Genomic DNA, 57,671 nt, shown 5'->3' with positions numbered 1-57,671 from the left:
TTTTCTTCATAACGCCGCATGATATAATGGCAGGCGGAGGGTTGTTTATGATACATATAACCGCAATCACAACACATAATGAGATATTAGATAATATCCCCCTATCACGTACAGAACAACCGGACATCGCATGGTACTGGATTGATTTTTTCGGCGCTGAGATGCATGAAACCGAGCTGCTGCGTGATTATTTTCACTTTCATCCGCTTGCGATCGAGGATTGCTTTCAGCATATGCAGCGGCCGAAAATCGACCATTATGACGGCTACCGTTTTTATGTGCTCCACGCCTTGAACCCGGACACACTGGAAATGGAAGAGGTGGACATTTTTCAGTCCGACCGTTTCATCGTCAGCTTCCATTTGCACGAATCACCCGGCGTCTCAAAGGTGAGAGAACGGTTTTTCGCTTCTCCGGGATTAGCCAAAAAAGGGCCCGGGCACATCACTTATATGATTATGGATCAGCTTGTCGATGAATATTTCCCCGTGCTGTACAAAATTGAAGACCGGCTGAATGAAATTGAAGACAGCAGAACACATAAATCTTACGGCACTTTAATGAATGAAGTGTTTGAATTGCGGACTGATCTTTTGAACCTGAGGCGGACGATCATTCCGATGCGCGATTTAATGTACCGGATTTTGAGCCTTGACCATGTAAAAGAAAGCCGTGAAACGAAAGCGTATTTCAGCGATATTTATGACCACCTGTTAAAACTGGCTGAGCTGATCGAGTCAAACCGTGATATGACGTCAGATTTGCGGGACAGCTATGTGACGCTGAATTCAAACCGGATGAACGCCATTATGATGACATTAACCATCGTCTCGACCATTTTTATCCCGCTGACGTTCATCGCAGGGGTTTACGGCATGAATTTCGATAACATGCCTGAGCTTCATTGGAAATACGGGTATTTTATCGTTTTGGGCGTAATGGCCGTTCTTGTGGCCGCCATGCTGTTTTGGTTCGCCCGCAAAGGCTGGTTTAATATTTTCAAGTAAGAACGGCTGCCGGCTGTTCTTTTTTTTGAGAAAACATGATAGTCTGGAAAAAAACGTAAAGAGGTGTGCGCCGTTACCATCCTTTCTCACAAAATCATTTCTTCTGTCCTCCTGGCTTTCAGTGTCATGTCCATTGCCCCGCTGTATAACGGCCGTACGGTGTCTGATTACATCTTTGAGTTACTCGGCTTTTCCTCTTGGCCGGAAGATGGAGCCCATATCTCCGTCATTCCCGGGGTCGTGCTTTACTTTGCGGCGTTAATCTGGTGTGCCGCCGCGTTCAGGCGGACGCTTCCCGCGGCGGGGCTGTTTCTGATCTTTCTCAGTATGGGGGCCGCTTCCGGTATCAGTCCTGCCACCGAATATGCCGTTTTTTCCTTAAAACAGTTCGCGCCCGAAAAAGAGGCTGTCGAGTATTTGAAGCACCGCAGCGAATGCAGTCATCTGGTTGAGCGAAAAAGAGCGGGCATGAGCTGCACGCTTTATATCAATCATTACGGAAAAGGGGAACAAACCATTTCTGTCACCCCGGATTTATCAGAAAACATAAAGGACGTCACATTCAAATCAAAAACGTTCACTGTAAAACCCCGTTCAAAAACAATCATCAAAACCCGATTTACCGAATTTTATAAGGGGAAAGCCGCCTCAGACTCCGGATGGTCTTCAGAACCTGAACTGAAAGTGGCAATCCTGTACACAGCAGATTAACCATTTTGCATGTATAATGGTGGAAAACTTTTCATTGGAGGGACTGTCAAATGAAGATCGCCATCGTCGGACTCGGCAATATGGGCCGCCCCATCGCCGAAAATATCATGAAAGCCGGATACAGTCTGACTGTATATAACCGGACGAAAGAAAAAGCGGCTGACCTGCTGGATAAAGGGGCAGAATATGCCGAAACGCCCCGACAGGCAGCTGAACATGCGGACATCGTGCTGTCCATGCTGTCAGACGATGACGCCGTAACAGACGTAACGTTCGGAGCTTGCGGCATTATTGCCGGGTTATCTGAAAACGGCATTCATATTTCAATGAGCACGATCAGTACGGCGCTGTCAGAACAGCTTTCCGCCGCACATTCGGGCAGAGGGCAGTCCTTTATTGCCGCTCCCGTCCTCGGCCGCCCCGATGCCGCCGAGAAGGCCGAGCTTCGCATCATCACAGCCGGACCGGCGGAAGCGAAGAAAAAGGCCGAACCGCTGCTTAACATCCTGAGTCAGCAAGTATTTGACACTGGTGAAGAAACAAAAACGGCCAACGCCGCGAAAATCAGCGTCAATTTCTTGCTCGTGTCCATGCTTGAGGCGTTATCTGAATCGTTCTTAATGATGGAGAAGTACGGGTTAGAACAAAAACAATTTTTAGAAATCGCCGGCGCGCTCTTTGGCTCTCCCGTCTATCAAAATTACGGCACGATCATGGCTGAGGAGAAATTTGAGCCGGCCGGTTTCAAAATGTCTTTAGGGCTGAAGGATACCAATCTGGCGCTCGCCGCCGCAGAACAGGTTTCCGCAAAACTCCCTCTTGCCGAACTGGCCAAGAGCCATTTTGAAAGCGGGATCGCACAAGGCTTCGGGGATCTGGATTGGGCCGCTTTGATTAAATGCCTGAAATAACAAAACACCTCTCCATTACCAGGAGAGGTGTTTTCTACAGGCGCGGCAGCTTCATTTCTTTCTCAAACATCAGGTCATCAATGCTTTTAAACGTGTAGCCTTCTTTTTTCAAATCGGTAATGGCATCGTCCAGAGCTTCTGAATTGTCCTTTGAAACGGTGTGGAGAAGGTAGATCGCGCCGGGATGAGCCTGCTTTATCATGTGATCATAGGCGTATTGTTTCCCTTTTTGCTCGTTAACCTTCCAGTCGACAAATGCGACGGACCAGAAAACGGTTTGGTAGCCGAGGCGCTTCGTTTCTTTGAGGACATATTCGCTGAATACGCCGCGCGGCGGACGGAGATACAGGTTGTCCCGTTTTCCGGTAATGTTGTACACAGCTTCCGTGACGGAATCGAGTTCGTCTTGAATCTGATCGCCCGTTTTTGTCGTCAGATCAGGATGATGAAAAGAATGATTGCCGATGATATGGCCTTCCTTTGACATCCGTTTAATCAAATCAGGCTGCTCTTTCACAAAATGACCCGTGACAAAAAAAGTGCCCGTGACGTGATGTTTTTTTAACACATCAAGCACTTTCGGGGTGTACCCATTTTCATATCCATTATCAAACGTTAAATAGATGGTCTTTTCTTTCGTATTGCCCAAATAAAAGGCATCATATTTTTTGACCAGATTGTCCAGCTGTCTGCCGGCATCCGGCGGCTGATGATTGACGCTGCGTTTAAATCCCCAGTTTATCCGTTCATTCGGCACGGCTTCTGCGCTGTTGATGCCCCCCGCAAGTAAAACGGCCATGCAGCAAATTGAACAAAACCATTTCATGACCAGCACTCCTTCTGCATTTTTCCTTATTTTGCAGTAGGCCCTGCCCTTTTATACAGCCGCATTATGGAAAAAGAAAAACCCCGGCATCCGCCGGGGTTTATTCCCAATCCTTTTTAAAGCGTTCGTATTTTGCTTCCAGATCATCAAGCATGCCGATGAGCCGGTCTATATCTTCAACGTCCGTTGATTCAGGGTCTAATGAATCAATGACATTCATAAACATATCGAGTCTGTTCTTCAGGTAATCGAGCTGCTGATCTTTGCTGTTTACTGCATTCCCCATACTTCCACTCCATTCATTTTTTATAATGGTAGCGTATTTTTTGCCGTTTTTCAATGGTTCCGCTACTTGCGATCTTGGCAGATCAGGTCTAAAATTAACAGTTGGCAGACGTTAGTATGCCCCATTTATAAAGGAGTTAGATAGTCATGACACAAAACACAACACTGCGTCCGATCACACCGGAGTACGATCCTTGGGAAGCGTACATGGATGTCGACCAGTATGGAGATATGAAACTGACGAACGTTGAATTCACAACGACGACTTTGTGCAATATGAGATGCGAGCACTGCGCCGTCGGGTACACGCTCCAGCCGAAAGACCCGAATGCGCTGCCGATCGACCTTTTATTAAAGCGGCTTGATGAAATTCCTCTGTTACGCTCTATCAGCATTACGGGCGGCGAACCGATGCTTTCGCTGAAATCGGTAAAGGAATACGTCGTCCCGCTTTTGAAATATGCCCATGAACGCGGCGTGCGCACACAGATCAATTCAAACCTGACGCTTGATATCGGGCGCTACGAACGGATTATTCCTTATTTGGACGTCCTTCACATTTCTCACAACTGGGGAACGGTCGAGGACTTTGCCGACATCGGATTTGCGATGATGGAGAAGAAACCGACATTTGAACAGCGGGCGCGCTATTTTGACAAAATGATTGAAAACAGCCGCACGCTGGTCGAAGCAGGCGTAATGGTTTCAGCGGAAACGATGCTGAACAAACGGACGCTGCCGCATATTGAACATATTCATCGGCAAATTACCGAAGAAATGAAATGCCAGCGGCACGAAGTCCATCCGATGTATCCGAGTGATTTCGCCAGCGCGCTTGAATCACTCAGTCTGAAGGACATGAGACAGGCCATTCATCATCTGCTCGACATTCGCGATGAAGAGACATGGATGCTGTTCGGTACGCTCCCGTTTTACGCATGCAGCCCTGATGAAGAAGACCAGAAGCTCCTCCGCCGCCTGCGGGAAGCGAAAAACGTTACGGTGCGAAACGACCCTGACGGCCGCTCCCGCCTGAATGTCAACATTTTTGACGGAAATATCATTGTCACGGATTTCGGCGATACACCGCCGCTCGGCAATATTAAAACAGACAGCCTTCCCGAAGCATATGACAAGTGGAGACAGACGAAGCTGAGCAAAGAGCTGAACTGCCGCTGCACAAACGTCCGGTGCCTCGGCCCGAACGTCCTTGTCAAAAACAGTTATTATCAGGACACAGATTTTTCATTACGAAAAGCCAGAGGTTAACAAAAGATGGAAACGACAATTACGGACATTTTGAAAAGCAAAGTGGTTGAGATCATCATCGTCGCTCTCGTGCTTTACGCCGGTGTTTTTCTGATCAACCGCTTTGTCCAGATGTTATTTAAACGCACGGATTTCTTGGAGGAACGGAAAGGGAAAACGATTGAAAGCCTCGTCCGATCCATCACCCAGTATACGGCGACGATCGGTTTTATCTTTTACGTCATTTCTTTATTCGTTCATGATTTCGGCCGAATTTTAGCCGGGGCGGGTGTTGCCGGTATCGTCATCGGTTTCGGCGCCCAGTCGTTAATCAAGGACATATTGGCCGGTGTCTTTTTAATATACGAACGCCAGCTTCATAAAGGTGATTATGTGACGATTAACAATCTGTTCAACGGCACAGTCGAAGAAATCGGACTCCGTTCCCTCCAGATCCGTGAGTGGACCGGCAAGCTGCTTACCATATCTAACGGTGAGGTCAGACAGCTTCAAAACTATAACATTGATTTTATGCGGATTACCGAGTCCGTCGTGATCAGTTACAAGGAAGATCCCGAGCGGGTATATGCCGTCTTAGAAAAAGCCTGCGACATGCTCAATGATGAGCTTCGCGATTCACTGAAGCGGGATGAATTTCTCAATGCGACGGAGCCGTTTCAAGTGCATGGAATTATGAGTCTGAACAAATTAACCAGAGGCATTGAATTTACAGTAAAAGGCATGGTTCAAGACACAGAATACTTCTCAGCGAGCCTTGCGGTGAGACGCGTTCTTGCCCGGGAGCTGTACAACAACAATGTGCAATTGCTCGAGGAAATGTATCACACACAAAAAAGCTGATTCCCGAACCGGAATCAGCTTTTTTTATTTATCTCGGCTGCGCTGTCATTTGAAAACCGAATGTGACGTGATCCTGCACCGGAATCCAAGCTCCGATTCCTTGCGAAGTCACATTTTTGACGACAAGTTTCCGCTTGCTGCCTTTCAGCACCAAATACACTTCACCGTATGTTACTTTTCCTTTTTCATTAACGGCCGGAGCGTAGGCATGCAGGTAGCCGAGCCGCTGCGGAGAAATTTTGTAGGTTTGATCGCGTTTTGTGCCTGCGCCGATAACCGTTTCAAACGCGAGCGGCAGTTTTGTTTTCTTCATCGCTTTTTGCATCATCATGCTTTTTACGTCTTCTGCGTTCGGTACCTTCGCTGTGAGCCCGCCTTTGATTTTGTATTGCTGTTCTTGGGCGTATGAGATAACCGCGGTTTGCTGTCCGCCCCGGTTATCCGCTCTGTTTGTGTTGATTTTTTTATATTCCCAGTTGGCGACCGTTTCGTTCGATTGATAGCCAAGCGCCCATTTCCCGAGAAATATTGTCGCCCGGTATCCGATGGCAAGCGGGGAACCGGAAACCGAGGATTCATTCAGCATCTTTATCAGATGCGGATTTTCGATGTTGATCTCTGATGTATCTAACAATTCCTTCGCCAGTTTGCTCGGCTGAAGCATCGGCTGGTCCTGTGAAGCATTCGGATACGTATTTTCCTTTGAAATGCTTACGACAGAGTTGGGAACTTTAAACGGTTTTTTTGCACCGGCAGACGGCGTTGCGAAAAAACTAAAGGATAACAGCAGAATCAGTGTGGCATGAAACAGCTTTCTCATCATATCACTCTTTCTATAGCATTTTCCTTTAGTCTTTTCCTCCGCAATCGTTGTTATCCGCATTTTTTACAGGTTAAAGCAGGAAAAAACCGATCGCCATAATGACATAAGCGGCAAGGAGCGTAGCCCCTTCAAACCAGTTCGAATCACCGTCATTTGAAATCATCGTCATCAAAAGGACGGATGAGATCATCGCGACAAGCTCGGGCAATGTGAATACAAGCGGCATATTGACCGGAAAAAAGATGGAACAGATCACAAGAACCGGAGCCACAAACATGGCGATCTGCAAAGTCGAGCCTACCGCGATTTCAACGGCGACATCCATCTTGTCTTTGTACGCCATAATAATCGCCGACGCATGCTCTGCGGCATTTCCGACGATTGCGACGATAATCACTCCGATAAACAGCTCGCTCCAGCCGAACTGTTCAGCCACCGCATGAAACGTATGGACAAGGTTTTCAGATATGTAGGCGACGATAATGGTTGAAATAAATAAGACGGCTGTCGCTCTTTTCCCCGACCACTCAGGCTGCTCCTCTTCTTCCTTTGCCTCCGGCTGATTCGGCTGATAAACACCGCGGTGGGTGACGAGCTTGAAATAAAGAGCTGCCACGTACAAAAGGATCATGATGATGCTGATGCCGACACTCAAATCAAGCTTGTTTTTTTCCCCCATATCCATGGAAAACACTTCGGGAATGACAAAAGCAACGATAATGGCAAAAATCAGCAGGCCAGAATTATGCCGTGCATCATGAATATTGAATTCCTGCCGCTTGTATTTCAAACCGCCGATAAAAAACGACAGTCCCGCGACGAGCAGAAGATTGCCGAGCACCGAACCGGTCAGTGAAGCAAGCACGATGCCCGTCAGCCCTTCTTTTAAGGCGAAAAGCGATATAATCAGCTCTACCGCATTGCCGAACGTGGCATTCAGCAGACCGCCGATCCGCGGTCCCGCGATAATGGCAAGAGATTCAGTCGCTCTCCCCATATAACTTGCAAGCGCAATAATCGTCAAGCAATAAATAATAAACAAAACCGCTGACGGCCAGTGCATCAGGCCGCCGATGACTGAAAGCGGCACTCCCGCCGCAGCCGTAAAGAAAAAAATCCGATTCATATCTGCCTGGCTCCTTTTTTCGAATGAGTCTTCTTATATCCTTCTCAAAAACTCCCTCAATTACACTTCCGCGGCAGCCCGAATTGGCATTTTCAGGTTGCCGGACGCAGCAAATCCGTGTACGATCAAGAAAGATACTGAAGAAGGAGAAATACGCGATGTCACGACTGTACTTCTTTATTTTGGTTCTGCTTGTTTCCATCTCCGGATTTTCCCAAGGCATGCTTCTGCCGGTGATCTCCGTCATTTTTGAAACGAACGGGGAATCAGCCGCTATAAACGGACTTCACGCAACCGGCCTTTATATCGGCGTGCTTCTGGCGTCGCCGTTTATGGAGGCCCCGCTGCGCAAGCTCGGATTCAAACCTCTGATGGTCATGGGCGGATTTCTTGTTATCATCAGCTTATTCAGTTTTATTTGGCTTCAATCCATATGGTTATGGTTTTTTCTTCGGCTGCTTATCGGAATCGGGGATCATATGCTGCATTTTTCAACCCAAACGTGGGTGACGTCAAAGTCAACGCCCCGAAACAGAGGAAGAAACATTTCGCTGTACGGACTGTCCTTCGGGCTCGGATTCGCTGTCGGCCCGTTCATGGTCCCTCTTGTGAAAACAAGTCCGTCCCTTCCGTTTATCGTATCCGGCTGTATCAGTCTTGCCGCCTGGCTGTTTGTATTTGTCTTACGTAACGAGTACCCGGCGCAAGGTCCGGATGAAACATCCGGGGACAACAGCGCAAAACGTTTTTACCGCGCCCTTCTTTTCGGCTGGGTCGCTTTTCTCCCGGCTTTCGGGTACGGTTTTTTAGAAACGGCGCTGAACGGAAGCTTTCCCGTGTACGCCCTGCGCTTAGGCATATCCGTCGATGCCGTCGCGCTGATATTGCCCGCTTTTGCCATCGGAAGTATTGTATTCCAGTTCCCTCTCGGTTTATTAAGCGATCGATTCGGGAGAAAACGTGTCCTGCTCGTCATCTTATTAACGGGTGCCCTTTGCTTTTTGACGGCCGGACTGTTTCCGTCGCCTTCTGTCATCGGCGGCTGCTTTTTCACGGCGGGAATGGCGGTCGGCAGTATGTTTTCCCTCGGCATCAGCTATATGAGCGACCTGCTGCCGTCCCATCTGCTGCCGGCGGGCAATCTGCTCTGCGGCATTTCCTTCAGCCTCGGCAGCATGATCGGCCCGGTGGCGGGCGGCTGGTATATGCAACGGTTTGAAAGCGCCAATTTGTTTTACTTTATTACGGTGATTCTGGTCTGTATTTGGCTTGCGCTCGTCTTCGGGAAAACAAAGCACAGTCCCGCATCCGAATCCCATTCTTTTCCGGCCTCATAAAAAAGCCGCCTGATCTAAGTCAGGCGGCTTCTTTCTAGTGGTATCCGTTCTGCCCGTTAGCGCTTCCGCTTGTTTTATTCTTCGGGCCGTTTTTGGAGTTTTGTTTATTATGGCTTCCGCCTTTTTTCGTATGCTTGGTCATAATCGATTCCCCTCCGTTTTTCAGCTTGAACGTCATCCGTTCCTCTATAGCTTGCTCCCGCGGTACGGATTTTCATCAGGAAGCTTTTTACGTTTATGTAAAAGCGCGTTGATTTCTCCTCCTAAAATCAGCAGTGTTCCCGTAAGGTAAAACCAGATCATAAGGACGATAATTCCCCCGATGCTCCCGTATGTGGCGCTGTAGTTGGCAAAGGTGCCGACGTAAAATGAGAACAGCATACTGACGATAATCCAGCCGGCTGCCGCAAATACGGCTCCCGGCAGCACAAAACGGAGGGAAAGCCTTTTATTCGGCGCGAAAATGTAAAGCGCGGTAAACACGATTAAAAGGATAAGCGGACTGATACCCCAGCGGACAACCGACCACACCTGCAAAAACAGGCCGGAGGCGCCGATGAAATCTGCGGCAAGCATTCCGATTTCTCTGCCGAACACCGGCAGAAGCAGTGCGATTAAAATCGTAACCACCATCGCGATGGTTAAAAAAATTGAGGTCAGGCGAATGATGATAAATGAGCGGTTTTCCTCGACTTCGTAGGCATGGTTAAATGCTCTGACAATCGCGTTCATACCATTCGAAGCCGACCAGATGACGGCGATAATCCCGAATGACAAAAGTCCGCCGCTGCGCTTGTTCAGCGTTTGCTCCGTTATGGATTTCACCATGGACATGGCGCTGTCGGGCGCGTATTGATCGACCGCCCCGAGCACGTCTTCTGCCGATATGGGAAGATAGGCGGTGAGCGTCAGCATGAAAATCATCAACGGAAACAATGACAGCAGGAAAAAATACGCCAGCTCCGCCGATTTACTTTGTCCTTCATGGAGAGAAAACCTTGCAAACAGCTCCTTTATAAAACTCATGACATCCCACCTCAATGATCGTTTTTCGAAAAATGCTCCTTCGTTTCTTTTAACAGGTCAATGACCTGCGGTGTCGTCTGCTTCAGCTTAGTGATCTGGCCGTTTAAAAAACTCAGATCATCCGATACGGTATTGGCGATGGTCTTCACTTGATCAAGTTTTGCAGATGCCTGCTGTTTCAGCACTTCAGGATGTTTTCGGTAAAATGCCGCACGCTGCCTGCACGCGTCCATGTTCCGGAAACATGCCTCTCTTGTCGGCTTATGTAATAAGGACAGTGCTCCGCCGGCGGCAGCGCCGATCAGAATCGCTTTTGCCATGATGCGTGTCTGCTTCATCGGTCAATCCCCCTTATAAATGATGATCTTTCTTTATTGTCTCCAGCAAATGACGGCACCCGGACTCGACCAAAGCGTACACCTCGCTGAAATTCCCGGTATAATACGGATCGGGCACGTCCGCAAGGTCCGACTCCGGTACATAATCAAGCAGCCTTGCAATACGCGGCGCCGCTTTTTTATAACCGGCCATGCTGCGCAGATGTCCGATATTTTCTGCATCCATCGCAATGACGTAATCAAAATCGGTCAGATCAGACTCACGCACCTGCCTCGCCGTGATGCCGCTTGCGCTGATCCCTTTCTTCTTTAGGATCTCCTTTGTCCCTTCATGCGGCGGATTTCCCGCATGCCAGGCGCCGATTCCCGCTGAATCAATGTTAATCTGCCCGTTCAGCCCGTTTTTCTTCACCATATCAGAAAATACCGCCTCTGCCATAGGCGACCGGCAAATATTTCCCAGACAGACAAACAGCACATGTATCATATCGATAACCTCCCTATTCTTTCCCCGCATTTTGAGGATCAAAAACCTTATCATCATCTTAGCAACTTTTCTGCGGCTGTGGAAATAAGCTTTTATTCTAAATGAATTCTGTTAGAATAAAGGGTACGAAAACGGTCATGAAAGGATGCATGAATTTGCCGAGCCAACAAACAGAAACGTTAAACAAAATGATTGAAGACATTTCGCAAAAGCTCAACATGCTCAATGTCGGCGTCATCAGAGCGGAAGATTTCAGTGATGAAAAAATAGAAGATCTTACATACCTTCATCAAATGGTCATGAAAAAAGCATCATTCAGCCCGAGTGAAATGCAGGCCATTGCCGAGGAGCTCGCCTCTCTCAGAAAATAAACCCATGTCAGACCTGCCGAAAAACGGCGGGTCTTTTTTTGATTTAAAAAAGTGAAAAATAAAAGTTCATCGGTTTGACACATATAAAAAGAAGGAGTATAGTAACTGTGAACTTGGTAGAACGATACACTAAATGAGCGGGCCGCTTATCTTTTTTTATTTAGTAGAACGATATACTCGTTGTGATATCAGCATTATTCAAGTTTGTATCTGCAACCGTTTTATCAAACCAGTTTTCAAAGAAAGGCAGTGGTTCAATAAAGGGGAATGGTTCTGTTCTTTTGTTAATTTAAAAATTAATTTAATTCTTTATTAACCGCATTAGGGGATGTCATCATGAAAAACATATACACCAAAATGGCAGCGGGTCTTTATATTAATTATTTCCTGCTGGGCATGATCAATATTATTATCGCATCCAATATGGAGGCATTATCAAAACAGCTTCATACATCCGCAGCCGGGGTCAGCTATTTGGTCTCCGCCATCGGGATCGGGAAGCTGATTTCGCTTCTGTTTGCCGGGAAGCTTTCGGATACATTCGGGAGACGGCCGTTTATCGTGTCGGGCGCCTTTCTGTATCTGATTTTCCTAATCGGAATTCCGCTTTCGACAAACTATACGGCCGCGTTTATCTTCGCCATTTTCGCCGGGATCGCCAATTCCTTTTTGGATTCCGGGACATATCCGGCGCTTATTGAAGGATTTCCGAAAAACGCAAGCTCTGCAACCGTGTTAATCAAAGCGTTTGTATCCATCGGCGCGACGGTGCTTCCGTTTTTCATCGCGTTTATTGCGGACAGGCATTTGTTTTACGGCTGGACGTTTATCGTACCGGGCATTATTTTCTTCCTGAACGGCTTTTTCCTGTTAAAAGTTCCGTTTCCGAATCATAAGCAAAAAGAAGACGGCGGCCGGACGGAAGCCTCTCCGTCTGATGACGCGTTCACATCACAGCCGTCGATATGGCGTGAAGGCCTTGCGATCATTCTGTTAGGCTTTTCATCTACGGCGCTGTTTATGCTCGTTCAAGTATGGCTTCCTAAGTTCGGGCAATCCGTTTTGGGCATGCCTGAGGTGCAGGCTGTCAAATTGCTGAGCTATTACAGCATCGGTGCGCTTGTGTCCGTATTATTGCTGGCCGTGCTGTTAAACAGAGTGATTCAGCCGATTACGGTAATGGTGCTGTACCCTGTGATCGCGGCAATCGCGCTGCTTGCTCTGATTTTCATTCATCAGCCGGCCGTATCAGTCATCAGCTCCTTTGTCATCGGACTTTCAACTGCGGGCATTCTGCAATTGGCGATGACGGTTATGGCTGTTTTATTCCCTAAAAATAAAGGTACGATCACATCTTTTGTTAATATAGCATCAAGCTTATCTTTTATTGTCATTCCGCTTGTAACGGGAGCGATATCCAAAGCGGCCGGCCTGACGCCTGTTTTTCTGCTTGATATCGGAATTGCGGCCGTCAGCGCCCTTCTCGCATTGTTTATCGGAATCCGCTTTAAGCAAGTGATGAAAGCCTGACTATTTTTTAAGGGAGAGGATTTATCATGCAATCTATCACGATCAGAAACACGGTCATCGGCGAAGGGCTTCCGAAGATCATTGTGCCGCTGATGGCGGCCGGAGAGAAAGAACTGCTCGAAGAAATTGAAGCCGTCAACAGGCTTCGCCCGGATATCATTGAGTGGCGGGCGGATGTGTACGAGCATGTTGACAGCCTGGACGCCGTAAAAGACATGCTTGAAATGCTGCGGAAAGCCGCAGGCGCAACACCGCTGCTTTTCACATTCAGAACTCATAAAGAAGGCGGAAATAAAGTTATTGATGACCGCTTTTACATTGAATTGCTTAAAACCGCCATCGAAACAAAACACATTGACCTTGCAGACGTTGAGTTGTTTACGGGAGAAGCGGAAGTCAAATCAATTGTGAAAACTGCTGAAGACAACGGCGTATATGTCGTCATGTCCAATCATGATTTTCATCAGACACCGAAAAAAGAAGAAATCATTTCCCGGCTGCGGAACATGCAGGCGTACGGCGCGCACATTCCGAAAATCGCGGTGATGCCGCAAAGCACTGAAGATGTTTTCGTCTTATTGGATGCCACTCACACGATGAAAACACAATACGCAGACCGGCCGATCATCACGATGTCAATGGCGGGCACGGGTCTGATCAGCCGCCTGGCCGGCGAAGTCTTCGGCTCAGCGTGCACGTTCGGAGCGGGCAAAGAAGCATCAGCGCCCGGACAGATTCCCGTTGAAGAATTGCGCAGCGTCCTCAGCATTTTAAATAAACATATGTAATCAGCGTTTTTTGCCCTCAAGCGGGGTGAAAAACAAATGAATGGACTAACGGAGGAATACATCATGAAGAAAGATTTAGGACGGATTAACGGAAAAACTCAGCTTATCGGATTATTCGCAACACCGATCGGACACTCTTTATCTCCGGCGATGCACAACCTGGCGTTTAAAAAATTAGGATTGAACTACGCTTACCTAGCGTTTGAAGTCGGCAATGAACAGCTGGAAGATGTGGTAACGGGAATGCGCGCCTTAAACGTCAGAGGCTTCAATGTCTCGATGCCGAACAAGATGAACATTCTCCCTTACCTCGATGAACTCGCGGATTCAGCGAAATTCACCGGCGCGGTGAATACAGTCGTTAATGAAAACGGAAGACTGATCGGACACTCCACTGACGGTATGGGATACGTCCGCAACTTAAAAGAACACGGCATCGATATCACAGGCAAAAAAATGACGCTGGTCGGTTCCGGCGGGGCCGCCACTCCGATAGCGATTCAATCCGCATTGGAAGGCCTCGGAGAAATCTCTATTTTCGCCCGCAATGACGCGTTTTTCGAAAAAGCGGAAGAAAACGTCCGCATCATCAATGAAGAAATGAAGGGATCTTCTTGCAAAGCGAAAGTCTTCCCGCTCGAAGATCAAGATGCGCTGCGTGCTGAAATCGCTTCAAGCGATATTTTCACAAACGGAACGGGTGTCGGCATGAAACCGCTTGAAGGCTTGAGCGTCATTGAAGATACATCCATGCTCCGTCCTGATTTGATTGTGACAGACGTCGTTTACAACCCCGTTACGTCGAAATTGCTTGAACAAGCTCAAGCGGCCGGCTGTAACACGATTAACGGCCTCGGCATGATGCTTTGGCAGGGCGCCATGGCGTTTGAATATTGGACAGGCCGTGAAATGCCGGTTCAGTATATTAAAGAGCAAATGTTTGAATAACCTATTGTGACAGAAGCGCCGAAGGACAATCCGTCTTCCGGCGCTTTATCATTTTCTCCCCCTCTCTCTTTCTTCTCATGCGCCAAAACGCTTATAATGGATGTAACGAATAAAAACCAAGTGAGGAATGCGACGTATGAAACAGCAAAAAAAACGCCGGGTGACATTGCAGCAGGTCGCTGAACATGCCGGCGTCTCAACATCCACCGCTTCATTAATCGTCCGCAATAATCCGCGAATTTCCGAAGCGACCCGTGAGAAAGTGCTGCAATCCATGCGGGAGCTGGGGTACGTATATGATCGGGTCGCCGCGAATTTACGATCACAGACGTCCACAACGGTAGGATTGATTATTACTGACATTTCCAATACGTTTTTCTCAGAGTTTCTGATCGGCGTTCAGAATACGCTTGAGGAAGTCGGATTAACGGTGCTGTTAGGCACGACATTTGATTCCGTCGCCAAGCAGGAGCAGCTGATCTCGACCATGCTGGAGCACAGGGTCGGCGGATTGATTTTGTGTCCGGTTTCAGGTACGGCTGAGGAAACCCTTTCCCGCCTTGAGCAGCTTGACATTCCGGTCGTGCTCGCCGTCAGGGAGATTGCCGATGCCGACTGTGATTTTGTCGGAGCCGATTATGAGGAAGGCACCTATAAGGCAGTGCGTCATTTCATTGAGAAAGGCCATCAGGAGATTGCGTTTCTGGGCGGCGTGAAGCACTCGTCAACATGGACGAAGCGCATGAAAGGGTTTAAAAAAGCGCTCCGTGAAGCGGATCTGGAAGTAAAAAATGACTATGTCATTGACAGCGCGCCGACCCGCGAAGCAGGCTGTGAAGCCGTGACGGAGCTCCTCCGCCGGTCTGAGCGCCCGACCGCGATTTTCTGCTTCAGTGATTTGGTCGCGTTCGGCGTCATGCAAGGGATCAGAAAAGCCGGGCTCATTCCGGGCGAAGATATTGACATTGTCGGCTTTGATAACGTGCCGGAAGCTGAAATTTCTTATCCCCCGCTTACAACCGTTTCTTCCTTTCCGCGGCAGTCGGGAAAAGAAGCGGCTCAATTGCTGCATCATAAAATCACCAATTCCCAGCACAAAAAACAACGCATTATTCTGGCGCCTGAGCTGGTTATCCGGGAATCTTCACAAAAAAAGCGGAACGCCTGATACGGCGCTCCGCTTTTATATTACGCAAGCAGTTTTAATGATTCGCGGTTGAATGCCGGTATGTCATCCGGTGTGCGGCTTGTGACCAGCTGGTTCTGGCAGACGACGACTTCTTCATCCACCACATTCGCGCCCGCGTTTTCCATGTCGATTCGGATTGATGTAAACCCTGTCGCTTTGCGCCCGTCCAATGCTTTCGCGTTGATGAGAAGCTGAGGTCCGTGACAGATGGCGAACACCGGTTTTTTATCATCCATAAACGCTTTGGCAAATTGGACGAAACGGTCATCCGCACGCAGCATGTCAGGAGAGAATCCGCCCGGGATCAGCAATGCGTCAAAGTCTTTCGGATTTACATCATCGATGGACGCATCCACTTTCACTTCCGCTTCCCCTTGTTTGCCTTTGACTGTTTTTCCTTTTTCCTGTTCAATTACGGTTAATTCATGACCCGCATCTTTAAAAGCTTTCGCAGGTTCAGTATACTCGACATCCTCAAAATAATCGGTTAATACAACTGCAATTTTTTTACCCATAGTTACTACCTCCTGCTTGATGAAGTCTACATAAATCCATGTACCCCAGCCACACTAACATCAAACATAGGTAACGCGTTTGCCGCTCATCCGTTTCACATAGGTCATTATCCTCATTTTTCATCTTTTTACAAGAATCATCATGAAATCTATATGAACTTTCACAAAATATTCTTACAATGGTACTGCATGACAAAATTTGTTGAAAGGTGGAGAACAGGTGAGAATACAGAAAAGACGATGCAGCGTCAATATGACACTCCGTATTCTGCTGCCACTAGTTATGATACTTAGTCTAATCCTCCCAACATCACCCATTAAAGCAGAAGAAAACAAATCCTCCAGTGTGAATCTCAGCATTTTAGCCACAACTGACGTTCACGCTAACATGATGGACTACGATTACTACAGCGACAAACCGACAACGGAATTCGGGCTGGCCCGAACGGCTCAGCTTATTGAGAAGCACAGGCGCGAAAACCCGAATACGCTGCTTGTCGATAACGGAGACCTGATTCAGGGGAATCCCCTCGGAGAATACGCCGTAAAATATGAGAAAAATGATATTATTTCAGGCGCAAAGACCCATCCGATCATTGAAGTGATGAACAGTCTGCATTATGACGCAGGAACACTCGGCAATCATGAATTTAATTACGGGCTTGAATTTCTGGACGGGACAATCAAAGGCGCTGATTATCCGATCGTTAACGCCAATGTGAAAACATTAAGCGGCGAAAACCGTTATACGCCTTATGTCATAAAAGACAAAACCGTCACGGATGAAAACGGCGGCAAGCATCAGATAAAAGTCGGCTACATCGGCTTTGTTCCTCCCCAGATCATGACGTGGGATAAGAAAAATCTCGAAGGCCGCGTTCAGGTCGAAGACATTGTGGAATCCGCAAAGAAAACCGTTCCGAAAATGAAAGCTGAAGGAGCCGATATCGTCATCGCCCTCGCCCACAGCGGCATCGAAAAAAAAGCGCAGTCTTCCGGAGCGGAAAACGCCGTTTTTGACCTGGCAACGAAAGTCAGCGGAATTGATGCGATCGTATCCGGCCATCAGCACGGGCTTTTCCCTGATGCCGAATACAAAGGCGCTGATCAATTTGACATCGATAAAGGCACGATTAACGGCATCCCCGTTGTCATGTCAAGCAGCTGGGGCAAATATGCGGGCGTCATCGACCTCCGGCTTGAAAAAACAGACAGCGCGTGGCATGTGGAAGATGCAAAAGGCAGCATCGAGCCGATTGCCGGCAATGTGACGTCGGAAAACGAAACCGTCGTCAATACCGTCAAAAAAGCGCACGAAGGCACTTTGAAATACATCAGAGAACCCGTCGGCCAGACAAAAGCCGATATCAACAGTTTCTTCGCCCAAGTCAAAGATGATCCGTCCATTCAAATCGTAACGGATGCGCAAAGATGGTACGCCGAAAATAAGATGAAGGATACGGAATACAAAGATCTGCCTATCCTCTCGGCGGGCGCCCCGTTTAAAGCCGGCGGGCGGAACGGCTCAAACTACTATACAAACATTTCCGCTGGCGACCTCGCCATCAAAAATATCGGCGATTTGTACCTGTATGACAACACGGTTCAGATCGTCAAGCTGAACGGAAGCGAAGTGAAGGACTGGCTCGAAATGTCCGCAGGGCAATTTAATCAGATCGATCAGGCAAAAGGCGGCAGCCAAGCGCTTTTAAATGACGCCTACCGCTCATACAATTTTGATGTCATTGACGGTGTCACCTATCAGGTCGATGTCACAAAACCGGCGAAATACAACGAAAACGGAACAGTCATTCATCCCGATGCAAGCCGGATCGTCAACCTTTCTTATCAAGGAAAGCCCGTCAGCGCCAAGCAGGAATTTCTGATCGTCACAAATAATTACCGCGCTTCAGGCGGCGGAGGATTCCCTCACTTAAGCAATGATAAAATCGTATACTCTTCTGCCGATGAGAACAGGCAGGTCTTAATGGATTACATCATCCAGCAGAAAACGATTAATCCGCAGGCTGATCATAACTGGTCCATCCTTCCGGTCAAAGGGACAAACCTGACATTTGAATCTTCCTTGGCCGCAAAGCCGTTTGCCGACCGCGCAGATGACGTCGCCTATATCGGTGAATCACAAAACGCGGGCTACGGACAGTACAAGCTCCAATTCAAAGATGATGAACCGGGCACAGATCCGCCGAAAGATGATGCATGGAAACTCACCGTTATGCATACAAACGACACGCACGCCCACCTTGATAACGCGGCGAGGCGGATGACGAAAATCAAAGAAATCAGAAGCGAAACCGACCGCAGCATTTTGCTGGATGCGGGAGACGTTTTCTCAGGCGATCTCTATTTCACAAAGTGGCAGGGGCTGGCTGATTTAAAATTGATGAACCGCATGGGCTACGACGCAATGACCTTCGGAAATCATGAGTTTGATAAAGGTCCGGGTGCTCTCGCCAGCTTCCTGAGCGGTAACGGGAGCGCGGCTGACCCGTCCGGAAAATACAATTTTCAAGCGCCTGACTTTCCGCTCGTCAGCTCAAATGTCGATGTGTCCAAAGAGTCAAAACTCAGACCATTCATGAAAAAAGCAGACACATTTACGGCAGGGAAAAAGAAAAAAGCAGGCATCTATCCATACATTCTGCTTGATGTAAACGGAGAAAAAGTCGCCGTATTCGGCTTAACGACAGAAGATACGTCCGTCACATCAAGCCCGGGAAAAAGCATTGTCTTTCATGATGCCTTCCAATCCGCACAAGATACAGTAAAAGAAATACAGAATAAGGAACATGTCAATAAAATTATCGCCCTGACACATATCGGGCATCAGCGTGATCTCGATCTTGCCAAAAAGGTAAAAGGCATCGACTTGATCGTCGGCGGACATACGCATACGCTTGTAGATAAAATGGAAGTTGTCAAAAACGAAGAGCCGACCATCGTCGCCCAAGCAAAAGAATACGGCGAATATTTAGGCCGGGCAGATGTCGCATTTGACAAAAACGGCATCGTCCTGCCGGAACAATCCTCTCTTCAGGCGATTCCAGTGAACGAGCAGACGAAAGAAGACCCGGATCTGAAAAAAGAGCTTGATCCGTTTAAAAAAGAGCTCGTCTCAGTCAAAAATGAAAAAGTCGGCTCAACGAAGGTCGCACTTGACGGCCAGCGCGAGCATGTCCGCTCCAAAGAAACCAATCTCGGAAACTTCATCGCGGACGGCATGCTGCAAAAAGCGAAGGAAGCGGCCGGCGCCCAAATCGCGATCACAAACGGGGGCGGCATCCGCGCGGGCATTGATAAAGGAGACATCACACTCGGCGATGTGCTGAATGTGATGCCGTTCGGCAACACGCTTTACGTCGCGGATTTAACCGGAAAACAGATCAAACAAGCCTTGGAACAAGGGTTAAGCGGAATTGAGGCTCAAGGCGGCGCCTTCCCTCAAGTTGCCGGTTTAACATACACGTTTACACTGAATAAAAAGCCGGGACACCGCGTTCTTCAAGCTGCGGCCGTACAGGATGACGGCAGCGTAAAGCCGATTTCTGATAAGAAGACATACAGAGTCGCCACCAGTAACTTTGTCGGTGAAGGCGGAGACGGATATTCCGTCTTTAACGAAGCGTCCCATAAAGAAGACCTTGGCTTTGTCGACTATGAGGTCTTCACCGAGCAGCTTGAAAAAGCGGGAAAAGCGGTGGAACCGAAAGTTGACGGCCGCGCGCAGGAAGTGTACCTGCCGACGAAACAAAAAAACGGTTCGTGGACGCTTGAAGGTGACAGCGCATTTGCCGCCTATGCCAAAAACGCAAACACGCCGATCGTGTATTACGATAAGAATGACGGCGCCAAAAAGCCGATTGATCTCAGCGTGACCAAAAAACAAATCGGCCTGTTAAAGGACAGAACATCGGATTCTTCCCTTACGATCCTGCATGACAAGTTCAGCATGAAAATGCCGATGGCAAACGCTGCTTCAGCTGATACACAATTCGGCGTGACGCCGAAAGGAAAAGTAAGCGGGGCGCTTTCAAATGTATACGACTTTACAATGAAGCAGAAAAACAAAGACATCAAAACATTCAAAGCGCCGGTAAAGCTCACCCTGCGCATTGAGAATACGAAAAAGGCGAAACAGCCGGGCATTTACCATGTAGACCGGAAAAAGAACGTCTATACAAAAACAGACAACGGTTCGGTTTCACACGATCTCGTCACGGGCTATACAAATCATTTCAGTGAATACACCATATTAAACGCAAACACGAAGAGCGCGCCGCCGCCAAGCGGAGACCAAGGCTCCGGAAAGCAGCCAAGCGGACAAAAACCGTCATCCGGCCCTGCGCAGGACGGAGTATCGCCGGGCGGCCTGCTTCCTGATACGGCCACAACGATGTATTCCATCCTTCTTGCCGGGTTACTCATCAGCGCGCTCGGAACGGCACTGTATCTGCATCAAAGAAGAAAAGCAAAAAAAGTGAACGAAGCATAAAAAGACCGCTTTTATCGGGCGGTTCATCCAAAAGCTCTCCTGATCTGATTTCAGGGGAGCTTTTTCTCTCGGTCCCCCTCTTAGTCGACAGCCGTAAGGCCGAGTGATAAAATATGAACGTTATTCGCGAGAGACATACATCCGCATCGTTTAACACTTCACGGCAGGGCCTCTCTTTCATACGGCGCCGCCTGTTTGGAGGACTTTTTTTGAAGATAACAGGACACAAACGAAACCGCATGTCTTACAAGAAAAAGCTGTTTTACGTGATAACAGCGCTCTGTTTTATCAGCTCGCTCATTTTCGTCACTCACAACGCTTCTTTTTATGAGCGGCCGATTGCCAAAGTGACGAAAACAACATTGGAACATCAGTCTGACGTACAGGACATGCATAAAAACAAAGATAAGATTTTCAATCAGACGATCACTGCCAGACTTGAAAACGGCAGTCAGAAAGGACAGCTCATTCATTTGCCCAATCAGTATTCATCATCCGGAGCGAACGATCAGAAATATTCGATTGGCGATGAAGTATTCGTTTCTATTGATAAAGGGAAACCATCAAACAAGGATATATCGGGAAGCATTATAGATAAAAAACGGGATAAACAGCTTTTGCTGATCGCGTGGGTTTTCATTTTCACCTTGCTTATCGTCGGCAAAAAACAAGGCTTCTTTTCGATCGTCAGCCTGATGTTTAACGCCGTTTTACTGTCGTTTGCATTAGATTTGTACAGGAAGCATCCTAATATAGGGTTAATTTTCATCTGCGGTATCTGTATTCTCATCTTTACTGTCATCTCATTGCTGCTTGTCAGCGGTTTTCACGCGAAAACATACGCCGCCATTGCCGCGACGCTCGCAGGCACTTTCGTTTCCCTGCTGATTACGTATCTGGTGATGCTGGCAACCGGAGAGAAAGGTCTCAGATATGAGGAAATGCAGTATTTAACCCGCCCTTATCACACGGTGTTTATGGCCGGGGTATTTATCGGATCACTGGGAGCGGTCATGGATGTAGCCATTACCATGACATCATCTGTCTTCGGATTATATGAAGAAAACAAGGGTATCTCATTACAAGCTCTCAGACGTTCAGGGATGGAGATCGGAAAAGACATCATGGGGGCGATGACCAATATTCTGTTTTTTGCTTATATAAGCGGCTCTATTCCGATGATGCTTTTGTATTTGAAAAATGATTCCCCGATAGGATTCACTCTTTCTATGAACATTTCCTTGGAAATAGCCAGAGCATTGGCCGGAGGGATCGGAATCGTATTAGCCATACCCGCCAGTCTGTATGCTTCTATCTTTTTTATTAAACGAAAGAAGGCAAGCTCATGAATGTCATCGTAATTCTCGCGGCGATTTTATTTCTATTGATGGTCATCATCGGCGGAAAAAAAGGAGCGAGGTCTTTTATTGCGTTATTCTTAAATTTCGGTGTTCTCTTTCTCACCATCATTTTCATGACAGACCCGCATATCAATCCGATTGTTTTAACATTGCTCTCTTCCGCCGTGATTTGCAGCATTACTCTTTTTTATATTAATGGAGGAAACGTCAAAACCGTAACCGCCTTTATTTCTGCAATGCTGACGATTGTATTGCTGCTGTTTTTTATTATGTCTGTAACAAAACATACTTCGATTCAGGGATTCGGTGAAGAAGAATTGGGTGATATCGGCATATTCACACTGTTTGTCGGGGTGGATTTTGTGAAGGTTACCGCAGCCATGATCATCATGGGCACGATAGGGGCGATTACCGATGTCGCGATTTCCATTACTTCACCCATGCGGGAAATTTACAGTCATAATCCGTCCATGAGCAGAAAAGATCTGTACACATTCGGATTAAGCATCGGGAGAGATATTTTAGGAACGAATACGAATACGTTATTCTTTGCTTTTTTCGGCAGCTATTTGGCTTTAATTATCTGGTTTAAAGACTTATCATACTCAGCTGAAAAAATAGTGAACTCAAAAGTATTCAGTGCGGAAGCCGTTACCATTCTTTGTGCCGGAATCGGGATCGGCATCATCATTCCCGTTACGTCCTGGATCACCGCCTGTTTTTTAGCAAAACCAAATAAACGTTAAAAGCTGCCGGGACACGCCCGGCAGCCTTTTTTATCTTATACCCACTTTACAACGTCTTTTGAGGCAGATCTTGTTTTCGGGCGCGGTTCTCTGACACGGTAGCCGAATGCGGCCATAACAGAGATGTCGAAACTTCCGTTTTCCAGAAGCCCTTCTTCTTCAAGAATCCGGTGAATTTCTTTGTAGTTGAAGCCTTCTACAGGGCAGGAGTCGATTCCGATCTGCGCAGCGGCTGTCATCATATTGCCGAGGGCGATGTAAGTCTGTTTGGATGCCCAGTCAAACAGCGCGCGATCTGATTCTAGCAGATTGAAATCATTTTTCTGGAAGTCTTCCGTTTTGCTGATATAGCCTTCATACATATCTTCCGGCATTTTTTTGACTTCCCGCAAGTGGTTTTTGACATAGTCGGCGTCAAAACGGATATCCTTTGCCGTCCGGGCAAGCAGAAGTACGAAATGGCTTGCGGTCGGCAGCTGCTTTTGCGCGCCCCAGGTGAACTCGCGGAGTTTTTCACGAAGCTCCGGATTTTGAACGACGACAAATTTCCAAGGCTCCAAACCGAGTGAGCTTGGGGATAATCTTCCCGTTTCTAAAATGAATTCAAAATCGCTTTCTGAAATTTTTTTCTCAGGATCAAATTCCTTTGTGGCGTGTCTGAATTGATACGCTTCGATGATCTGCTGTTTTTTATCTGACATTCATGATCTCTCCTTTTCAATCGTTATGTACTATTGTAGCCATTATTTTTGAAAGTACCAGTACGCACATTTTTGTTGGATAGTATTCATTTTGATACTGACAAGAAAACGGCCTGCCGCGGCAGTCCGTTTTTATTTTTCTCTTCTCGCAAAGTCGACGAAACGGAATTTATCGAGCCTGTGCCGGCTTTCCGTGTACTGAAAGAGGCTGGTATCCTCCAAAAAGACGCGGTTTTTCACGACCGCCATATGGCTGAATCCGCCGAGATCCAAATACTTCCGGTCCTCTTCCCCCGCCGGCTCCACGACAATTTCCTTTTGCGCGTAGCTGATGGACAAGCCGAGCTCTCCTTCGAGATACTCATAGATCGAATCTTCGCAAATCGCCTTCGTCAATAGAGGCACATGTTTTTTCACAAAGTAATCCTTGTCCAAAATAATATGTTCTCCGTCAATCCGTCTTGATCTGACGACTTCCCACACCTTTTCATCCGCTTCTGTACCAAGCTCTTTTGCGGCTTCTGAAGGAGGCAGGATCAGCCCGAGACGGTGAACCGTCGTTCTCGTCTCTTTTCCGAGCGTTTCCGAAAGCTCTTTGAAGCTGATCAGGCCTGAGACGGGAAAACGCATTTTTTCTCTGTCTAATATGACGGAGCCTTTGCCTTTGATTTTCTGGATGTAGCCGTTTTGCGCCAGCATATTGAGCGCTTTGCGGACGGTTTCTCGTGATGTGCCGTATTGATCGCACAAATCATTTTCAGACGGAAGAACGTCTTCAGCCTTCCGCTGGCCGCTTTCGATCTGCCGCACCATATCTTTATAGATTGTGATGTATTTATTCACTTTCATTTGACCACCCAGATTAGTGTATCACGCTTTTGTCAGATGATAAACGATCGATTCATACGGACGGAGCGTCAATCGTTCCGGCCGCCCTTCCCTCGGTTCATCATTCGTCAGCAGCACCGTAAACCGCCAGCCGTCCGTGTCTTTAAGCGGAACCGTAAAGTCCGCTTCTTTCCCGTAGAAGTTGTTGATGCACAGCAGTTTTTCATCCTTGCCGTGTCTGACGTACGCCAGAACCGCCGGATCGTCTTCAGCAAGCAGCTCAAACGTTCCTTCCGTCACGATGTCATATTCTTTTCTGAGCTTGATGAGCTTCTGATAATGATAGAAAATTGAATCCGGGTCCCGCAAAGCCGCTTCCGCGTTAACGTCCCGATAATCATCCGCCGCCGGAATCCAAGGCGTTCCCGTCGTGAAACCGCCGTGCGGCCCGCTGTTCCACTGAATGGGGGTTCTTGCATTGTCTCTTGATTTCTCTTTTAAAATGGCGATAATGTCTTTTTCGGGCACGCCTTCTTCCTTCATCTTTTTGTAAATGTTCAATGATTCGACATCGCGGTATGAGCCGATGTCATCTAACTTCGGATTGCCCATGCCGATCTCTTCACCTTGATAAATGTAAGGCGTGCCCTGCATCATATGAATGGCCGCCGCCAGCATTTTGGCTGATTTCGTCCGGTATACGCCGTCGTCTCCGTATCTGGATACGGCCCGCGGCTGGTCATGGTTGCACCAGAATAATGCGTTCCAGCCTCCGCCTTTTTGCATCTCCGTCTGCCAAAACGCTAAAATCCGTTTCAGCTTCAGAAAATCAAACGGAGCGAGCGCCCATTTTTCACCATTCGGATAATCCACTTTTAAATGATGAAAGTTAAAAGTCATATCGAGTTCTTTATTCTCAGGGTTTGTGTACCGGATGCAGTGGTCAGCCGTTGTCGAGGACATTTCACCGACCGTCATGCTGTCATATTTCGAAAACACTTCCCTGTTCATCTCATGGAGAAATTCGTGCACGCGCGGCCCGTCCGTATAATAAGGGCGCCCGTCACGCCCATCTTTGGCATCAGGAAACGATTGGTCTTTAGAAATGAGGTTGATCACATCCAGCCGGAAGCCGTCGATCCCTTTCCGGAACCAAAAATGCATCATGTCGTAAACCTGTTTTCTCATCTCTTCATTTTCCCAGTTCAAATCGGCCTGCGACACATCAAATAAATGCAGATAGTGCTGGCCTGACGCCTGGTCGAGCTCCCAAGCGGAACCGCCGAATTTTGAATCCCAGTTGTTCGGCGCCCGGCCGTCTTCCTTTCCGTCTTTCCAAATGTAAAAATCCCGATACGGACTGTCGGGTGACGAGACCGCTTTTTTGAACCATTGATGCTCGACTGATGTATGGTTTACGACAAGATCCATGACGACCTTGATTCCTCTTTTGTGCGCTTCATCGAGGAGGCGTTCAAAATCCTCCATCGTTCCGTATTCTTCATAAATGGTGCAGTAATCGCGAATGTCATAACCGTTGTCATTCTGCGGCGAATCGTAAATCGGCGTAAGCCAAATGACATCAATCAAAAGCTTCTGCAAATAATCAAGCTTCTCGATAATACCGTTCAGATCACCGATCCCGTTTCCCGTCGTATCATTAAAGCTCTTCGGATAAATTTGATATACCGCTGCCTTTTTCCACCATGGTGTGCTGTCTGTTTTCATTTTTCTTCACCGCCTGTAATGTTTTGTATTGAAAGGGAAAAGGGACAGCCTGATAGAAGGCGCCCCGCAGGTTTTTTATTTTTGCCGTTTCAGCCGCGCATACCCGTATGTTCCCGCAAACGGGAGAATCAGCACGATCAGCATTCCGATCGCAAACGGACCCCAGTACCGGCTCATAATGGAGAAGATCCCCGGCACGCCGCCGACTCCGACCGAGCTTGCGAGAACGCCTTTGACGGAGATGAACATCCCCGCGATTCCCGAGCTGATCATGGCGATCACAAACGGAAATTTGTAACGCAGATTCACGCCGAAAATCGCCGGTTCGGTAATGCCCAAATATGCGGAAATGCCGGCCGTCAGTGAAAGCCCCCGCTGTTTTTTATCTTTTGTAATCAACATCATGGCCAAAGCTGCCGACCCTTGAGCGATATTTGACAATGCGAGCATCGGCCATAAAAATGTGCCGCCGAGCTTTGATCCGATTAATTGAAGATCGACCGCGAGAAACGTATGGTGCATCCCCGTGATCACAAGCGCCGAATACAGCCCTCCGTACAGCAGGCCTCCGATGGCGGAGAATTGGCCGAAAACGGCAATCAATCCCGCCGTCAGCGCGTTACCGATCGCAAAGGTGATCGGACCGATGATGACAAAGGATAGAAAACCGATGACCAAAAGCGTCACCGGCGCGACGACTAACAGCTGAATGCCCTCCGGCGTCCGTTTCGTCAAAAAGAGCTCAAGCCTGGCAAGTAAATAAGACGCCAGCAGAATTGGGAGCACCTGACCTTGATACCCGACTTTCTGCACCTCAAGGCCGAACAGGTTCCACACCGGAATATCGCCGCTCTGCTCGGCAGCCCCGTAGCCCCATGCGTTTAACAGATCAGGATGCACCAGCATCAGCCCTAGCACGATACCCAAGAGCGGGCTTCCTCCGAACCGCTTCACTGCCGACCAGCCGATTAAAGCCGGCAGAAAAGCGAAGGCCGTCCCCGCGATCAGATTAATCATATTGGCGAGATCCGCCCATTGCGGATACACTTGGACAATCGATTTGGCGCTGTAGAAAATGCCTTCCGCCGTTAAGATGTTGTTCAGACCCATTAAAAGCCCGGCCGTGACGATCGCCGGCAAGATCGGAATAAAGATGTCCGCAAGCGTTTTCACAGCACGCTGTAAAGGATTCATTTTTTGCGCCGCAGCCTTCTTCACGTCATCCTTGGACGCTTCGCCCATCCCCGTTTCCTTCACTAATTCCGCATATACTTTGTTGACCGTCCCCTGCCCGATCACGACTTGAAACTGCCCGTTTACCGCAAAAGATCCTTTGACAATGTCTATTGCATCAAGCATTTTTTGGTTTACTTTGGTTTCATCTATTAATGCAAACCGCAAACGCGTCACACAATGAGTCGCCGCCTCAATATTTTCGATTCCGCCGACAGCTTCAGCGATCTGCCGCGCAGCCCGGTTAAACTCACCCATGCCAACCCCTCCGTAACCGTTTTCATTTTGTCTTACAAACTTGTATATACATGTTTATGACTCTATTGTAATGATGTATATACATGTCGTCAATCTATTTTTATAGCGCTTTCATCACAAATATACTGCGAAAGACCCTGAAACAAAAAAAGCCCCGCCGGAACCGGGCCTTGACTTCTTGTTTATCGGGAACATGTCCGGGCGGAATTCACAACAGGAGCACAAAAAGCATACAGTACTGTACAACTAAGTTAAAGAGGTGTGAAGAGATGCCATCCACTGTTATCAACCTGTACTATTTGAAGATTAACAGTATTTCTGGCAACGGATCTATTACGATTGGGGAAGCGGCATACAACAGTCCCACCACAAATAACAAATCACAAGGACTGAACTCTTCATTCGGCGATACGTCACCTATAGAATCGATGATGGAGAACTTGTTAAATGATCCTGATGTCAACGACCAGACAGCCATCGGAACCGCAGATACCGCAAATATTACGCCGGTGCCGCCCATTATAGATTAAAGGGGTTTTTATGAATGCCTTACCAAATTAACGTCGTCAATATAAAAGTAAACGGAGCAACGCAAAACGGAAACGTCGATATCGGTCAGACCGTACAAAACAGCCACACCGCCAACAGCAAATTTGTCGGCGCGAACTTTTCTTTAGGGGATTTTTCGCCGGCCGCCGGATGTTTGAATTCGGGCCATCTTGACCCTGACGTGAGCGATCAGGATCAGATCGCCAACCCGTCAATGCCGATCGCAAATCAAATATAGGGAGGTTCTGCCGAAGTGGATATCGAAAAAATGAGAAAGTGGCTTGAGATTACGAACGAGCACAAGCCCAGCGACTTTTGGACCAATGTCCTGAAACGGAAATCTCCCGAAGATTTTTTCTCCTTACAAAAAAACACCCTGACTTATGATATTTATCAGGATGAACAGCACACATTCGTCATTGTGGAAATGCCCGGCGTTTACGAAGAAGAATTGACATTGAGGCTGCTGTCAAGAACACGGCTGCATATCAGAGGAAACATCACACCCCTTTTTCCAAAGAACATGGGCGTCTGCCAAAACCGGTATTACGGGGAAATCGATGAGACGATTGAGCTTCCTGAACCGGCTGAGCCCCACCTGTTACAGGCGCAGTGCGTAAACGGCCTGCTCCACATTTCCTACCCGCGCCTTATGGAGCACATTCCTTTTCAGAAAAAAATCTAAAGAGCCGGCTTACGGGCGGCCCAGCCGTCTGTACACTTTCTCCTTATAATGAGAAGATGCGGGTTTTGAGAACATGGCTTTCTCCTCCGTCAGTTTGTCGAGTCTGACTTGTTTTTCCGTCCGTTTGTTCCGCAAGTGATCCCGCTCCTGTTCATTGCGGCACTTGGCGATCAAATAATCGAGCGTCATCAGCTCTTTCTTCAGCGCGCCCTCATCCTCGGCGATCCCGGCGTTTTTTAATATGCTGTAGCCCATTCTGAGCGACTCCGGAAGATGTGCGGCATCGTCTTTCGGCAGGGGCTTTCCCATTCCTTTGATGCCGGCGAACTCTCCGTCCTTAATGGCGCGCTTGATTTTATCTTCAGCCACGATATGGGCAATATCCATCACTGTTCACCTCTTTTTTCAATAGAACCGGGTATGATCATACGGAAACACAAATCCCAGTTTGTTCCATTTATATGTTTTAAAGCTGTCATTCAACAGATTAACCGCCGTTGCGACAGCGTTTTTCGCCCTTTTTCCGATGAGCCTTTTCCACCTTTTCTATTTGCTGGTTTCATGGTATATTGATTACGTTCGTTTTTTCTATCGTTCCGTTTAAACCGTGATCGGAAAAAAGGAGTGTAACAATGAAAACATTTATAAAAGAAAGAGGACTTGCCTTCTTCTTGATAGCGGTCGTGTTATTGTGGGTGAAAACATATGTCGCTTATATTTTAAACTTTAACCTCGGCATAGACAACACGATCCAGAAAATATTGCTTTTTGTGAATCCGCTGAGCTCCAGCTTGTTCTTTCTTGGATTTGGGCTTCTTTTCAAGAAAAAATTACAGCAGACAGCCATTATTGTGATTCATTTTTTATTGTCTTTTTTGCTTTTTGCAAACATCGTCTATTATAGATTCTTTAATGATTTCATTACCATCCCGGTCATGATGCAGGCAAAGACAAACGGCGGCCAGCTCGGAGACAGCGCGTTCTCGTTAATGAGATGGACAGACGCCTTCTACTTCCTGGATACCGTCATTTTGATTATTTTGGCCCTTAAGATGAGAAAACCGGCTGAAAAACCGGCGAAGAAATCATTCAGAATCGTTTTGGCTTCCGCCGTGCTTATGTTCCTGATCAACCTCGCCGTCGCGGAATCCGACCGTCCTGAGCTTTTGACACGCTCATTTGACCGAAACTATCTGGTGAAATACTTGGGCACGTACAACTTTACGATTTACGATGCCGTGCAGAATGTGAAATCAAACAGCCAGCGCGCGCTTGCCGATTCAAGCGATGTAACGGATGTGGAAAACTATATGAAGGCCAACTATGACGTGCCGAATAACGTCTACTTCGGAAAAGCCGAAGGAAAAAACGTCATCTACGTCTCATTAGAGTCTCTGCAATCCTTTATCATTGACTATAAAATTAACGGCAAGGAAGTGACGCCGTTTTTAAATAAGCTGGCGCACGATAATCAAACATTCTACTTTGATAACTTTTTCCACCAAACGGGACAAGGTAAAACATCTGATGCGGAATTTATGATGGAGAACTCTCTGTACCCGCTTTCGCAAGGTTCGGTTTTCGTCAATAAAGCGCAAAACACGCTGCAGTCCGTTCCTGCGATCTTAAAAGGCAAAAAGTACACGTCTGCCGCTTTCCACGGAAATACGCAGACTTTCTGGAACCGTAACGAAATGTACAAAGCGGAAGGCATCGATAAGTTTTTCGATTCCGCTTATTATGACATGAGCGAAGAAAACACGAAAAACTACGGCATGAAAGACAAACCGTATTTCAAAGAATCCATGCCGCTCTTAAAGAGCCTGCCGCAGCCGTTCTATACGAAGTTCATTACGCTGTCCAACCACTTCCCGTTCGGAATGGATAAAGAAGACACGGACTTCCCGGCGGGAGACTTTGGCGATTCAGTCGTTAATAATTACTTCCAGTCCGCGAACTATCTGGATGAATCAATTGAACAGTTCTTTCATGACCTGAAAAAAGACGGCCTGTACGATAAGTCGATTATCGTGATGTACGGAGACCACTACGGTATCTCCGAAAACCATAATAAAGCGATGGCGAAAGTGCTCGGCAAAGATGAGATCACTGAATACGACAATGCCCAGCTTCAGCGGGTGCCGCTCTTTATCCACGCTCCCGGCGTGAAAGGCGGCCGTAATCACAAATTTGCCGGTGAAGTCGATGTCGCGCCGACCGTTCTTCATCTGCTCGGCGTCGATACGAAAGATTATCTCATGTCAGGTTCAGATATCTTATCGAAAGAGCACAGAGAAGTCATTCCGTTCCGTAACGGAGACTTCATCTCACCGAACTATACGAAAGTGTCCGGCAAGTATTACGATACGAAAACCGGAAGACTTTTAGATGATTCAGAAGTCGACAAAAAAGAAGACTCTCTCGTCAAGACTGAGCTTGAAATGTCTGATAAGATCATCAACGGCGATCTGCTTCGTTTCTATCAGCCGAAAGGCTTTAAGAAAGTGGATCCTTCACAATTCGATTATACGAAGCGTGAAGATTCCTCAGCAGATGATCAAAAAGAATAAACAAAAGCCAGATCATATCAATGATCTGGCTTTTTTATGTTCAGCTCCCGGCGGCGGCCATAGAGCGCTTTTGCAGGCTGTCGGAAAGAACTGAATAAGCGACGACTTTCTTTTTCTGCTGTTTGACGACATCTACATGATCTTCGTAGCTGTATACAAACACCGTCACATCTTTTTTTCCTTTTCTCGTCTTAATGACAAGCGGATCGGCTCCGTTTTGCGGATGAAGATAACGCTCTTCATCCCCTGGGTATATATAATGCCGTTCGATAAACACGGCTTCGTTAAAATCATCAATCACCCGGCGTTTGTCTTCGCCTTCCAGACGTTTTCCGCCGAGGGAAACGGCAGCGGACGCGTCACTAAGCTTTGAATGGGTTTCAAACTTGCGGAGGATCCATTCCACCGCTCCGGTAGGAAGGCATGTCAGCACAATCTTAATCAGGCTTATGACAACAATTGAAACAACTGCAATCCATGTCACCTTACATCATCTCCATACTTGTTCTACATGAATCTTAACATAGAAGAAAACGTTGTTTTTTGTACATTATGTGAAACTTGATATATGTTCAAAAAAAATCCGGATCACATAGGTGATCCGGATTTATCAAGTCTGCTTCTGATCGTCAAGGCGGACGGCTTCTCTCAGCTCTTCCGCGACAAATTCGACGTTCGGCCCGATAATGACCTGTGCCGTTTTATTCCCCGTTTTGATAACTCCTTTTGCTCCCGCTTTTTTAAGCGCCGCCTCATTAATGAGAGACGTATCCTGCACGGTCAGCCTGAGGCGGGTCGCACAGTGATCAATCGTTTCGAGGTTTTGCCTGCCGCCGAGCCCCTTGAGCATGGCATGTTCTTCGACGGAACCGGCCGTATCTTCACTAAGCACTTCTTCCTCTTCCTCATCATCTTCCCGTCCCGGCGTTTTCAAGTTTAACGTTTTGATGAGCATATAGAAGACGACAAAATAGATCACTGCATAACAAAGCCCGACAACGAGCAGCAAAAGCGGTTTTTCGGCAATGCCGTAGCTGAGGAGATAATCGATCGCCCCCGCCGAGAATGAAAAACCTGACCTGATTCCGAGAACATTCACGATAAATAAAGAGAACCCGGTTAATATAGCATGAACCCCGTATAAAAGCGGTGATAAAAACATAAATGCAAATTCAATCGGCTCTGTAATTCCGGTAATAAATGCCGTCAGCGCGAGACCGATCATCATCCCGGCCGTCGCTTTGCGCTTGCTTGGCTTAGCCGCGGCAATCATTGCCAGACATGCGGCAGGAAGCCCGAACATCATAATCGGGAAGAATCCCGTCATATAAGTTCCCGCCGTCGGATCCTTCGCAAAGAAGCGGGCCAGATCTCCCGTTTTTCCGTGAAAATCGCCAAACTGGAACCAAAAAATATTATTCAGCACATGATGAAGGCCGAATGGAATCAAAAGCCGGTTAAAAATCCCGTAAATCCCGGCGCCGATTCCGCCAAGCCCGATCATCCATTCCCCGAAAGACGTAATCACCGACTGAATCGGCGGCCACACAAATCCGAAGATCCCCGCCAAAATAATGGTAATCAGCGCCGTTACAATCGGAACGAGCCTGCGCCCGCTGAAAAACCCGAGATATTCGGGCAGCTTCGTATCTTTAAAGCGATTATACGTGTATCCCGCAATTAACCCCGCGATAATCCCTCCGAAAACGGCCATATTATTTGTCGAATTGATTGATTTTACAGCCGCGTCCAGCATGATATAAGAAATTGCTCCCGACAGAGCGGCGGCCCCGTTGCTGTCTTTCGAAATCCCGATCGCGATTCCGATCGCGAAAATCAGCGGCAGATGATCAAATACCGCGGTCCCCGCCGCGTAAATGAACGGAATATTTAATAAGTCCTCTCTGCCGATGGCCAAAATAATACCAACGGCGGGCAGAACGGCAATCGGAAGCATAAATGATTTTCCGAGTTTTTGCAAAAATTGAAGCATTTTACCCATCCCCCTTCTTTTTTCTTAAATATACCACATAAGTTATCTAGTGATCTATACCAATTTTCCTTCATTTATTCACATAAGGCTTGTTGGTTTTCTATTTATAAACCAGTTGTGGTAAGCTTGAATCAGATGATTAAAAATAGAAAGCGGGAATGACAATGATTGTAACGAACGATCAAGAATTAGAAGGCCTTAAAAAAATCGGCAGAATCGTCGCGCTGGCGCGTGAAGAAATGAAGAAAAAAGCCGAGCCCGGCATGAGCACGAAAGATCTTGACCTGATCGGAAAGGCGGTGCTTGACGAGCACGGAGCCGCTTCCGCTCCGGAGAAGGAATACGATTTCCCGGGCGTGACATGCATCAGCGTAAATGACGAAGTCGCTCACGGCATTCCGAGCGCCTCTAAAATCTTAAAAGCCGGAGATCTTGTAAATATCGATATTTCGGCGGAGTTCGGCGGTTTTTATTCCGATACGGGAATTTCATTTGTACTCGGAGAAGGCGATGAACGTCTGCAAAAGCTTTGTAATTGCGCAGCATCCGCATTTCAGAAAGGATTGGATCAGGCAAAAGCCGGCAAACGCCAAAACCAGATCGGCAGAGCCGTCTATCATGAAGCCCGCTCCAATGGATTTACCGTTATTAAAACGCTGACGGGCCACGGAATCGGCAGAAACCTCCATGAAGCGCCGAACCACATCATGAATTACTATGATCCGTTTGATAACGCGCTGTTTAAAAACGGAACCGTGATCGCGCTTGAGCCGTTTATTTCCACGAAAGCGGAAACGATTGTTGAAGCGGGAGACGGCTGGACGTTTAAAACGCCGGATAAAAGCCTTGTCGCCCAAGTGGAACACACCATCGTGATCACAAAAGACAAACCGATTATTTTAACTGCATTGTAATGTTTCATCTCCCTTCCAAACAGGTATACAACAACTAACCCGAAGGAGGGAGACGCATGAAAAAAGATAAAGAAAAAATCAAAATCGAAAACGAAATACACGCCATGCACGGCGTAACGAAACAGCAGATTTTAGAGGATTTCGAGGAATTTAAGGCGTACCTTCATCAGAAAATTTCCGCCGGAAAAAAACTGGGTCTGGATGACAGCAAAATCATCAAAAGCGCCGCCATCCTCGGGGACTATCTCGCCAAACACGAGGAGCCCCGCAATGCGGAAGAAAAACTCTTACAAGAACTGTGGGACATTGCGGATGACAATGAAAAACAGCATTTGGCCCAGCTTCTCGTCAAACTTGCCGGACACTGATACAGTGCCCGGCTTTTTTATGCTCCGTTATAAGAGTTGTGCTACACTGGACATATGTCTGTGAAAGGAGCCATTTTTCAACATGTGGTTTATTATCTTCGGGTTTATTTTCTTTATTGAAAGCATCATTCTTACCGTTTACGGAGTGAAGAAAAAGAAGGGGATGCTGGTTTATTTCGGCGTCGTTTTCGGAATCATGACACTCGGAACGGTGCTGTTAAAATTAACCGGCCATTAAGCATGAAAAGACCGCCCTTTACATATATATGTAAGAAAGCTTTACATCTCTGAATCGAAAGTCTCAGTTTTTGCGTTATCCCTTTTCAGCGTCTTTTTATAGATGTTACAATGCCAAAAGTTTGGCAAAAACTGAAGAAACTCTCCTCAACGGGAGAACGGAGAAAGGAGTTTTCTGACATGCATTATGGCAGTAAAGGCTGGTATGTAGAAGAGTTAAAGAAAAAAGGAATTACCCACTATGAAGGAAGAAAGCTTCAAAGCTTCAAAAAGTACTTCCTTGCCAATCTGCTGGAAACAAAAAAACAAGCATAACGTAAATCAGCCGTGCTGTCAGTGCAGCACGGCTTTTTTCTATACATTAGTGAGCCTGTCTCTTTTTTTAAGGAAGGACTCCCTCCAGCTTTCTGACAGCGCTTCTTCCCGCAGTATTTCTTCAATCGCTGACAGATTGCCGGAATCACGATATTTCACTTCATTCGCATACCAGACGGAAATGCTTTCTTTTCCTCTCGACAGACGCTTGAGGACGGGACGCGGATCGACATATCCTTCTTCAAGCACCCTGAAATAAAAGCCGGTAAATCCCGTCTGCTGTACACGGAGCACCATATCTTTGATGCCATATTTGAGCGCGAGTTTGACGCAGGGCTGGCGCGGCTGGCTTACTTGAACGACGGCTTCCCCCAGCTGAAAGACGTCTCCGATCCACACGTCTTGTTCGGCCAGTCCTTTGACCGTTACATTCTCCCCGAACGCGGCGGCGGGAAGTTTTCTCGCGAGCGTTGTTTCCCAATATGAATAATGCTCGGCGGGATACACGCACACCGCTTTATCGGGGCCTCCGTGATGCTTCAAGTCGGCTTGCCCGTCCCCGTCAAAATGGGTTTTATACAGCATGACGGGAGAATCTGCGGGCCGCTTTATGATGCCGGAATTGATTTGTCTGCCGGCAAATTCATGAATTGCGGGCTTTCCGAGATTGATAGATAAGACAGAATAGTCTTGCGTCACCTCGTTCACATCCTTTGCGAAATCTCATATCTTTCCTTTATCATAGTAAGAAAAAGGTGGTTTTTCCATGCTTCAATATCATATGATTGCAGACGGCCGGGTTCAGGGCGTAGGTTTTCGCTACTTCGTCCAGATGGAAGCCGACAGACATAAGGTAGCCGGCTGGGTAAAAAACCGTGATGACGGCCGGGTGGAAATCCTTGCCGAAGGTCCTGAAGAGTCGTTAAAACAATTTGCCGAAGCAGTCAGAAAAGGCAGCCCCTTCTCAAATGTCACCGGCATAACCATCGAAGAATCACACCGTCTGAAAGGGTACCGCACTTTTACCATCAGTTACTGATAAGGCTTGTCCTGATAATAATAATTCGGCTTCACAATCGTATTGTCATATGATTTATGGAAAATGTGGGTGGAAGCCGGCGAGATCGGCGGAATCAGCCAGGTCCAGTCGCCCGTCAGCTTTCTTCCCGCGTCTTGTTCCTGTTCTTCAAAGCGTTTAAATTGATTCGCCGCCGTATGGTGATCGACAATGCTGACACCGTGTTTTTTGTATGAATAGAGCACTGCCTTATTCAGTTCCACCAGCACCTGATCCTTCCACAGGTCGGTATTCAGGCTGGCGGAAATCCCCATGACCGCAGCGGCTTTTTTGAGCATATCATACCGTTTTTCGTCAGCAAGGTTCCTTGCGCCGATTTCGGTTCCCATATACCATCCGTTAAAAGGCGCCGCGTTGTACGACAGCCCGCCGATTTCAAGCCTCATATCGGCGATAATCGGAACCCCGTACCATCTGAGATTTAAATCGGCAAACTCTTCAATATCCGGATGGGTGATCGGCACTTCTTTCACGAGCGTCTGAGGCAGGTCATACCAGACCGGCTGCCCGTCCCCTTTCATCCGGAAAAGCAGCGGCAGAATATCAAAATCGGTCCGCTTCCCGCGCCAGCCGAGTTTTTCGCAGACAGCCGTCAGCTCATATGATGCCGGATCACCGACTCTTCCTTTTTCAGTCTCATATCCCGCATAGCGGATGAGCTGGTGATTCCAGATCTCCACTTGTTTTTCCCCATTCTTCTCAGGAGGGAAAATCGTAATCGTCGGTTTAATTTTTCCGCCGTTCGTGGCGATTTTGATATGTTCAAATAATGCGTCGCGCACCTCTTCTTTCGTGTTCACACCGCGCCGGTCAATGACGTTCAGCGATTGCCAGAACAGACGCCCGATACAGCGGTTGCTGTTGCGCCACGCCATTTTCGCCCCGTGTTCAAGCTCTTCCGCCGTATGGACGTAACTTCCCGTCCGATCTATCTCATCTTTTATCGCGTGCAGACGCGCGTTGATTTGCGATTCCATTCCGAGTTCCTGATAGCAGACATCAATAAAATCCTTCGCCTCATCCCAAAGTATTTCCGTATGTTTCAAAAAACTCTCTCCTTCAATTTACATCTGTTTCCCATTGTATCGTTTTTAGGAGTGAACACAATGGTTTTTTTGTATCATACTGGAAACTGCAAAGAAAAAACACCTGTGATGTTCGCAGGTGTTTTACAAAACGGAATGCAGTTTTTCAGCCAGTGTAAGCAAATCCTCACGGTAGTTTTTTCCCGTCATCGGAATTCCGTGACCCGTCAAAAGCGCTTCCGGCTCCAGTTCGGCCAGTTTCTGAACGGATGCGGCCGCCGTCTGCGTATCCGCTGTAAAATAAGCGGGCGGCCCGTGAAGCTCTTGCTTTTGAATGACAACGTCCGCAAGCGATTCCTGTTCAACAGTGATCACGGCATCACCGGCAAGCAGAACGCGGTCTTTATCCCGGAATAATGAAATATGGCCGGGTGTGTGGCCGGGCGTATGCACCCATTTCCATTCTTCAAGAAACGGAACGGTACCGTCTGAAGGCAGTGCCTGAACGGACGGAATGCGGATCGTATGGCGCGGAAACAGCGGTGACAGCTTTGCGACAAGCCCCTTTTTCACATCGGGCCTGGCAGGCGGATAATCCGCTTTCCCCGTGACGTACGGGAGCTCCTTTTCATGAATGTAAACCGGCACATCCCAAAGCTCAAGCAGCTCTTCAATCGCACCGACATGATCAAAATGACCGTGTGTCAAAATGACCGCCTTCAGCTGATACCCCTCTTTGAACCGGCGTTTCATTTCTTCTGTTATCATCTCCGCCGATTGAGGCATTCCAGCGTCAACCAGAATGATTTCCCGCGGAGCTGAGGGATTTTCGATAAAGTAAACATTCGCAATCTGCACGGTCAGTCCGTAAACGCCGTCCGCCGCTTTAAAACCGGCCCCGCTTCTCACTGAAAAAAGCGGCATAAACGGATCACTCATCATGGCACCTCCTCTGATGCCTTTAGTGTGCGACGAACCGGGTGTTTTATGTTAAAAAATCGTGATTGCGCCGATGATGAGCGCAAAGGCCGTCATGACGATAACGGCAAGAACCGCCCATTTCATGGCAAATTTCTGGTGTTCATCAATGGTGACCCCGGCAAGCCCGACTAATAAATGCGTCGACGGCACGAGCGGGCTTAACATATGAATCGGCTGGCCGATGATCGAAGCGCGGGCGATTTCCACCTTATCTACACCGTACGCCACGGCGGTCTCGGATAAAATGGGCAGCACGCCGTAAAAATAGGCGTCATTAGGCATCAGAAATGTAAAAATACCGCTCGTTAAGGCAACAATTGCCGGAATAAATCCCCCCATCTGTTCCGGAATAAGCGATACGAGGGAAATGGCCATCTCATCAACCATCTTCGTCCCCGTTAAAATTCCGGTAAACACGCCTGCGGCAAAAATCATCGAACCGATCGCAAGCACATTGCTCGAATGGGCTGAAATACGCTCCCTTTGATCGTTAAGCTTCGGATAGTTGACAATCAGCGCGATACAAAACGCAATGATGAACAGCACGGTTAAATTCACTTTTCCTGACACTAAAAATCCCACTAAAGAAAGCGTTAACAGTAAATTGAACCACCACAGTTTCGGCCGCCTCCATTCATCTTCCTCAGCCGCAGCCGTTTCATTTGTATGGGACGGCTGCTTTAATTCGATCACCCCGAGCCGTTTCCTTTCCATCCTTCCGAGTACATAAGCGACCACAATCATACACACCATTCCGCTGGCAATGACAGGCAGCATCGGCCCCGTCAGCTCTGCCGGGTCAACGCCGAGCGCACTCGCCGCACGCGGCGTCGCGCCGCCCCATGGTATCGTGTTCATGATACCCATGCCGACACCGGCGATTCCCGCTAAAATAATCGGACGGATTCCGAGCATGATATACAAAGGCAGCATTGCGCTTGTCGTAATCATATACGTCGTCGAGCCGTCTCCGTCCAGTGCGACAAGCATGGTTAAAACGGCTGTTCCGACTACAATTTTGAGCGGGTCGCCTTTAACCAGCTTTAAAATACGCGACACCATCGGATCAAATAAACCGGTATCAATCATAATGCCGAAATAAAGAATCGCAAACATAATCATGACTGCAATCGGCGCCACCTGTTCAATCCCGGAAATCATCATCTCGCCGACCCGGTTAAAAGAAAACCCGGCAAACAGCGCAAACACGATCGGCGTTAATACGAGCGCCGTTAACACTGAAAGCCGTTTTGTCATAATCAGCACCATAAAAACAAGCATCATAAGAAAGCCTAAGATTGCTAACACAGTATGTCCCCCTTATCATGAATACGCTTACATTTTAAAGGCCCGATCCCCTTTATCCGCCTTTTTGCTATCTTATGAGAATTGGATATTGAAGTAAATATTTTGGATTTTAAAGATTTTTAATTTTTTATAACCTTTTCGTTCATTTTGTTCATTTATAAATAAAAAGCCTCCCGCAAATATGCGGAAGGCTTATTTTTCGCTGCTCATCATCTCTTTATAAAACTCGGTCTGCTCTTCTAAAAAGCGTTTTGCGCCGCTGCTGTTTTTATAAAAGCTCTCCCAATCCCGTTTTTTCAACATTTGCTTCCACTCCGCGGATGAGGTAATCTGTTTCAAAGCCTGATCCCAATAGGCGATCTCGCCTTCGGTCATGTCTTTCGGCCCCATGATGCCTCTCCAGTGCGCAAAGACAAACGGCACCCCCTGCTCTTTCCATGTCGGCACATCGCTGAAGCCGGAGAGCCTTTTGTCCGACGTAACGGCCGCCAATGTGATTTTCCCTTTCCGATAGGCGTCTCTCGCTTCTGAAATGGTCATTGAGGCGGCGTCTATCTCGTGGCTGATAAGAGCTTCAATGACTTCATTGCTGCTCCCGTATTGAAAAAAGCGGATATCAAACGGAGAAATTCCGGCCATTTCCGCCGCTCTCGCAAAGGAGAGCTGGTCATCATTTCCGAGGCCGGGCGCAAATCCGATTTTTATGCCGCCCGGATGTGCTTTAATATCGCCGAGCAGCCGCTTTCCGCTTTTTATCTTTGAATCCTTCGGAAGAGCGACGGTCTGCCACTCTTTTGCGATAATGGCCAAAGGCGTAAAATCAGCTGCCTTCAGCCGGCTTTGTCCCAAAATTTCATTGCTTAACAGCAGGCTTGAATTCATACTGATGACATCCGTTTTTCGTTCGTTTACATATTTCCAGCCGCTGTCTCCGCCTCCGCCGGGTTTATAGACGATCTTTACGGGACGGCCTAATATTTGCTTCCGCTCTATAACCGATTGCAAAGCTTTTGCCGTTACGTCCCAGCCCCCTTGAGGCGCCGCCGGGACGACAATTTCAACCGGCCCTTCGGCTGAACGGATGCCCGCCATCTGCCGTCCGTCAAAAGAAACCAGCGCCGCCAGCATGACAAGAAGCACTCCCAACCGCTTCATTTCTCCCATCCCTTATTCATGTGCTAAATAATATTTCCGTTCCGGCCTGCCGATAATGCCGTACTCTAATTCAGCGAGCGCTTCTTCCTGAGAAACGAGAAACTCGGCGTAGCGCCGCGCCGTTGTTCTGGAGGCGCCCATTTTTTCGCCCAGTTCTTCGGCCGTCATCCCTTTTTGGGCTTCCCTGAGCGCGTTTTTGATTTTTTGAAGTGTAATCGAATTAATCCCGGTCGGCAGATCATTGAGCTGTTTTTGTTCTTTCTGACCGCTTCCGAAAAACATGTCGATAACGGACTGGCTCAGCTCCGGCTGTGAGTGCAGCCATTCTCTTTTTTCCCGGTACTGCAAAAGCACTTCTGTAAATTTATGTGCCGACACCGGCTTTATGACATAGTGGGAAACGCCTGACCTGAGCGCTTCCTGCAGCAGTCTTGTTTCGGCAGAAGCCGTAATAATGATGATATCAACGGAAGGAAAACGGCCGCGGATAAGGGGAAGCAGATCTGTCCCCAGCTCATCAGGCATATAAATATCCAAAAGCAGCAGATCAGGCTGCCGTTTCTCAAGCAGCGATATGGTGTCTTTGGCATTGATTGCTTTACCGATGACATTGAATCCATCAAGATGTTCGATAAATTTTTCGTGAATTTGCGCTATTCGAAAGTCGTCCTCTGCAATCGCGATGTTAATCACAAAGATTCCCCCTTTGGCGTTTCTTTCGGTATAAACACCGTAAATACGGCACCGCCGCTCTTTTGCTGCGAAATCTCTATCGATCCCTGCAATTCACTGACGGCTTCTTTCAGATTGGCTAAGCCGTATCCTCTCCTCGTCCCCTTTGAAGAGTAGCCCTTTTCAAATATCGTTTCTGTTTTTTCCTGAGGCACGCCGTCTCCTGAGTCCGCCACTTCGATGACGATATCCCTGCCGATATCGGTCATAAAAAAGGCGACCTCTTTTTTCTCTTTTTCGGCGACGGCTTCGAAAGCGTTATCAATAAGATTTCCGATGATCGTAATGAGCTGAGATGAACCCACATGCTCCGGCAGCGATTCTAAAAAGCTGTTTTCATCTATTGAAAGCTTCACTTTCTTCTCAGACGCCTTTCCCATTTTTCCTAATAGTATGGCCTGAACCCGCTGTGAATGAATGTTTTGAAAGAGGATTTCGTGCTGTTCATTCTGGATGGCGTACTCTTCTTTTATCAGTTCAATGGCTTCATTATATTCTCCCAGCTCTAACAGACCGAGGATCGCGTAAAGCTTATTCGAGAATTCATGCGTTTGCGCCCGAAGATCCTCTGAGTATTTTTTCATTTCAGTCAGCTTGTTAATGAGTTTCTTGAGCTCCGTTTTTTCGCGGAAGCTGATCACCGCTCCGTATACTTGTCCGGTCTGCTTCATTTCTTTCACGTTTAAGATAAATACTTTATCTCCGGCACGCACCTCCACGTTCGGCGGTAATTCTCCCCCTGCCAACACCGGCATGAGATTTGCGCCCGGCATGATTTCTTTTATATGCCTTCCGATCATCGGTTCCGGAAGATTCAGCATATCAGCCGCAGATAAATTCATCATGGTTACCGCGCCTTCTTTGTTTACGGCGATAATCCCTTCTTTAATCGCAAGGAGCATCGCATTGCGCTCCCTGTACAGCGCTGCAATTTCATGCGGTTCAAGGCCGAGTGTATCTTTACGGATGCTTTTTGCGAGCGCCGCCGCTCCCCCGATGCCGATAAGAAACACCAAACATGCAAAATAGCCTAAATGCCGCAGATGCGCTTTCATATCTTTTTCTATCTCATCTTGTAAAAACTCGACTGTCACCGTTCCGACGACTTCGTTATGATTTTTTTCCTCCAAAATAACCGGGGCGCTCCCCCGGACAGCCTTCATTCCGTCGGAAACCGGTGACCCGCCGAACATGACGGTTTTATTTTGCAGATTTTGATTTTCTTTCGGAATACTGCTTCGGGCCGAATGAAATGCAACATGCCCTTTTTGATCAGTGATGTAGACGGCGTGCGCGCCTGCCTGTTCTTTCATTTGTTCAATGACATCTAACTTTGTAAAAGCCTCTTGATCCGCAAGCCGGAACGCCTCTTTTACAGGAGGCATGTATGAAATGGTTTTTGCCGTTTGCACCGCCAGCTGTTCAGCCTGCTTCTGGCCTTCCTTTAATTGCTGAAAGGCAAATATAACTGTGAGCGTTCCGATGACAAGTATTAATAAAGCCGCAATTAATCCGGCGATTTTCATTTGCAGAGAGACATAAAACCGCTTCGCTTCCAACACAGCACCAGCCGTCCTTTCCTCCTAAAATCATACCACTTTTTAAATCTTTGTTTCTCACTTTTTAGAATTTTCGTGATCTTTTTCTCTTGTCATTTCTTTCAAAAAGTGCAGTCTGGTATAATTTCCCTCAAGAGAGATAAGAAGGATGAACTTTTTATAATCGCTGCGCAAAAAAAGACTGACAGAAGCCAGTCTCGGGATGTTTAACAGCGGACGTATATTCAGTTGAAAAAGTGTTTCTCTATGATGGCCGAGATACATTTGAATGACCGGAAATATCAATCAATTTCCCTTTGACGGCCAGGCGTCCTTCGGTTCTTACCGCTTTGTCGCATGTGATTAATGTAATCTCTTTATCTTTTGTCTCCTGAATTGCGTTTGCTTCTATTTCTGAAATCATGGTTTTTGATGTTACAGAATAAATATAGTCTTTTCTAAAGTCGGTCATCACGATTTGCGCGCCTTTTTTTATGTGTAAAAGAGGGCCGAACAATAGGTTCTCCTGCTTCAGATGGTGGCCTGCCAACGGGTAGTTTCCCTCGCCCATTTTCTGATCCGGACGCATAGTTGCCGCGCCGATCAGCAGGTTTTCATTGGTTGTGCCTTTTAAAATCGGAAGGTCTAAATCGATGCTGCTGATGGTTATCCGTCCGATTATCGGTTTTGGTTTGCGATTAAAACTTGACTGAACTGTTTCCCTGAAACCGGGCGGATGAATGGATTCAAAATCATAGTCCGCTTTTTTCATGTTATTTTTCCGCGCTTGTTCTGCGGTCAATTCCGATTCAATTTGGCTTTTACTGAGGTACGCGATCAAACAGCCTTTCATGAGAGGAGAGGAAATGAGAAGCAGCCCGGACAAAATAAGAACGGCAATGATCATTTTTTTAACCATGAAGAAAATTCCTTTCTTGTACGTCATGCGGTGAATATTTGGTGAGAAATGATTCTCTTTTTAAAAAAGCACCTGATCGATTCTTACATGATCAGGTGCGATAACGTCTATCTATTCCTTGCTTTCTTCTTTCTTGATACAACAGCCGCGGCTCCGCCGGCTAATAGCAGCAGAATACCGGCCGTGACCGGCATCATACCGTCCGTATCACCGGTTTTCGGCAGGTTTTTGCCTGTATCCGAGTGATTGGTTTTACCATTGGTATCAGGATGATGCCCGCCTTGATTCGTTTGATGATTCGGTGTGTCTTTCCCAGGTGCGGGATTTTTTAATTTCTTATTAGAAACGACGACCTCAACGGCTTTTAACTGTCCTTTTTCAATTGTGAATTCAATTGGTTTTTCGTTCAGCTGATAGCCGTCAGGCGCTTTTGTTTCGATAAATCGATACTGCCCGGGCGCTAATCCTTTCACCGTAAACCGGCCCTTTTGATCCGTCTTCCATACCGCCGGCCGTTCTTTGCTGCCGCCGGTGTTTACCGGATGTCCGGCAGAATCCGTGATCTTGAATTCAGCACCTTCCAGCACCTTATTTTTATCGTCATGATCCACTTTTGTCAGTGTGACATCACCAGGCGTCAGTGTATTCTCCGCACTGATTTCGACTGGTTTTATGTCGGTATTTGTGATCTTGAATGATATTGGCGTTTGATCCAAACTGTAAAGTTCAGGCGCTTTTGTTTCGATAAATTGATATTCGCCCGCTTTCAGTCCCCGTACAATAATTTGTCCGTGCTCATCTGTCGTCAGACCCTCTGTCAGTACTTTGCCGTTTGCATCTGTCAGATTAAACTTCGCACCTTGCAGGACTTTCCGTTTGTCACCTTGATCCAATTTTGTGAGAACAACGCTGTTCTTGATGTTAACTGCAGTCAGGGCAGCCTGATTCGGTTTTCCGCTGTTCTCAGCCTTAATCGTAAACGGCACAGGGGTTGTTGACAGCAGATAACCATCCGGCGCTTTTGTTTCAACAAATTGATAGTTTCCGGGCGCCAAACCGCCGGCGTCAATTTTGCCGCCTTCTTTTGTCATCAGATCGTCTCTTACGGTTTTTCCATCACTGTCAATGATTTTAAATACTGCACCGTCTAAAACGTTTCCGTCTTGATCCTTCTTGATCAGCTGGACAGAGCCTTTATAGTTGACGGCCGTTCCTGCGTCAGTTGACTCCGGCTTTCCTTCCGCTGTTTCTGAGATGGTAAACTCTTTTTTCTCCGTATTTAACACATAACCGTCGGGTGCTTTCGTTTCGATGAAGGCGTAATGACCCGGTGCAAGACCGGATGTTTCTACTTTTCCGTCCTTATCTGAAACCAGATCTTCTTTAACCGTTTTTCCATCACTGTCGACGATTTTGAAGACTGCACCTTCAAGCTTCTTGCCTTCCGCATCTACCTTCGTCAGCCGGACAGAGCCTTTATAGTTGACGGCCGTTCCTGCGTCAGTTGACTCCGGCTTTCCTTCCGCCGATTCTGAGATGGTAAACTCCACTTTCTCCGTATTTAACACATAACCGTTGGGCGCTTTCGTTTCGATGAAGGCGTAATGACCGGGTGCAAGGCCGGATGTTTCTACTTTTCCGTCCTTATCTGAAACCAGATCTTCTTTAACCGTTTTTCCATCACTGTCGACGATTTTGAAGACTGCGCCTTCAAGGTTTCGGCCTTCCGCATCTTCCTTCGTCAGCCGGACAGAGCCTTTATAGTTGACGGCCGTTCCTGCGTCAGTTGACTCCGGCTTTCCTTCCGCTGTTTCTGAGATGGTAAACTCCACTTTCTCCGTATTTAACACATATCCGTTGGGCGCTTTCGTTTCGATGAAGGCGTAATGACCGGGTGCAAGGCCGGATGTTTCTATTTTTCCATCCTTATCTGAAACCAGATCTTTCTGAACCGTTTTTCCATCACTGTCGATGATTTTGAAAACTGCGCCTTCAAGATTCCCGCCGTCTGCATCTTTCTTCGTTAATGCGGCTTTTCCTTGATAATTCACCATTGATCCCAATTCAACATCAGGTACTTGATTCTTTTCGTTCTTTGCGATTGAGAAGTGAATGGCTTTTGTGTTTACGATAAACCCTGATGGGGCTTTCGTCTCCATCAGCCGATAGTATCCGGCGGGCAAACCGTTGATCTCAACTTTCCCATTTTTATCGCTTTCAATATTATTTTTTATCAGAGTATAGGTGCCGTCGCTTGATTTTTTCTCAAGCTTAAATACAGCACCGGCCAAAGGCTTGTTGTTTTCGTCTTTTTTGATAAGCGTCACCTTATTTTTTTGATTTATGACTTTATAGAGTGCTCCTGCAGCGGAGGATTTGCCGTCAATCGTAACGGAGACCCCGTTTACATAAGCATCGCTGATGGTGTAGCCGTCCGGAGCTTTTATTTCTTTCAGTACATAGGTTCCGTAACGGATATTCCCAAACGTAAGTTTACCGGCATCGTCTGTTGTGCCCGTACGCAGCAGCTGCTTGCCGTCTTTAGACCATAATTGAAAGCCGGCTCCTGAAAGAGATGTTCCGTCTGATCCTGTTTTAGATATCGTCAGGCTTCCCTTCTCTCCTGATCCTGAGCCGCCGCCGCTTGAAATGGCGACAAACACTGAGCTGTTGTTCTCTTGGGTCTGCTCCTCAACATTTGTCCCTGATATCGACACTTTGTTGCTGACCTGACCGCTGCTGCCGGAAATATTAATGAGAGAACGATATTGTATGACATACGCGCGGTCGATTTGTTTATAGCTGCCTGTAAAGGTAAGGACAAATGATTGTTCGCCGGTGGCATTGTCAGTTTTTATATCTAGTTTATAGTCCTTATCTTTTTCAAGCTTCACATCACCCGGAATAAAGTTTCCGCTGCTGTCTTTCATAACGCCGTTCTCATTATATTTTGCTTGATATACTTTAAAAGAATCTTCATCTATTATTTGATTCTCATCCGGGGTGTCTTTGACTTTTACGTCATCCAGTGTCGATTGGCTGGCATTGACATTGATGCTCCAATCGATATCGTTTCCGTTCTGTTTGCCGCCTTTAGAAATCAGGTTTCCTCCGTTTGCGATGGAAACTGAACCCGTCAGCGTTCGGTCTGCGTGGTCATTATTAAAGTACTCTGCTTTGTTTGTGTATTGACTCTGTTTAATGACCTGGCCTTTTAATGACGTTTTAAATTCAATCAGGTATGGTACAGCGTCATCTGTTTTGAGACGTACGGTTAACGTATTTTTGTTGCCGTCTGACGGCTCCTCTATTTCATATTTTGAAGAATCCAGCGCCTCTCCTTCAGTGATGGAGCCGTTTTTGCTGATGGTATACGTTTTAACAGCAACCGACCCATGCAAAAATTGCTGACCATCTGTGATCGTATCTTTTATATAAGGATTTTTTGAAGGTTCGCCATTGTAATTAATGCCGACTTTCCATGTGATTTCTTTTGAAACGGCGTTGTATGAGCCGTTTTTGAATCCGTTATGGGACGTCTGATTGTTCGGTGTGAAGCCGCTCGATTCCTTATTTGTGCGTTTGCCGCCGTTTTTATCCGTCCATGTCGACTCCGCCGTATTCTTAATGGGTTCGTTTGAAAAGTCAGCGTTGAATTTTGTCTTATACGTGATCTTAAACTGACTGTTTGTTTCTGCATAATCCCCGATCAATGCTATTGTAAAGCCTTGATTTCCGGGTTTTTTTGTTAATATATAGTCTGTTCCTTCTTTCAGCGTTTTGTTATCAGTCGTGTCTTGCATGTGAAATGAATCGTCAATGAGCGCCAGGCCTCCGCTGGTGAATTGATCATCCAGCGTCCAGTCTTTCATTGTGTAACCGTTTTTATTAACTGTGATTGTCCAATCAACCGTCTTCTTCTCATAGTCTGCATTTGAATAATTTTTGATCAGATTCTGCTGAATGGCGGTTCCCGGAGTTTCCTTTGATTCCCCTGTATCTGTCATTGCTGTATTGGTGTATTTGACAGGACTGTCAATAATGACCCCATCGTTGACTTGAGATTGATAAATGATCTTATATGCTCCTGTGACAGTTTGCTTGAATTTTATTTCAAAGCCGTTCCCGTTATCAGTCAGCGTATAATCCTCACCCTCTTTTAATGGGGCGCCCTCTTGTTCACTGCCGTTCTGGCTGAATGTAATCGGAAGGACTTTCAATGAACCGGGAACAAGATGCAGATCGTCTGATCCGAACGTATCCTTGATGCCGGCTTTGGATTGATCAATCTTTTTCTCACCGTAGTTGTACATAACAGCCCAGCTGAACGTTTGGGATTCTCCTTTATAACCTGTCGAAGATTTTTCTATCATTTTTCCGTAACCCGCTGTTACGGAAGCTTCCGCAGAAATTGGCTCCGCATTGTCTCCGCTGAATGCCGCCTTGTTTGTCAGCGTGATGTTTCCGCCTTTACCCGGCTTTGCCTCATCTTTAATTTCCGTGTCATATATGAGCCGGTAGGCTGAATCGATCGTCCCGGCGAAGGTGACATTACCGTTTTCGCCAACGGTATAACCTGAAGTTATCTCATTTCCCTGACTCACCGAGCCGTCAATATTCACATCAAGTTCATACACTTTCACAGAGCGGAAAGTCAATTCGTCCGGAAGGCTTTCAGTCAATTTCGCATGTTTAACTTCTTCTTCCTTTTTATTAAGATCAACCGTCCACGTTACCTTTCCGGGATTAATACCTTTATCCAATGACCCTGATTTCTCAATGGTTTTATTGACATTCGGTTTAAAATAAACCGTTACGTCCGGCGTATCAGAGTTAACCGGAAACTTAATCTTTTGTGTGGTTGATCCTTTTATTTCTTTCTGATTGAATTGGGTGTTTACATACAATGACCCCTTGACGTTAGTATCTTCTTTTACCTCGCCGTTAAACGTCATGATGACATGGCCGCTCGTATTAATGGAAAAAGTTCCGTACGTACTATCGCCGTCGGTCAATGGCTGGTTCGTAATGTCATTATGCATGATAAATTCTTTAGGCAGATCAAATTCATATCGATCACCGTCGTTTATTGTTTTCCCCAGCTCATTCGGAATCGCCCATTGAATGGTGATATTTGCCGGAGAGTTCGTATTCGCAGGGTTGTTTTTGTCATATGGTTTTCCTTTTTCATCCGTCAATTTCACATCAGTTAAAATATTTTGCGTAATCCGGCTTCCGCCTGATTGAAGGCTTTTAGCGGCAGATTTGCTTGAAACCGCCATTTTTGATTGACTGCGTTTAGCAGAAGGTTTTGATTTCGTTTTCTGTTCTGCTTTATCACCGCCGTCCGCAGATGCTGATTTTTTCTCTGTCTTTTCCTGAGGTTCAGCAGGTGTTGAAGAGGTGTTTTTTTCTGTTTCGGAATCCGTTGTTCCGTCTTTCTTCACAGGTATTAACACCTGCTGGGTCTTGCCGGCATCCAGTTGAAAAAGAGCTTTTGCCATTTTCGTCTCATCTGTTATGTCGGGAGTAAACTTCGCCGACAGTGTAATGGAGCCTTTGGCATCCCCGGCATCTGCTTCAGCATCGTTCACTTTCACTTCCAGCGTGCTGCTGTCTGCTTCAGCTTTATATATACCGATCACCCGATCAGCTGATGTCAGCTCACCTTCGGCATCGTTATCTAATGTAAAACTTTCCGGAATCTTTATGGTGATATTCCGGTCGCTTGCATCTTCCTTGTTTTTTAGTGACCATTCGTATGTCAGTGTCACTTTATCTCCCGGTGCTAAAGCCGGTTCACTGGCTTTTGACCCGTCAACAGTCTGCTGTCTGCCGTCTTTGACTGCAACTGAATCAAAGAACCCGCTCTCGCTTTGTTGTGATCCGGAAGCGGCTGCGATCGGAGTAAAGCTGACAACCTGGCTGAAGATGAAAAACAGCGTGAAGCATGAAATCAATGCCGGCCTCAGCCTTTTGCTTTTTTTCGGGCTGAACGAAAAGTTCCTCACTCCCAAGTCTTATTCCTCCCCTTTTATATAGACTTACGTTCGAACAAGCCGGTAAGCATGGGATTCTCCTTATCCGAACCAAACTACATTGTATGAAATCGGCCTATACAAATTCTGTACATGGGATCATTTCAGAAATAGCGCACAAAAAAAGACCGGCATCAGCCGGTCCGGTCATTCAATCGTCAATTGATTTTATCTTTTAATTGTTTATAGCGTTCGTATTCCTTTATCGCCTCTTCTACCTTTCCCAGTTTATTAAATAACTGCAGTTTGTATTGTATAATTTTATCGTCACCGGGCTCTATTTTCTCAACCTGCAGGCAAATGTCCATCGCTTGATGATCATTCTTCTCTTGGATGAGAAAACCAATCAGTTCGTACGCTTTGCTGAGCCACAAATGGGCCAGACGCGCTTTTTCCGGCTCCGCCCACAGATAGCCATTCTCCATGAGATAATGGTTTTCATATGACATGACAATGTCCATATGCCGGGTTAGTGCAGCTGCGCTGAGCGGAGGAGCCTCTTTTAATGTTTTTTCCCATTCAACTGTATCAACCTTTACCCCGGAAAGCCGGAGAATGTATCCTATATCGGTATTTTCTATTGATTGGCTGAAGGGCAGCTGACCGATTAATTTCCGTATCTGATATATTGTCGAGTAGAGCTGGGTGCTTGCTTTTGATATATCATAAGCAGGCCAAAACATTTCCATCAGCATGTCTTTACTGACCGTGCGCCCTTGATTAAGAAGTAAAAATGCATACAGTTCACGGGCTTTGGATGTTCTCCACTTGACTGTTATGTATGTTTTGACACCATTTACCGATTGATAAAAGTCCAGGTTCCCAAAACATTGTATAACATAATCCGTCCCGGTATTCTCTTCTGCCGTCCTGAGTTTTTTATTCATTCGGATTCGCTCAACAGTTGTCAGCAGCCGGGCATTGTCAACCGGTTTCAAAAGATAATCGACAGCATTTAATTCAAACGCTTTGATCGCGAATTCATTATAAGCGGTGATAAAAATAACTTGGATATTTTCATTGACCTCCTGAATCGATTCAGCAAGCTCAATACCGTTTATCCCGGGCATTTCAATGTCAAGAAACACCGCATCAGCTGATGAAAGCTCCGAATGCTCCAGAACTTCCGCCGGATCTTGAAACGTTATAATAGATTGAAAGGCGTTTGTCCGCTCAAGCATACGATTAAAATGAAGCAATGCCAGTTCCTCATCATCCACAATTAACGCTTTCAAACCGCATCCCACCCGTCAATATAGATATATCTGAAAATAATTTCAATTATACCATGTCCAATGCCCTATATAGTTGGATTCTTTTTCTTTCTCTTGTTGTATTACAACGTTTGTGATTACAATATTTATACATTACATAGGATAATAGAATGCCCCTGAATGGGATAAAGGAGTAATGATGTGAAAGAAAAATTCATTTCGATTTCGATTATTTGCGGCTACGCTGCTTTCTTTATGATTTTTATGGTCCTGAATCATTTTTCAGGATCATCCCTCCCCCAAGCGGAACAGGGCGTGATCAATCTGGAAAAGTGGGATTTTCAAAAGGATGGAAATGTCCAGCTGAACGGGAAATGGATTCTATATCCAAATCAGATGCTGTCACCGCAGGCGCTTCATTCAGCAAAAGGAAAAAATCCCGTACTTGTTGATGTCCCTGTCAATGTGAAGCTGTTCGGCAAAACGGCCGATGTGGATTACGGGACGTACAAACTGACAATCCGATCAAATGAAGACAATCAGGTTTTGGGGATCAGCACATCTTTTATCTACAGTTCAAACCGCCTTTACCTTAATGGAAAAGTAATCGGACAGAGCGGCAATCCTTCAGAAAAAGCTGATTTTAAGGCGCAGAACAAACCGTACAGCAGCTTTTTCAGGCTTCACAAGGGTGACAATGAACTTGTCCTGCATTTTTCGAATTTCGGAAAAGTTCCCGGCTGGGGGATCGCAAAACCGATAACGTTTGGGACTCAAGAACAAATTATACGCGAGAATCAAATTTCCTTTTTCAATGATTCCATTATGATTACGGCTTTTTTCATTACCGGTTTATATTTTCTCGGCTTTTTTCTGCAACGGACAAAGGATAAACATTTATTGTTCTTTTCCGTGATGTGTCTGCTTTTTTCTGCCATTATTCTTATGATCGGGAAAGAAAGAATTATCTTTCTCCTCTTTCCGTCTATTTCATTTTCATTGCTGAATTCCTTGCGTATCATCTCAACCGTGCTTGTCAGCATGGCGGTTTTTCTTTATCTCTTTTATGCATACAGAGAAATTGTTTCAAAAACGACGATCACCTTTTTAACCGCTTTATCCGGGATTATCTTGATCACTGATTTTATGTCCGGAAGTTTCATTGACCATCTCTCATACATTTTACATTCTGTGCTTGCCGTTACGACTCTGTTTTATATTACATATATTTTTACGATTGCCGCCATAAGAAAAATAAAAGGAAGCACGTACCTTACACTCGCATCCGTCTCGATGAGCGCTTTTGTGATTCTTACTACCATTTCAGCTTACAGCGGCAAAACGGCTTTTTCTTTTAATTCGCTCTATTCATTGCCGACAGTCATCGCTTTATTGGCGGTGGTTCTTCTGATGGCGCAGCAATTCGCCGGAGCTTTCCGGGACAATGAAGTCCTCTCACGGAAATTAGTCAAAATCGACCAACTGAAAGATGAATTTATCGCCAAAACTTCACACGAATTCAAGACGCCGCTGAACAGCATTATTAATATATGCCAAACCCTTGTAGCCGGCAGAAAAAAGAAGACGATAGAGGAAGAGAAAGAAAATATGCAGCTGATCATCCGTATGGGCTACAGACTTTCTGATCTCGTAAATGATATTCTTGACTTGGAAAAAATGAAGCAGGGTATGCTGCAGATTCGTCCGGTTCCCGTCGATGTGCATGCCGTCATATGCAGTGAAATGAACTTCTACCGGCTTTTATCCAAACATAAAAAACTTGCCATTCTTAATCATGTGCCGGACGGCCTCCCTTTGGTGCTTGCAGATGAAAACCGATTCCGGCAAATCTTAACCAATCTTGTTGAAAACGCAATCAAGTACACATCCGAGGGGAACATTATTCTTTCTGCTGAAAGCCTGAATGACAAAATGATTCAAATCACGGTGGCCGATACCGGCAGCGGCATTCCTGAGGCTGATCTTGAAACCATTTTTGATTCTTTTCAGCAAGCGGGAGGGACAGAAGAAGATGGAACGGGTTTAGGTTTAAGTATTGTGAAACAGCTCGTCAAGCTCCAAAACGGGGACATCTGGGCGGAGTCAGCGGCGGCGCACGGATCAGCCTTTCATTTTACGTTACCCGCCGCTCAAATTGATTCTTTACCGGAAGCAAAGACCGAACTTCCTGAATCACAGCCCGGACAGAGAATGTCGGATATTTCGCTGGTCACGCCTTATCACTCAGAAAAAATCGATGCTCCGACGATTCTGATCGTCGACGATAACATCGAGAGTTTGAAAATTTTAACTGATATGCTGGAAGGTGTTCCTTATAACGTAATCGCAGTAAAAAGCGGAAAAGAGGCGCTTCAAGCTGTCTCTTCCTCGAGGCTTGACTTGGTCATATTAGACCTGATGATGCCCGACATGACGGGTTTTGAAGTCTGCACAAACATCCGCGAAAGATTCAGCATGGTCGATCTGCCGGTTCTTATCGTTACGGCAGCCATTATCAGCCATGACAAATACAAGGCATTTCATGCCGGAGCAAACGACATCTTACAAAAGCCTTATCATTACTCTGAATTCACCGCGCGTATTAAAAATTTAATTTTGATGAAGCATACGGCTCACCAAGCCACAAATTTAGAAATGGCATTTCTTCAGTCGCAGATTAAGCCTCATTTTCTTTACAATGTATTAAATACGATCATCGCGCTCAGCCATTTGGATATTGAAAAAGCACGGGAAACGACTGCTGCATTTACAAACTATTTAAGGATGAGTTTTGATTTTCAAAACACTTCGGACATCAGCTCATTCAGAAACGAACTTTCTATCATTACGTCATATCTTTCTATAGAAAAAACACGCTTCGGCAAACGGATTGATATCCTTTTTGATATTGAACAGGACATTGACTTCCCCCTTCCGCCTTTAATGATACAGCCATTGGTGGAAAACGCCGTTCATCACGGGATCAGTAAGAAAAGAGGCGGCGGACGGATAAAGCTGACAGCGAAAAAACAAGGCGAAAACACGTATTTTATCAAAGTGGAGGATAATGGAACCGGCATCATGCCGGACATACAGAAAGATATTTTGTCTTCTGACGTTAATCGCAGTGTCGGCCTGAAAAATATCAATCGGCGGCTGAAGCATTTTTGCGGAAGTGAATTGACGATCACCAGCACCCCGGATGAGGGCACCGCTGTTTCGATGATGATTCACACTCCCGGCACAACGGATGATTCGAACTCACTAAAGACGTCTTCATTAAGATACTGATTAACTTCAGAAGGCTTGTAAATACTTCTGCCGGCTGTCGGGGAATTCCCGTCAGCCTTTATTTACCCAAAAAGACGTAAAAACAAAAAAGCTTGAAGAAAAAGTGATATCTTCTCCAAGCTTAGATGATCCGCACCAGTCTGGCCGTTTTCACTTAAGAAATCGTAACTCCCGCGCTTGCATATCCCGCCACTGTATTAATAAGCGAAAGGCCTGTCGCAGTGGCGGAGAATACCATTAACAGCCGGGTTTGAGGAGTTACCGCAATGTTCAGCCCTGTCGTGATTCCGTTGCTGATGCTGCCGATTGACAATATGCCGGTGAGGGGAGGAGCTAAAGTGACGGATGCTCCGGGGATCGGCGTGAACGTATTGTTCGGCACTGTGGAACTGTATAATTGTGCGGTTATCGTAACAGTCGAGCCGACAAGCGACAATGCTGCGGTTGTACTGAAATAAGCGGCAATTGATGTAATGGTTCCGCTTCTCGGAGCAGAAAAAGCAAAGTTCAGCAGAGTTCCTCCGGCCCCGGTGAGATCAATTGCACCTCCCCCTCCGACATTGACGCCCGTTACAGAATTGCCGAACCCGACAAGGCTCACCGTTCCGATTAATCCGCCGGCAATGGTCGTCACGGCAGTGGGAAGACCTGAAGCATAAGGAATGATCGCGCCTGCTCCGGTTACCCCGGTTACTCCTGTTGCTCCGGTGGCGCCGGTTACCCCAGTTGCTCCGGTTACCCCAGTTGCTCCGGTTACTCCTGTTGCACCGGTTATTCCCGTGGCTCCCGTTACTCCGGTGGCTCCAGTATCTCCGGTTACTCCTGTTACTCCGGTTACTCCTGTTACTCCGGTTACTCCTGTTACTCCGGTCGCTCCGGTTACTCCCGTTACCCCGGTGGCTCCCGTTACCCCGGTCGCTCCGGTTACTCCCGTTACCCCGGTTGCTCCTGTTGCCCCGGTTACTCCGGTTACTCCGGTTGCTCCAGTATCTCCGGTTATCCCGGTTGCTCCGGTTACTCCCGTGGCTCCCGTTATCCCAGTTGCGCCGGTTACTCCGGTCGCTCCGGTTACTCCCGTTACTCCGGTTGCTCCAGTATCCCCTGTTACCCCCGTTACTCCGGTTGCTCCAGTTATTCCGGTCGCTCCGGTTACTCCCGTTACCCCGGTTGCTCCTGTTGCCCCGGTTACTCCGGTGGCTCCGGTTACCCCGGTCGCTCCGGTTACTCCGGTTGTTCCCGTTACCCCAGTTGCGCCGGTTGCTCCGGTAGCTCCCGTTACCCCGGTGGCGCCGGTTATTCCAGTCGAGCCTGTTACTCCCGTTGCGCCGGTTAATCCCATTGCTCCCGTTACCCCGGTGGCACCCGTTATCCCAGTTGCTCCGGTTACTCCGGTGGCACCCGTTACCCCGGTCGCTCCGGTTACTCCGGTTGTTCCCGTTACCCCAGTTGCGCCGGTTGCTCCGGTTGCTCCCGTTACTCCGGTTACTCCGGTTACCCCGGTTGCTCCGGTTATTCCAGTCGAGCCTGTTACTCCCGTTGCTCCCGTTACCCCAGTGGCTCCCGTTATCCCAGTTGCACCGGTTACTCCCGTGGCTCCCGTTACCCCGGTCGCTCCGGTTACTCCGGTTGTTCCCGTTACCCCAGTTGCGCCGGTTGCTCCGGTTGCTCCGGTAGCTCCCGTTACACCGGTTGCTCCGGTTACTCCCGTTACTCCCGTTACCCCGGTGGCGCCGGTTATTCCAGTCGAGCCTGTTACTCCCGTTGCTCCGGTGAATCCCATTGCTCCCGTTACCCCGGTGGCACCGGTTATTCCAGTCGCGCCGGTGGCGCCGGTCGAGCCCGTTACTCCCGTTGCTCCCGTGGCGCCGGTGGCTCCAGTCGCGCCGGGATCTCCAGTGACGCCGGTTACCCCAGTCGCTCCGGTATTCCCAGTCGAGCCCGTTGCTCCGGTAAACCCCGTTGCTCCGGTAAACCCCGTTGCTCCAGTGAATCCCGTTGCTCCAGTCAGCCCCGTTGCTCCGGTGCACCCCGTTGCTCCGGTGAATCCTCTTACATGAAAATGATTTGGATGACAGCATGGACACCATCTTTCATGACAGCAAGAGTTTTCGCAACAGAATCCTTCACAGCAATGTGCCCGATTTTGATAACTGCGCCTTTGATTTCTTCTTTTATGTTGAAAATGACAGCAACACTCATTACTATTCCGGCAGTCGTAATCCCAAGAGTCGTATCTGTTATACCAAGTATCTCCTTTTCTCATTACACCACCTCTATTTTCATAATATTTCCATGATAAAAAAAGGTGTGGCAAAACCCCACTTCTATTGGGCAAATTTTTAAATGTTCTTTAAGGCTGCATCATGCAGCATTTACAGAAAAAAGACCTAACTGTGCATAAGTCAGGTCTTTCATCTTTAAAATATCAGTCTGCTGTTGTATTAGGTTGTCGGGAAACGAATGCTGTTAAAATCGATATTGAGAGCTGTCGCTGTTGTTATATTATTCGCAGTTGTGAAAATAACTCTCAGCTGGTACGTATTTGTTCCTGCGGTCGGTGCTGTATCCACTGTTGTATCAGCAATCGAAAAACTATCCGTAGCTGCGGTAGTACTAGTTCGCGACAGAGTTCTTGTATGAATTTGTACTGTTCCCCTATATAATCTCACCTCAAAAACAAAGTTTGAATTGGCTGCAGTTGTTAGCGCGACACTGAGTGCATAATCAAGCTTTACATTCTGCAAAGCGTTAACCGGGATTGCCAGCGTAGCAATGGGAACTTCTGTATTTAACGGCGGATAAACAGTGAGCGGCCCGTTGGTTCTTGTGAAGAGCAAGGTTGGTGTACTGCCTGTGGCGCCGGTTGGTCCTGTTGCTCCAGTTGGGCCCGTTACTCCTGTTACTCCTGTTGCCCCGGTTACACCAGTCGAGCCGGTTGAGCCTGTTGCTCCAGTCACTCCCGTTGAACCGGTTACTCCGGTTGAGCCTGTTTCTCCAGTTGCTCCAGTTACTCCTGTTGAGCCTGTTGCGCCGGTTGCGCCTGTTAATCCCGTTACACCTGTTGGG

At 47.1% G+C, this 57,671-nt stretch carries 51 protein-coding genes and 2 pseudogenes; 25 read left to right on the top strand and 28 right to left on the bottom strand.

Annotated features, from left to right (window positions below):
- The first annotated feature begins 47 nt into the window (after positions 1 to 47).
- From corA to NQS30_RS18720, 3 genes are all read left to right on the top strand, one after another.
- Entirely contained in the window at positions 48 to 1,007 is a 960-nt protein-coding gene (gene corA / locus NQS30_RS18730; protein ID WP_007408518.1) for a magnesium/cobalt transporter CorA, read from the top strand.
- 63 nt (positions 1,008 to 1,070) lie between these two features.
- Positions 1,071 to 1,718 (top strand): hypothetical protein, encoded by a 648-nt coding sequence (locus NQS30_RS18725; RefSeq protein ID WP_061581196.1) that lies wholly within the window; start codon positions 1,071 to 1,073, stop codon positions 1,716 to 1,718.
- Between the two features lie 50 nt (positions 1,719 to 1,768).
- Positions 1,769 to 2,629, top strand: coding sequence for an NAD(P)-dependent oxidoreductase (locus tag NQS30_RS18720; RefSeq protein WP_015417037.1), 861 nt, complete (start codon positions 1,769 to 1,771; stop codon positions 2,627 to 2,629).
- A 34-nt stretch (positions 2,630 to 2,663) separates the two neighbouring features.
- Here the strand turns inward: NQS30_RS18720 and pdaA are convergent, their stop codons facing one another.
- Together pdaA and NQS30_RS18710 are read right to left on the bottom strand one after the other, a co-directional pair.
- Entirely contained in the window at positions 2,664 to 3,455 is a 792-nt protein-coding gene (gene pdaA, locus NQS30_RS18715) for a delta-lactam-biosynthetic de-N-acetylase (protein WP_003155556.1), read from the bottom strand.
- A gap of 100 nt (positions 3,456 to 3,555) precedes the next feature.
- Positions 3,556 to 3,741: an SE1561 family protein gene (locus NQS30_RS18710; protein ID WP_003155558.1), complete on the bottom strand. Its 186-nt coding sequence runs from the start codon at positions 3,739 to 3,741 to the stop codon at positions 3,556 to 3,558.
- A gap of 146 nt (positions 3,742 to 3,887) precedes the next feature.
- On the opposite strand from NQS30_RS18710, the gene yfkAB reads away from it, so the two are divergent.
- Positions 3,888 to 5,009 carry a radical SAM/CxCxxxxC motif protein YfkAB gene (gene yfkAB / locus NQS30_RS18705; RefSeq protein ID WP_014417201.1) on the top strand — a complete coding sequence of 374 codons (1,122 nt, stop codon included), beginning with the start codon at positions 3,888 to 3,890 and terminating at the stop codon, positions 5,007 to 5,009.
- A 6-nt stretch (positions 5,010 to 5,015) separates the two neighbouring features.
- Positions 5,016 to 5,849, top strand: a complete 834-nt coding sequence (locus NQS30_RS18700; protein WP_015239400.1) for a mechanosensitive ion channel family protein — start codon at positions 5,016 to 5,018, stop codon at positions 5,847 to 5,849.
- A gap of 28 nt (positions 5,850 to 5,877) precedes the next feature.
- On the opposite strand, the gene NQS30_RS18695 is transcribed toward NQS30_RS18700, so the two are convergent.
- Both NQS30_RS18695 and cax read right to left on the bottom strand, forming a co-directional pair.
- Positions 5,878 to 6,672, bottom strand: a complete 795-nt coding sequence (locus NQS30_RS18695; RefSeq protein ID WP_094031586.1) for a YfkD famly protein — start codon at positions 6,670 to 6,672, stop codon at positions 5,878 to 5,880.
- Positions 6,673 to 6,742: 70 nt separating this feature from the next.
- A complete protein-coding gene (gene cax, locus NQS30_RS18690) occupies positions 6,743 to 7,798 on the bottom strand; it encodes a calcium/proton exchanger (protein ID WP_007408511.1) in 1,056 nt (351 codons plus the stop codon).
- A 158-nt stretch (positions 7,799 to 7,956) separates the two neighbouring features.
- Between cax and NQS30_RS18685 the strand changes: the two genes are divergently transcribed.
- Positions 7,957 to 9,135: an MFS transporter gene (locus NQS30_RS18685; RefSeq protein ID WP_012117080.1), complete on the top strand. Its 1,179-nt coding sequence runs from the start codon at positions 7,957 to 7,959 to the stop codon at positions 9,133 to 9,135.
- 34 nt (positions 9,136 to 9,169) lie between these two features.
- Here NQS30_RS18685 and NQS30_RS18680 read toward each other — a convergent pair whose 3' ends face one another.
- The 4 genes from NQS30_RS18680 to NQS30_RS18665 are packed head-to-tail and all read right to left on the bottom strand — an operon-like array spanning position 9,170 to position 10,986.
- Entirely contained in the window at positions 9,170 to 9,313 is a 144-nt protein-coding gene (locus NQS30_RS18680) for a hypothetical protein (protein WP_017419116.1), read from the bottom strand.
- Positions 9,314 to 9,321: 8 nt separating this feature from the next.
- Entirely contained in the window at positions 9,322 to 10,161 is an 840-nt protein-coding gene (locus tag NQS30_RS18675; RefSeq protein WP_007408509.1) for a YihY family inner membrane protein, read from the bottom strand.
- An 11-nt stretch (positions 10,162 to 10,172) separates the two neighbouring features.
- The gene (locus NQS30_RS18670) at positions 10,173 to 10,499 is read right to left on the bottom strand and encodes a hypothetical protein (RefSeq protein WP_015239397.1); all 327 of its coding nucleotides are present in this window, start codon (positions 10,497 to 10,499) and stop codon (positions 10,173 to 10,175) included.
- 13 nt (positions 10,500 to 10,512) lie between these two features.
- Entirely contained in the window at positions 10,513 to 10,986 is a 474-nt protein-coding gene (locus NQS30_RS18665; protein ID WP_012117078.1) for a low molecular weight protein-tyrosine-phosphatase, read from the bottom strand.
- A 155-nt stretch (positions 10,987 to 11,141) separates the two neighbouring features.
- Here NQS30_RS18665 and NQS30_RS18660 point away from each other — a divergent pair, with 155 nt between their 5' ends.
- The 5 genes from NQS30_RS18660 (at position 11,142) to NQS30_RS18640 (ending at position 15,791) form a co-directional block, all read left to right on the top strand.
- Positions 11,142 to 11,357: a DUF1128 domain-containing protein gene (locus tag NQS30_RS18660; protein WP_003155571.1), complete on the top strand. Its 216-nt coding sequence runs from the start codon at positions 11,142 to 11,144 to the stop codon at positions 11,355 to 11,357.
- Between the two features lie 336 nt (positions 11,358 to 11,693).
- Positions 11,694 to 12,887 (top strand): MFS transporter, encoded by a 1,194-nt coding sequence (locus NQS30_RS18655; protein ID WP_218791526.1) that lies wholly within the window; start codon positions 11,694 to 11,696, stop codon positions 12,885 to 12,887.
- 26 nt (positions 12,888 to 12,913) lie between these two features.
- The gene (aroD, locus tag NQS30_RS18650) at positions 12,914 to 13,675 is read left to right on the top strand and encodes a type I 3-dehydroquinate dehydratase (RefSeq protein ID WP_015239395.1); all 762 of its coding nucleotides are present in this window, start codon (positions 12,914 to 12,916) and stop codon (positions 13,673 to 13,675) included.
- A 63-nt stretch (positions 13,676 to 13,738) separates the two neighbouring features.
- Entirely contained in the window at positions 13,739 to 14,623 is an 885-nt protein-coding gene (locus tag NQS30_RS18645; RefSeq protein WP_007408504.1) for a shikimate dehydrogenase, read from the top strand.
- Positions 14,624 to 14,759: 136 nt separating this feature from the next.
- Positions 14,760 to 15,791 (top strand): LacI family DNA-binding transcriptional regulator, encoded by a 1,032-nt coding sequence (locus NQS30_RS18640; RefSeq protein WP_012117072.1) that lies wholly within the window; start codon positions 14,760 to 14,762, stop codon positions 15,789 to 15,791.
- 20 nt (positions 15,792 to 15,811) lie between these two features.
- On the opposite strand, the gene NQS30_RS18635 is transcribed toward NQS30_RS18640, so the two are convergent.
- Complete coding sequence (locus tag NQS30_RS18635) at positions 15,812 to 16,327, bottom strand: type 1 glutamine amidotransferase domain-containing protein (protein ID WP_003155578.1); 516 nt, start codon at positions 16,325 to 16,327, stop codon at positions 15,812 to 15,814.
- A gap of 220 nt (positions 16,328 to 16,547) precedes the next feature.
- Here NQS30_RS18635 and NQS30_RS18630 point away from each other — a divergent pair, with 220 nt between their 5' ends.
- The 3 genes from NQS30_RS18630 (at position 16,548) to NQS30_RS18620 (ending at position 22,947) form a co-directional block, all read left to right on the top strand.
- A complete protein-coding gene (locus NQS30_RS18630) occupies positions 16,548 to 20,840 on the top strand; it encodes a multifunctional 2',3'-cyclic-nucleotide 2'-phosphodiesterase/3'-nucleotidase/5'-nucleotidase (protein ID WP_218791525.1) in 4,293 nt (1,430 codons plus the stop codon).
- A 209-nt stretch (positions 20,841 to 21,049) separates the two neighbouring features.
- Positions 21,050 to 22,189 (top strand): YibE/F family protein, encoded by a 1,140-nt coding sequence (locus NQS30_RS18625; RefSeq protein WP_046702352.1) that lies wholly within the window; start codon positions 21,050 to 21,052, stop codon positions 22,187 to 22,189.
- Positions 22,186 to 22,947 (top strand): YibE/F family protein, encoded by a 762-nt coding sequence (locus NQS30_RS18620; RefSeq protein WP_007408500.1) that lies wholly within the window; start codon positions 22,186 to 22,188, stop codon positions 22,945 to 22,947. Before NQS30_RS18625 ends, NQS30_RS18620 begins: the two co-directional genes overlap by 4 nt.
- Positions 22,948 to 22,982: 35 nt before the next feature.
- Here the strand turns inward: NQS30_RS18620 and NQS30_RS18615 are convergent, their stop codons facing one another.
- From NQS30_RS18615 to treP, 4 genes are all read right to left on the bottom strand, one after another.
- Positions 22,983 to 23,648: an NAD(P)H-dependent oxidoreductase gene (locus NQS30_RS18615; RefSeq protein WP_003155588.1), complete on the bottom strand. Its 666-nt coding sequence runs from the start codon at positions 23,646 to 23,648 to the stop codon at positions 22,983 to 22,985.
- 132 nt (positions 23,649 to 23,780) lie between these two features.
- On the bottom strand, positions 23,781 to 24,497 hold the full coding sequence (gene treR, locus NQS30_RS18610) for a trehalose operon repressor (protein WP_012117069.1): 717 nt from the start codon (positions 24,495 to 24,497) through the stop codon (positions 23,781 to 23,783).
- Between the two features lie 21 nt (positions 24,498 to 24,518).
- Complete coding sequence (gene treC, locus NQS30_RS18605) at positions 24,519 to 26,204, bottom strand: alpha,alpha-phosphotrehalase (protein WP_122503784.1); 1,686 nt, start codon at positions 26,202 to 26,204, stop codon at positions 24,519 to 24,521.
- 75 nt (positions 26,205 to 26,279) lie between these two features.
- Complete coding sequence (gene treP / locus NQS30_RS18600) at positions 26,280 to 27,695, bottom strand: PTS system trehalose-specific EIIBC component (protein WP_025284416.1); 1,416 nt, start codon at positions 27,693 to 27,695, stop codon at positions 26,280 to 26,282.
- 269 nt (positions 27,696 to 27,964) lie between these two features.
- Here treP and NQS30_RS18595 point away from each other — a divergent pair, with 269 nt between their 5' ends.
- Genes NQS30_RS18595 through NQS30_RS18585 form a run of 3 tightly spaced genes read left to right on the top strand, consistent with a single transcriptional unit; the run spans position 27,965 to position 28,929 of the window.
- Positions 27,965 to 28,225 carry a spore germination protein gene (locus tag NQS30_RS18595; RefSeq protein ID WP_007408496.1) on the top strand — a complete coding sequence of 87 codons (261 nt, stop codon included), beginning with the start codon at positions 27,965 to 27,967 and terminating at the stop codon, positions 28,223 to 28,225.
- Positions 28,226 to 28,239: 14 nt separating this feature from the next.
- Positions 28,240 to 28,482, top strand: a complete 243-nt coding sequence (locus NQS30_RS18590; protein ID WP_003155595.1) for a spore germination protein — start codon at positions 28,240 to 28,242, stop codon at positions 28,480 to 28,482.
- Positions 28,483 to 28,497: 15 nt separating this feature from the next.
- Positions 28,498 to 28,929: an Hsp20/alpha crystallin family protein gene (locus tag NQS30_RS18585; RefSeq protein WP_003155596.1), complete on the top strand. Its 432-nt coding sequence runs from the start codon at positions 28,498 to 28,500 to the stop codon at positions 28,927 to 28,929.
- Between the two features lie 9 nt (positions 28,930 to 28,938).
- Here NQS30_RS18585 and NQS30_RS18580 read toward each other — a convergent pair whose 3' ends face one another.
- Entirely contained in the window at positions 28,939 to 29,316 is a 378-nt protein-coding gene (locus NQS30_RS18580; RefSeq protein WP_218791524.1) for a DnaJ family domain-containing protein, read from the bottom strand.
- 245 nt (positions 29,317 to 29,561) lie between these two features.
- Between NQS30_RS18580 and ltaS the strand changes: the two genes are divergently transcribed.
- The gene (gene ltaS / locus NQS30_RS18575; RefSeq protein WP_007610031.1) at positions 29,562 to 31,499 is read left to right on the top strand and encodes a lipoteichoic acid synthase; all 1,938 of its coding nucleotides are present in this window, start codon (positions 29,562 to 29,564) and stop codon (positions 31,497 to 31,499) included.
- A 40-nt stretch (positions 31,500 to 31,539) separates the two neighbouring features.
- On the opposite strand, the gene NQS30_RS18570 is transcribed toward ltaS, so the two are convergent.
- Together NQS30_RS18570 and nagE are read right to left on the bottom strand one after the other, a co-directional pair.
- Entirely contained in the window at positions 31,540 to 31,983 is a 444-nt protein-coding gene (locus NQS30_RS18570; protein ID WP_007408492.1) for a YfmQ family protein, read from the bottom strand.
- A 126-nt stretch (positions 31,984 to 32,109) separates the two neighbouring features.
- Complete coding sequence (nagE, locus tag NQS30_RS18565; RefSeq protein ID WP_012117066.1) at positions 32,110 to 33,492, bottom strand: N-acetylglucosamine-specific PTS transporter subunit IIBC; 1,383 nt, start codon at positions 33,490 to 33,492, stop codon at positions 32,110 to 32,112.
- 164 nt (positions 33,493 to 33,656) lie between these two features.
- Here nagE and map point away from each other — a divergent pair, with 164 nt between their 5' ends.
- The 4 genes from map to NQS30_RS18545 all read left to right on the top strand — a co-directional run bounded on the left by map (position 33,657) and on the right by NQS30_RS18545 (position 35,326).
- A complete protein-coding gene (gene map / locus NQS30_RS18560; protein ID WP_007408490.1) occupies positions 33,657 to 34,406 on the top strand; it encodes a type I methionyl aminopeptidase in 750 nt (249 codons plus the stop codon).
- 56 nt (positions 34,407 to 34,462) lie between these two features.
- A complete protein-coding gene (locus tag NQS30_RS18555; protein WP_003155607.1) occupies positions 34,463 to 34,774 on the top strand; it encodes a DUF3243 domain-containing protein in 312 nt (103 codons plus the stop codon).
- An 82-nt stretch (positions 34,775 to 34,856) separates the two neighbouring features.
- Positions 34,857 to 35,012 carry a hypothetical protein gene (locus NQS30_RS18550; protein ID WP_007610027.1) on the top strand — a complete coding sequence of 52 codons (156 nt, stop codon included), beginning with the start codon at positions 34,857 to 34,859 and terminating at the stop codon, positions 35,010 to 35,012.
- A 179-nt stretch (positions 35,013 to 35,191) separates the two neighbouring features.
- A complete protein-coding gene (locus tag NQS30_RS18545; protein WP_003155609.1) occupies positions 35,192 to 35,326 on the top strand; it encodes a YflJ family protein in 135 nt (44 codons plus the stop codon).
- A gap of 39 nt (positions 35,327 to 35,365) precedes the next feature.
- Here NQS30_RS18545 and NQS30_RS18540 read toward each other — a convergent pair whose 3' ends face one another.
- Entirely contained in the window at positions 35,366 to 36,025 is a 660-nt protein-coding gene (locus tag NQS30_RS18540) for an MOSC domain-containing protein (RefSeq protein ID WP_015239385.1), read from the bottom strand.
- Positions 36,026 to 36,092: 67 nt separating this feature from the next.
- On the opposite strand from NQS30_RS18540, the gene NQS30_RS18535 reads away from it, so the two are divergent.
- Positions 36,093 to 36,365, top strand: a complete 273-nt coding sequence (locus NQS30_RS18535; protein WP_025284412.1) for an acylphosphatase — start codon at positions 36,093 to 36,095, stop codon at positions 36,363 to 36,365.
- On the opposite strand, the gene nosA is transcribed toward NQS30_RS18535, so the two are convergent.
- The 9 genes from nosA to NQS30_RS18490 all read right to left on the bottom strand — a co-directional run bounded on the left by nosA (position 36,359) and on the right by NQS30_RS18490 (position 51,335).
- Positions 36,359 to 37,450, bottom strand: coding sequence for a nitric oxide synthase (nosA, locus tag NQS30_RS18530; protein WP_007408487.1), 1,092 nt, complete (start codon positions 37,448 to 37,450; stop codon positions 36,359 to 36,361). The two genes, NQS30_RS18535 and nosA, sit on opposite strands and share 7 nt — an antisense overlap.
- 123 nt (positions 37,451 to 37,573) lie before the next feature.
- Positions 37,574 to 38,368: an MBL fold metallo-hydrolase gene (locus NQS30_RS18525; protein WP_099566490.1), complete on the bottom strand. Its 795-nt coding sequence runs from the start codon at positions 38,366 to 38,368 to the stop codon at positions 37,574 to 37,576.
- Between the two features lie 51 nt (positions 38,369 to 38,419).
- Complete coding sequence (citM, locus tag NQS30_RS18520) at positions 38,420 to 39,718, bottom strand: Mg(2+)/citrate complex secondary transporter CitM (protein ID WP_099566489.1); 1,299 nt, start codon at positions 39,716 to 39,718, stop codon at positions 38,420 to 38,422.
- Between the two features lie 192 nt (positions 39,719 to 39,910).
- A complete protein-coding gene (locus tag NQS30_RS18515) occupies positions 39,911 to 40,873 on the bottom strand; it encodes a tripartite tricarboxylate transporter substrate binding protein (RefSeq protein ID WP_012117061.1) in 963 nt (320 codons plus the stop codon).
- 12 nt (positions 40,874 to 40,885) lie between these two features.
- Entirely contained in the window at positions 40,886 to 41,566 is a 681-nt protein-coding gene (locus NQS30_RS18510) for a response regulator (protein ID WP_012117060.1), read from the bottom strand.
- Complete coding sequence (locus tag NQS30_RS18505; RefSeq protein WP_085341813.1) at positions 41,563 to 43,167, bottom strand: sensor histidine kinase; 1,605 nt, start codon at positions 43,165 to 43,167, stop codon at positions 41,563 to 41,565. Before NQS30_RS18505 ends, NQS30_RS18510 begins: the two co-directional genes overlap by 4 nt.
- Before the next feature lie 241 nt (positions 43,168 to 43,408).
- Complete coding sequence (locus tag NQS30_RS18500; protein WP_025284410.1) at positions 43,409 to 44,062, bottom strand: class A sortase; 654 nt, start codon at positions 44,060 to 44,062, stop codon at positions 43,409 to 43,411.
- A gap of 107 nt (positions 44,063 to 44,169) precedes the next feature.
- Positions 44,170 to 50,079 (bottom strand): SpaA isopeptide-forming pilin-related protein, encoded by a 5,910-nt coding sequence (locus NQS30_RS18495; protein ID WP_218791523.1) that lies wholly within the window; start codon positions 50,077 to 50,079, stop codon positions 44,170 to 44,172.
- A 179-nt stretch (positions 50,080 to 50,258) separates the two neighbouring features.
- Positions 50,259 to 51,335 (bottom strand): response regulator, encoded by a 1,077-nt coding sequence (locus NQS30_RS18490; RefSeq protein WP_099566487.1) that lies wholly within the window; start codon positions 51,333 to 51,335, stop codon positions 50,259 to 50,261.
- Between the two features lie 234 nt (positions 51,336 to 51,569).
- On the opposite strand from NQS30_RS18490, the pseudogene NQS30_RS18485 reads away from it, so the two are divergent.
- Positions 51,570 to 53,453, top strand: a pseudogene (locus tag NQS30_RS18485) (sensor histidine kinase); the annotation flags it as partial.
- Positions 53,454 to 53,525: 72 nt separating this feature from the next.
- Positions 53,526 to 54,605, top strand: coding sequence for a sensor histidine kinase (locus NQS30_RS18480; protein ID WP_225307358.1), 1,080 nt, complete (start codon positions 53,526 to 53,528; stop codon positions 54,603 to 54,605).
- A 154-nt stretch (positions 54,606 to 54,759) separates the two neighbouring features.
- Here NQS30_RS18480 and NQS30_RS18475 read toward each other — a convergent pair whose 3' ends face one another.
- Both NQS30_RS18475 and NQS30_RS18470 read right to left on the bottom strand, forming a co-directional pair.
- Positions 54,760 to 56,868 (bottom strand): exosporium glycoprotein BclB-related protein, encoded by a 2,109-nt coding sequence (locus NQS30_RS18475; protein WP_218791521.1) that lies wholly within the window; start codon positions 56,866 to 56,868, stop codon positions 54,760 to 54,762.
- A 178-nt stretch (positions 56,869 to 57,046) separates the two neighbouring features.
- Positions 57,047 to 57,671, bottom strand: a pseudogene (locus tag NQS30_RS18470) (collagen-like protein); the annotation flags it as partial.

This window comes from Bacillus sp. B1(2022) (genome assembly GCF_040259625.1).
Lineage (GTDB): Bacteria > Bacillota > Bacilli > Bacillales > Bacillaceae > Bacillus > Bacillus velezensis.
The sequence above is the reverse complement of the archived record's forward strand: the minus strand, read 5'-3'. Positions and strand labels throughout refer to the sequence as shown.

What these genes read in the sequence shown, in the direction of transcription:
- NQS30_RS18675 (WP_007408509.1), bottom strand. Translation starts at nt 10,161, where the DNA reads ATGAGTTTTATAAAGGAGCTGTTTGCAAGGTTTTCTCTCCATGAAGGA.
- NQS30_RS18555 (WP_003155607.1), top strand. Translation starts at nt 34,463, where the DNA reads ATGAAAAAAGATAAAGAAAAAATCAAAATCGAAAACGAAATACACGCC.
- NQS30_RS18670 (WP_015239397.1), bottom strand. Translation starts at nt 10,499, where the DNA reads ATGAAGCAGACACGCATCATGGCAAAAGCGATTCTGATCGGCGCTGCC.
- map (WP_007408490.1), top strand. Translation starts at nt 33,657, where the DNA reads ATGATTGTAACGAACGATCAAGAATTAGAAGGCCTTAAAAAAATCGGC.
- treP (WP_025284416.1), bottom strand. Translation starts at nt 27,695, where the DNA reads ATGGGTGAGTTTAACCGGGCTGCGCGGCAGATCGCTGAAGCTGTCGGC.
- NQS30_RS18710 (WP_003155558.1), bottom strand. Translation starts at nt 3,741, where the DNA reads ATGGGGAATGCAGTAAACAGCAAAGATCAGCAGCTCGATTACCTGAAG.
- cax (WP_007408511.1), bottom strand. Translation starts at nt 7,798, where the DNA reads ATGAATCGGATTTTTTTCTTTACGGCTGCGGCGGGAGTGCCGCTTTCA.
- NQS30_RS18640 (WP_012117072.1), top strand. Translation starts at nt 14,760, where the DNA reads ATGAAACAGCAAAAAAAACGCCGGGTGACATTGCAGCAGGTCGCTGAA.
- NQS30_RS18620 (WP_007408500.1), top strand. Translation starts at nt 22,186, where the DNA reads ATGAATGTCATCGTAATTCTCGCGGCGATTTTATTTCTATTGATGGTC.
- treR (WP_012117069.1), bottom strand. Translation starts at nt 24,497, where the DNA reads ATGAAAGTGAATAAATACATCACAATCTATAAAGATATGGTGCGGCAG.
- yfkAB (WP_014417201.1), top strand. Translation starts at nt 3,888, where the DNA reads ATGACACAAAACACAACACTGCGTCCGATCACACCGGAGTACGATCCT.
- NQS30_RS18580 (WP_218791524.1), bottom strand. Translation starts at nt 29,316, where the DNA reads ATGGATATTGCCCATATCGTGGCTGAAGATAAAATCAAGCGCGCCATT.
- NQS30_RS18475 (WP_218791521.1), bottom strand. Translation starts at nt 56,868, where the DNA reads ATGAGAAAAGGAGATACTTGGTATAACAGATACGACTCTTGGGATTAC.
- NQS30_RS18525 (WP_099566490.1), bottom strand. Translation starts at nt 38,368, where the DNA reads ATGAGTGATCCGTTTATGCCGCTTTTTTCAGTGAGAAGCGGGGCCGGT.
- NQS30_RS18590 (WP_003155595.1), top strand. Translation starts at nt 28,240, where the DNA reads ATGCCTTACCAAATTAACGTCGTCAATATAAAAGTAAACGGAGCAACG.
- treC (WP_122503784.1), bottom strand. Translation starts at nt 26,204, where the DNA reads ATGAAAACAGACAGCACACCATGGTGGAAAAAGGCAGCGGTATATCAA.
- NQS30_RS18550 (WP_007610027.1), top strand. Translation starts at nt 34,857, where the DNA reads ATGTGGTTTATTATCTTCGGGTTTATTTTCTTTATTGAAAGCATCATT.
- NQS30_RS18700 (WP_015239400.1), top strand. Translation starts at nt 5,016, where the DNA reads ATGGAAACGACAATTACGGACATTTTGAAAAGCAAAGTGGTTGAGATC.
- nagE (WP_012117066.1), bottom strand. Translation starts at nt 33,492, where the DNA reads ATGCTTCAATTTTTGCAAAAACTCGGAAAATCATTTATGCTTCCGATT.
- NQS30_RS18695 (WP_094031586.1), bottom strand. Translation starts at nt 6,672, where the DNA reads ATGATGAGAAAGCTGTTTCATGCCACACTGATTCTGCTGTTATCCTTT.
- ltaS (WP_007610031.1), top strand. Translation starts at nt 29,562, where the DNA reads ATGAAAACATTTATAAAAGAAAGAGGACTTGCCTTCTTCTTGATAGCG.
- corA (WP_007408518.1), top strand. Translation starts at nt 48, where the DNA reads ATGATACATATAACCGCAATCACAACACATAATGAGATATTAGATAAT.
- NQS30_RS18535 (WP_025284412.1), top strand. Translation starts at nt 36,093, where the DNA reads ATGCTTCAATATCATATGATTGCAGACGGCCGGGTTCAGGGCGTAGGT.
- pdaA (WP_003155556.1), bottom strand. Translation starts at nt 3,455, where the DNA reads ATGAAATGGTTTTGTTCAATTTGCTGCATGGCCGTTTTACTTGCGGGG.
- NQS30_RS18720 (WP_015417037.1), top strand. Translation starts at nt 1,769, where the DNA reads ATGAAGATCGCCATCGTCGGACTCGGCAATATGGGCCGCCCCATCGCC.
- NQS30_RS18545 (WP_003155609.1), top strand. Translation starts at nt 35,192, where the DNA reads ATGCATTATGGCAGTAAAGGCTGGTATGTAGAAGAGTTAAAGAAAAAA.
- NQS30_RS18685 (WP_012117080.1), top strand. Translation starts at nt 7,957, where the DNA reads ATGTCACGACTGTACTTCTTTATTTTGGTTCTGCTTGTTTCCATCTCC.
- NQS30_RS18480 (WP_225307358.1), top strand. Translation starts at nt 53,526, where the DNA reads ATGTCGGATATTTCGCTGGTCACGCCTTATCACTCAGAAAAAATCGAT.
- NQS30_RS18635 (WP_003155578.1), bottom strand. Translation starts at nt 16,327, where the DNA reads ATGGGTAAAAAAATTGCAGTTGTATTAACCGATTATTTTGAGGATGTC.
- NQS30_RS18595 (WP_007408496.1), top strand. Translation starts at nt 27,965, where the DNA reads ATGCCATCCACTGTTATCAACCTGTACTATTTGAAGATTAACAGTATT.
- NQS30_RS18615 (WP_003155588.1), bottom strand. Translation starts at nt 23,648, where the DNA reads ATGTCAGATAAAAAACAGCAGATCATCGAAGCGTATCAATTCAGACAC.
- NQS30_RS18655 (WP_218791526.1), top strand. Translation starts at nt 11,694, where the DNA reads ATGAAAAACATATACACCAAAATGGCAGCGGGTCTTTATATTAATTAT.
- NQS30_RS18680 (WP_017419116.1), bottom strand. Translation starts at nt 9,313, where the DNA reads ATGACGTTCAAGCTGAAAAACGGAGGGGAATCGATTATGACCAAGCAT.
- NQS30_RS18665 (WP_012117078.1), bottom strand. Translation starts at nt 10,986, where the DNA reads ATGATACATGTGCTGTTTGTCTGTCTGGGAAATATTTGCCGGTCGCCT.
- NQS30_RS18645 (WP_007408504.1), top strand. Translation starts at nt 13,739, where the DNA reads ATGAAGAAAGATTTAGGACGGATTAACGGAAAAACTCAGCTTATCGGA.
- aroD (WP_015239395.1), top strand. Translation starts at nt 12,914, where the DNA reads ATGCAATCTATCACGATCAGAAACACGGTCATCGGCGAAGGGCTTCCG.
- NQS30_RS18500 (WP_025284410.1), bottom strand. Translation starts at nt 44,062, where the DNA reads ATGGTTAAAAAAATGATCATTGCCGTTCTTATTTTGTCCGGGCTGCTT.
- NQS30_RS18515 (WP_012117061.1), bottom strand. Translation starts at nt 40,873, where the DNA reads ATGAAGCGGTTGGGAGTGCTTCTTGTCATGCTGGCGGCGCTGGTTTCT.